This is a genomic window from Corynebacterium sp. AOP12-C2-36 (assembly GCF_052379185.1).
Taxonomy (GTDB): domain Bacteria; phylum Actinomycetota; class Actinomycetes; order Mycobacteriales; family Mycobacteriaceae; genus Corynebacterium.
In genome coordinates this window covers 56,682-110,280 of record NZ_JBQSYJ010000011.1, presented here as the reverse complement: position 1 = coordinate 110,280, position 53,599 = coordinate 56,682, and the positions used below count along the sequence as shown (strand labels likewise).

Annotated in this window: 64 protein-coding genes, 1 other RNA gene and 1 pseudogene (2 of these 66 only partly in view); 8 read left to right on the top strand and 58 right to left on the bottom strand. The window is 67.7% G+C overall.

The window, feature by feature from the left end:
- The 5 genes from ACT3UN_RS11240 to ACT3UN_RS11220 form a co-directional block, all read right to left on the bottom strand.
- Nucleotides 1-113, bottom strand: the 5' portion of a protein-coding gene (locus ACT3UN_RS11240; protein WP_301443392.1) for a YidH family protein. 235 nt of this gene lie to the left of the window's left edge; 113 of the gene's 348 nt are visible here — the first part of the coding sequence; its start codon is at nucleotides 111-113; its stop codon lies beyond the left edge, outside the window.
- A gap of 163 nt (nucleotides 114-276) precedes the next feature.
- An RNA gene (gene rnpB / locus ACT3UN_RS11235) (RNase P RNA component class A) lies at nucleotides 277-732 on the bottom strand.
- A 57-nt stretch (nucleotides 733-789) separates the two neighbouring features.
- Entirely contained in the window at nucleotides 790-1,461 is a 672-nt protein-coding gene (locus ACT3UN_RS11230) for a histidine phosphatase family protein (protein ID WP_301443385.1), read from the bottom strand.
- Nucleotides 1,458-2,294 (bottom strand): C4-type zinc ribbon domain-containing protein, encoded by an 837-nt coding sequence (locus tag ACT3UN_RS11225; protein WP_441579748.1) that lies wholly within the window; start codon nucleotides 2,292-2,294, stop codon nucleotides 1,458-1,460. Before ACT3UN_RS11225 ends, ACT3UN_RS11230 begins: the two co-directional genes overlap by 4 nt.
- Nucleotides 2,287-3,552 carry a Nif3-like dinuclear metal center hexameric protein gene (locus ACT3UN_RS11220; RefSeq protein ID WP_441579747.1) on the bottom strand — a complete coding sequence of 422 codons (1,266 nt, stop codon included), beginning with the start codon at nucleotides 3,550-3,552 and terminating at the stop codon, nucleotides 2,287-2,289. The genes ACT3UN_RS11225 and ACT3UN_RS11220 overlap by 8 nt, the downstream gene beginning before the upstream one ends.
- Nucleotides 3,553-3,646: 94 nt before the next feature.
- Between ACT3UN_RS11220 and ACT3UN_RS11215 the strand changes: the two genes are divergently transcribed.
- Entirely contained in the window at nucleotides 3,647-4,834 is a 1,188-nt protein-coding gene (locus ACT3UN_RS11215; protein WP_441579746.1) for an arsenate reductase/protein-tyrosine-phosphatase family protein, read from the top strand.
- A gap of 16 nt (nucleotides 4,835-4,850) precedes the next feature.
- Here ACT3UN_RS11215 and bsaP read toward each other — a convergent pair whose 3' ends face one another.
- The 4 genes from bsaP to ACT3UN_RS11195 form a co-directional block, all read right to left on the bottom strand.
- The gene (gene bsaP, locus ACT3UN_RS11210; protein WP_301443964.1) at nucleotides 4,851-5,126 is read right to left on the bottom strand and encodes a biotin synthase auxiliary protein BsaP; all 276 of its coding nucleotides are present in this window, start codon (nucleotides 5,124-5,126) and stop codon (nucleotides 4,851-4,853) included.
- A complete protein-coding gene (bioB, locus tag ACT3UN_RS11205; protein ID WP_301443965.1) occupies nucleotides 5,119-6,117 on the bottom strand; it encodes a biotin synthase BioB in 999 nt (332 codons plus the stop codon). Before bioB ends, bsaP begins: the two co-directional genes overlap by 8 nt.
- Nucleotides 6,118-6,184: 67 nt before the next feature.
- A complete protein-coding gene (locus ACT3UN_RS11200) occupies nucleotides 6,185-7,243 on the bottom strand; it encodes an SURF1 family cytochrome oxidase biogenesis protein (protein WP_301443826.1) in 1,059 nt (352 codons plus the stop codon).
- A 38-nt stretch (nucleotides 7,244-7,281) separates the two neighbouring features.
- Nucleotides 7,282-9,699 carry an HtaA domain-containing protein gene (locus tag ACT3UN_RS11195; protein WP_444647520.1) on the bottom strand — a complete coding sequence of 806 codons (2,418 nt, stop codon included), beginning with the start codon at nucleotides 9,697-9,699 and terminating at the stop codon, nucleotides 7,282-7,284.
- 369 nt (nucleotides 9,700-10,068) lie between these two features.
- On the opposite strand from ACT3UN_RS11195, the gene ACT3UN_RS11190 reads away from it, so the two are divergent.
- The 7 genes from ACT3UN_RS11190 (at nucleotide 10,069) to ACT3UN_RS11160 (ending at nucleotide 17,372) form a co-directional block, all read left to right on the top strand.
- Nucleotides 10,069-11,052, top strand: coding sequence for an ABC transporter permease (locus ACT3UN_RS11190; RefSeq protein ID WP_441579706.1), 984 nt, complete (start codon nucleotides 10,069-10,071; stop codon nucleotides 11,050-11,052).
- A 1-nt stretch (nucleotide 11,053) separates the two neighbouring features.
- Complete coding sequence (locus tag ACT3UN_RS11185; RefSeq protein WP_301443764.1) at nucleotides 11,054-11,968, top strand: ABC transporter permease; 915 nt, start codon at nucleotides 11,054-11,056, stop codon at nucleotides 11,966-11,968.
- Nucleotides 11,965-13,893, top strand: a complete 1,929-nt coding sequence (locus tag ACT3UN_RS11180; RefSeq protein WP_444657096.1) for a dipeptide ABC transporter ATP-binding protein — start codon at nucleotides 11,965-11,967, stop codon at nucleotides 13,891-13,893. The genes ACT3UN_RS11185 and ACT3UN_RS11180 overlap by 4 nt, the downstream gene beginning before the upstream one ends.
- Nucleotides 13,894-14,148: 255 nt before the next feature.
- Complete coding sequence (locus ACT3UN_RS11175) at nucleotides 14,149-15,780, top strand: ABC transporter family substrate-binding protein (RefSeq protein ID WP_441579708.1); 1,632 nt, start codon at nucleotides 14,149-14,151, stop codon at nucleotides 15,778-15,780.
- Between the two features lie 535 nt (nucleotides 15,781-16,315).
- Complete coding sequence (locus ACT3UN_RS11170; RefSeq protein WP_444657095.1) at nucleotides 16,316-16,480, top strand: hypothetical protein; 165 nt, start codon at nucleotides 16,316-16,318, stop codon at nucleotides 16,478-16,480.
- The gene (locus ACT3UN_RS11165) at nucleotides 16,477-16,704 is read left to right on the top strand and encodes a helix-turn-helix transcriptional regulator (protein WP_444657094.1); all 228 of its coding nucleotides are present in this window, start codon (nucleotides 16,477-16,479) and stop codon (nucleotides 16,702-16,704) included. The genes ACT3UN_RS11170 and ACT3UN_RS11165 overlap by 4 nt, the downstream gene beginning before the upstream one ends.
- A gap of 71 nt (nucleotides 16,705-16,775) precedes the next feature.
- Nucleotides 16,776-17,372, top strand: a complete 597-nt coding sequence (locus tag ACT3UN_RS11160) for a hypothetical protein (RefSeq protein WP_444657093.1) — start codon at nucleotides 16,776-16,778, stop codon at nucleotides 17,370-17,372.
- A gap of 137 nt (nucleotides 17,373-17,509) precedes the next feature.
- Here the strand turns inward: ACT3UN_RS11160 and ACT3UN_RS11155 are convergent, their stop codons facing one another.
- The 49 genes and pseudogenes from ACT3UN_RS11155 to ACT3UN_RS10915 form a co-directional block, all read right to left on the bottom strand.
- Nucleotides 17,510-17,857 carry a hypothetical protein gene (locus tag ACT3UN_RS11155; RefSeq protein ID WP_444657092.1) on the bottom strand — a complete coding sequence of 116 codons (348 nt, stop codon included), beginning with the start codon at nucleotides 17,855-17,857 and terminating at the stop codon, nucleotides 17,510-17,512.
- Nucleotides 17,854-18,213: a hypothetical protein gene (locus ACT3UN_RS11150; RefSeq protein WP_444657091.1), complete on the bottom strand. Its 360-nt coding sequence runs from the start codon at nucleotides 18,211-18,213 to the stop codon at nucleotides 17,854-17,856. Before ACT3UN_RS11150 ends, ACT3UN_RS11155 begins: the two co-directional genes overlap by 4 nt.
- A gap of 68 nt (nucleotides 18,214-18,281) precedes the next feature.
- Complete coding sequence (locus ACT3UN_RS11145; protein WP_444657090.1) at nucleotides 18,282-18,800, bottom strand: hypothetical protein; 519 nt, start codon at nucleotides 18,798-18,800, stop codon at nucleotides 18,282-18,284.
- Nucleotides 18,797-20,239, bottom strand: coding sequence for a glycoside hydrolase domain-containing protein (locus ACT3UN_RS11140; protein WP_444657089.1), 1,443 nt, complete (start codon nucleotides 20,237-20,239; stop codon nucleotides 18,797-18,799). The genes ACT3UN_RS11145 and ACT3UN_RS11140 overlap by 4 nt, the downstream gene beginning before the upstream one ends.
- A gap of 65 nt (nucleotides 20,240-20,304) precedes the next feature.
- Complete coding sequence (locus ACT3UN_RS11135) at nucleotides 20,305-22,308, bottom strand: SGNH/GDSL hydrolase family protein (RefSeq protein ID WP_444657088.1); 2,004 nt, start codon at nucleotides 22,306-22,308, stop codon at nucleotides 20,305-20,307.
- Nucleotides 22,305-23,558, bottom strand: a complete 1,254-nt coding sequence (locus ACT3UN_RS11130; RefSeq protein WP_444657087.1) for a hypothetical protein — start codon at nucleotides 23,556-23,558, stop codon at nucleotides 22,305-22,307. The genes ACT3UN_RS11135 and ACT3UN_RS11130 overlap by 4 nt, the downstream gene beginning before the upstream one ends.
- Before the next feature lie 7 nt (nucleotides 23,559-23,565).
- A complete protein-coding gene (locus tag ACT3UN_RS11125) occupies nucleotides 23,566-24,153 on the bottom strand; it encodes a hypothetical protein (RefSeq protein WP_301443968.1) in 588 nt (195 codons plus the stop codon).
- Nucleotides 24,150-25,244, bottom strand: coding sequence for a hypothetical protein (locus tag ACT3UN_RS11120; protein WP_444657086.1), 1,095 nt, complete (start codon nucleotides 25,242-25,244; stop codon nucleotides 24,150-24,152). The genes ACT3UN_RS11125 and ACT3UN_RS11120 overlap by 4 nt, the downstream gene beginning before the upstream one ends.
- The gene (locus ACT3UN_RS11115) at nucleotides 25,216-25,593 is read right to left on the bottom strand and encodes a hypothetical protein (protein WP_304042828.1); all 378 of its coding nucleotides are present in this window, start codon (nucleotides 25,591-25,593) and stop codon (nucleotides 25,216-25,218) included. Before ACT3UN_RS11115 ends, ACT3UN_RS11120 begins: the two co-directional genes overlap by 29 nt.
- On the bottom strand, nucleotides 25,563-27,146 hold the full coding sequence (locus ACT3UN_RS11110; RefSeq protein ID WP_444657085.1) for a Gp37-like protein: 1,584 nt from the start codon (nucleotides 27,144-27,146) through the stop codon (nucleotides 25,563-25,565). Before ACT3UN_RS11110 ends, ACT3UN_RS11115 begins: the two co-directional genes overlap by 31 nt.
- Nucleotides 27,143-27,988, bottom strand: a complete 846-nt coding sequence (locus ACT3UN_RS11105) for a hypothetical protein (protein WP_444657084.1) — start codon at nucleotides 27,986-27,988, stop codon at nucleotides 27,143-27,145. The genes ACT3UN_RS11110 and ACT3UN_RS11105 overlap by 4 nt, the downstream gene beginning before the upstream one ends.
- A gap of 18 nt (nucleotides 27,989-28,006) precedes the next feature.
- Complete coding sequence (locus tag ACT3UN_RS11100; RefSeq protein WP_444657083.1) at nucleotides 28,007-33,643, bottom strand: tape measure protein; 5,637 nt, start codon at nucleotides 33,641-33,643, stop codon at nucleotides 28,007-28,009.
- A 9-nt stretch (nucleotides 33,644-33,652) separates the two neighbouring features.
- On the bottom strand, nucleotides 33,653-33,934 hold the full coding sequence (locus tag ACT3UN_RS11095; protein WP_444657082.1) for a hypothetical protein: 282 nt from the start codon (nucleotides 33,932-33,934) through the stop codon (nucleotides 33,653-33,655).
- An 86-nt stretch (nucleotides 33,935-34,020) separates the two neighbouring features.
- Nucleotides 34,021-34,392 (bottom strand): hypothetical protein, encoded by a 372-nt coding sequence (locus tag ACT3UN_RS11090; protein WP_444657081.1) that lies wholly within the window; start codon nucleotides 34,390-34,392, stop codon nucleotides 34,021-34,023.
- 111 nt (nucleotides 34,393-34,503) lie between these two features.
- Nucleotides 34,504-35,238, bottom strand: coding sequence for a phage tail tube protein (locus ACT3UN_RS11085; RefSeq protein WP_444657080.1), 735 nt, complete (start codon nucleotides 35,236-35,238; stop codon nucleotides 34,504-34,506).
- 14 nt (nucleotides 35,239-35,252) lie between these two features.
- Nucleotides 35,253-35,654: a hypothetical protein gene (locus tag ACT3UN_RS11080; protein ID WP_304042812.1), complete on the bottom strand. Its 402-nt coding sequence runs from the start codon at nucleotides 35,652-35,654 to the stop codon at nucleotides 35,253-35,255.
- Complete coding sequence (locus ACT3UN_RS11075; RefSeq protein WP_444657079.1) at nucleotides 35,651-35,941, bottom strand: hypothetical protein; 291 nt, start codon at nucleotides 35,939-35,941, stop codon at nucleotides 35,651-35,653. Before ACT3UN_RS11075 ends, ACT3UN_RS11080 begins: the two co-directional genes overlap by 4 nt.
- Nucleotides 35,942-35,948: 7 nt before the next feature.
- Nucleotides 35,949-36,305, bottom strand: a complete 357-nt coding sequence (locus tag ACT3UN_RS11070) for a hypothetical protein (RefSeq protein ID WP_444657078.1) — start codon at nucleotides 36,303-36,305, stop codon at nucleotides 35,949-35,951.
- Nucleotides 36,302-36,796, bottom strand: a complete 495-nt coding sequence (locus ACT3UN_RS11065) for a hypothetical protein (RefSeq protein ID WP_444657077.1) — start codon at nucleotides 36,794-36,796, stop codon at nucleotides 36,302-36,304. Before ACT3UN_RS11065 ends, ACT3UN_RS11070 begins: the two co-directional genes overlap by 4 nt.
- Before the next feature lie 12 nt (nucleotides 36,797-36,808).
- Nucleotides 36,809-36,973, bottom strand: a complete 165-nt coding sequence (locus tag ACT3UN_RS11060; RefSeq protein ID WP_444657076.1) for a hypothetical protein — start codon at nucleotides 36,971-36,973, stop codon at nucleotides 36,809-36,811.
- Nucleotides 36,966-37,334, bottom strand: a complete 369-nt coding sequence (locus tag ACT3UN_RS11055) for a hypothetical protein (RefSeq protein ID WP_444657075.1) — start codon at nucleotides 37,332-37,334, stop codon at nucleotides 36,966-36,968. Before ACT3UN_RS11055 ends, ACT3UN_RS11060 begins: the two co-directional genes overlap by 8 nt.
- A gap of 86 nt (nucleotides 37,335-37,420) precedes the next feature.
- The gene (locus ACT3UN_RS11050; protein WP_444657074.1) at nucleotides 37,421-38,710 is read right to left on the bottom strand and encodes a phage major capsid protein; all 1,290 of its coding nucleotides are present in this window, start codon (nucleotides 38,708-38,710) and stop codon (nucleotides 37,421-37,423) included.
- Nucleotides 38,707-39,846 (bottom strand): HK97 family phage prohead protease, encoded by a 1,140-nt coding sequence (locus ACT3UN_RS11045; protein ID WP_444657073.1) that lies wholly within the window; start codon nucleotides 39,844-39,846, stop codon nucleotides 38,707-38,709. The genes ACT3UN_RS11050 and ACT3UN_RS11045 overlap by 4 nt, the downstream gene beginning before the upstream one ends.
- A complete protein-coding gene (locus ACT3UN_RS11040) occupies nucleotides 39,843-40,199 on the bottom strand; it encodes a RapZ C-terminal domain-containing protein (protein WP_304042795.1) in 357 nt (118 codons plus the stop codon). The genes ACT3UN_RS11045 and ACT3UN_RS11040 overlap by 4 nt, the downstream gene beginning before the upstream one ends.
- Nucleotides 40,196-41,434, bottom strand: a complete 1,239-nt coding sequence (locus ACT3UN_RS11035; protein WP_444657072.1) for a phage portal protein — start codon at nucleotides 41,432-41,434, stop codon at nucleotides 40,196-40,198. Before ACT3UN_RS11035 ends, ACT3UN_RS11040 begins: the two co-directional genes overlap by 4 nt.
- Nucleotides 41,435-41,445: 11 nt before the next feature.
- Nucleotides 41,446-43,023 (bottom strand): terminase, encoded by a 1,578-nt coding sequence (locus ACT3UN_RS11030; RefSeq protein WP_444657071.1) that lies wholly within the window; start codon nucleotides 43,021-43,023, stop codon nucleotides 41,446-41,448.
- A gap of 3 nt (nucleotides 43,024-43,026) precedes the next feature.
- Nucleotides 43,027-43,338, bottom strand: coding sequence for a terminase small subunit (locus tag ACT3UN_RS11025; RefSeq protein WP_444657070.1), 312 nt, complete (start codon nucleotides 43,336-43,338; stop codon nucleotides 43,027-43,029).
- A 158-nt stretch (nucleotides 43,339-43,496) separates the two neighbouring features.
- Entirely contained in the window at nucleotides 43,497-43,784 is a 288-nt protein-coding gene (locus ACT3UN_RS11020; RefSeq protein ID WP_444657069.1) for an HNH endonuclease, read from the bottom strand.
- Nucleotides 43,777-43,992 (bottom strand): hypothetical protein, encoded by a 216-nt coding sequence (locus ACT3UN_RS11015; protein WP_444657068.1) that lies wholly within the window; start codon nucleotides 43,990-43,992, stop codon nucleotides 43,777-43,779. The genes ACT3UN_RS11020 and ACT3UN_RS11015 overlap by 8 nt, the downstream gene beginning before the upstream one ends.
- 259 nt (nucleotides 43,993-44,251) lie before the next feature.
- A complete protein-coding gene (locus ACT3UN_RS11010) occupies nucleotides 44,252-44,833 on the bottom strand; it encodes a hypothetical protein (protein ID WP_444657067.1) in 582 nt (193 codons plus the stop codon).
- A gap of 119 nt (nucleotides 44,834-44,952) precedes the next feature.
- Complete coding sequence (locus ACT3UN_RS11005) at nucleotides 44,953-45,339, bottom strand: hypothetical protein (RefSeq protein ID WP_444657066.1); 387 nt, start codon at nucleotides 45,337-45,339, stop codon at nucleotides 44,953-44,955.
- A gap of 71 nt (nucleotides 45,340-45,410) precedes the next feature.
- The gene (locus ACT3UN_RS11000; RefSeq protein ID WP_444657065.1) at nucleotides 45,411-45,638 is read right to left on the bottom strand and encodes a hypothetical protein; all 228 of its coding nucleotides are present in this window, start codon (nucleotides 45,636-45,638) and stop codon (nucleotides 45,411-45,413) included.
- 155 nt (nucleotides 45,639-45,793) lie between these two features.
- A complete protein-coding gene (locus ACT3UN_RS10995; protein WP_444657064.1) occupies nucleotides 45,794-46,288 on the bottom strand; it encodes a hypothetical protein in 495 nt (164 codons plus the stop codon).
- Complete coding sequence (locus tag ACT3UN_RS10990; RefSeq protein ID WP_444657063.1) at nucleotides 46,285-46,503, bottom strand: hypothetical protein; 219 nt, start codon at nucleotides 46,501-46,503, stop codon at nucleotides 46,285-46,287. Before ACT3UN_RS10990 ends, ACT3UN_RS10995 begins: the two co-directional genes overlap by 4 nt.
- Nucleotides 46,504-47,157: 654 nt before the next feature.
- A complete protein-coding gene (locus ACT3UN_RS10985; RefSeq protein WP_444657062.1) occupies nucleotides 47,158-47,385 on the bottom strand; it encodes a hypothetical protein in 228 nt (75 codons plus the stop codon).
- The gene (locus ACT3UN_RS10980; RefSeq protein WP_444657061.1) at nucleotides 47,382-47,726 is read right to left on the bottom strand and encodes a hypothetical protein; all 345 of its coding nucleotides are present in this window, start codon (nucleotides 47,724-47,726) and stop codon (nucleotides 47,382-47,384) included. Before ACT3UN_RS10980 ends, ACT3UN_RS10985 begins: the two co-directional genes overlap by 4 nt.
- Nucleotides 47,727-47,859: 133 nt before the next feature.
- Nucleotides 47,860-48,342, bottom strand: coding sequence for a hypothetical protein (locus ACT3UN_RS10975; RefSeq protein WP_444657060.1), 483 nt, complete (start codon nucleotides 48,340-48,342; stop codon nucleotides 47,860-47,862).
- Nucleotides 48,339-48,722: a hypothetical protein gene (locus ACT3UN_RS10970; protein ID WP_444657059.1), complete on the bottom strand. Its 384-nt coding sequence runs from the start codon at nucleotides 48,720-48,722 to the stop codon at nucleotides 48,339-48,341. Before ACT3UN_RS10970 ends, ACT3UN_RS10975 begins: the two co-directional genes overlap by 4 nt.
- Before the next feature lie 247 nt (nucleotides 48,723-48,969).
- Nucleotides 48,970-49,221 carry a hypothetical protein gene (locus ACT3UN_RS10965; RefSeq protein WP_444657110.1) on the bottom strand — a complete coding sequence of 84 codons (252 nt, stop codon included), beginning with the start codon at nucleotides 49,219-49,221 and terminating at the stop codon, nucleotides 48,970-48,972.
- A 627-nt stretch (nucleotides 49,222-49,848) separates the two neighbouring features.
- A pseudogene (locus ACT3UN_RS10960) lies at nucleotides 49,849-50,010 on the bottom strand (helix-turn-helix domain-containing protein); the annotation flags it as partial.
- A gap of 230 nt (nucleotides 50,011-50,240) precedes the next feature.
- On the bottom strand, nucleotides 50,241-50,786 hold the full coding sequence (locus ACT3UN_RS10955) for a single-stranded DNA-binding protein (RefSeq protein WP_444657058.1): 546 nt from the start codon (nucleotides 50,784-50,786) through the stop codon (nucleotides 50,241-50,243).
- Nucleotides 50,783-51,007 (bottom strand): hypothetical protein, encoded by a 225-nt coding sequence (locus tag ACT3UN_RS10950; RefSeq protein ID WP_444657057.1) that lies wholly within the window; start codon nucleotides 51,005-51,007, stop codon nucleotides 50,783-50,785. Before ACT3UN_RS10950 ends, ACT3UN_RS10955 begins: the two co-directional genes overlap by 4 nt.
- Before the next feature lie 331 nt (nucleotides 51,008-51,338).
- On the bottom strand, nucleotides 51,339-52,121 hold the full coding sequence (locus ACT3UN_RS10945) for a hypothetical protein (protein ID WP_444657056.1): 783 nt from the start codon (nucleotides 52,119-52,121) through the stop codon (nucleotides 51,339-51,341).
- Entirely contained in the window at nucleotides 52,118-52,327 is a 210-nt protein-coding gene (locus ACT3UN_RS10940; protein ID WP_444657055.1) for a hypothetical protein, read from the bottom strand. Before ACT3UN_RS10940 ends, ACT3UN_RS10945 begins: the two co-directional genes overlap by 4 nt.
- Complete coding sequence (locus tag ACT3UN_RS10935) at nucleotides 52,324-52,545, bottom strand: hypothetical protein (protein ID WP_444657054.1); 222 nt, start codon at nucleotides 52,543-52,545, stop codon at nucleotides 52,324-52,326. Before ACT3UN_RS10935 ends, ACT3UN_RS10940 begins: the two co-directional genes overlap by 4 nt.
- Nucleotides 52,542-52,895 (bottom strand): hypothetical protein, encoded by a 354-nt coding sequence (locus tag ACT3UN_RS10930; protein ID WP_444657053.1) that lies wholly within the window; start codon nucleotides 52,893-52,895, stop codon nucleotides 52,542-52,544. Before ACT3UN_RS10930 ends, ACT3UN_RS10935 begins: the two co-directional genes overlap by 4 nt.
- Nucleotides 52,892-53,125 (bottom strand): hypothetical protein, encoded by a 234-nt coding sequence (locus ACT3UN_RS10925; RefSeq protein WP_444657052.1) that lies wholly within the window; start codon nucleotides 53,123-53,125, stop codon nucleotides 52,892-52,894. Before ACT3UN_RS10925 ends, ACT3UN_RS10930 begins: the two co-directional genes overlap by 4 nt.
- 68 nt (nucleotides 53,126-53,193) lie before the next feature.
- Complete coding sequence (locus ACT3UN_RS10920) at nucleotides 53,194-53,457, bottom strand: hypothetical protein (RefSeq protein WP_444657051.1); 264 nt, start codon at nucleotides 53,455-53,457, stop codon at nucleotides 53,194-53,196.
- Nucleotides 53,444-53,599: the 3' end of a helix-turn-helix domain-containing protein gene (locus ACT3UN_RS10915; RefSeq protein WP_444657050.1), read on the bottom strand. 198 nt of this gene lie beyond the right edge of the window; only the last 156 of its 354 coding nucleotides appear in the window; its start codon lies off the right edge, out of view — the gene reads right to left on this strand; the stop codon is at nucleotides 53,444-53,446. The genes ACT3UN_RS10920 and ACT3UN_RS10915 overlap by 14 nt, the downstream gene beginning before the upstream one ends.

Below are 53,599 nucleotides of genomic sequence, written 5' to 3'. Positions count from 1 at the left end.
CCACCGGCGATGAACGCCAGCGCGGTACGCATCCACGCCAGGAACGTCCGTTCATTGGCCAGGGTGAACCGCGGGTCCGGCTCCTCACCGCCCGGGAACAGCACGCGCGCCAACGCCGGACGCCTACGCTCCTGCGCTGAGGCCTGCTCTGAGGCCTGCTCTGAGGCCTGCGCTGCGTCCGGTGCCGTGTCGTCGCGCTGTCCTGCGGTGCCGTCATTCACGGTGAATCATTCTAACGATCGCGGCCGGGCGCCGGTGAACACGAGAAGAAGTTTTGCGTCGAGAGGGCCTGTGAGCCGGATTCTGTCCCGCCCCGGGCACGCGGGCCCGGGCATGTGCGGCGGCGATCATCCATCTGGGTCAGCCGTCACCGGCTGCCTCAAGCGGTCTACCTGCCCCTTCACCGACGAGCAGTCGACGGGGCACGGCCGCACCGTAAAAAACGGTCGCGGCCACTTGACCTTGCTCCCGGTGGGGTTTACCTAGCTACGCCGGTCACCCGGCGCACTGGTGCGCTCTTACCGCACCGTTTCACCCTTACCCCGGCCCGACCCCGGAACTGGCCGGGGACGGTCGAGGCGGTCTGTTTTCTGTGGCACTAGCCCGCGGGTCACCCCGGGTTGCTGTTAACAACCACCGTGCTCTGAGGAGTCCGGACTTTCCTCGACACCGGGCCCACGCCCGCACACGTGCGGACGCGGTCCCCGGCGCCGCGATCACCCGGCCCTCTCGACCCGGATAACTCTAGCACCTGCCGGTGCCTCCCCATTCAGTGCCGGTCAGTGCCGGTTAAAGCAGGTGGTGGGTGTCGTTGACCCCGCGGACCACCGAATGGTCGGGGTAGAACTCCACGTTCGACAGCCCCGCCAGGTCCAGGTGCAGGGTGGAGTACATCGTGGCCGGCACCTGCAGTGCCCGGCGCAGGATCGCCTTGATCGGCGACACGTGGCTGACCAGCAGGACGGTGCGGGCACCCGTCAGGCCCTGCTCCGGCGCTCCCGCCAGCCCCTGGACCAGGTCGCCGCACCGCCGCTCCACGGCGGCCATGCTCTCCCCGCCGACGGTGGGCACGGTGGTGTCGCCGACCCACGCGGCGTGCTCGTCCGGCCAGCGCCGGTGCACCTCGTCGAAGGTCAGGCCCTCCCACTCGCCGAAGTCGGTCTCGATGAGGTTGTCGTCGACCTCCACCTCCAGGCCCAGCCTGTCCGCCGCCGCGGCGGCGGTCTGCCTGGTCCTGGCCAGCGGTGAGGAGATGATCCGGTCGATCCCCTGGCCGGCGTCCTGACGTGCTGCCAGGAAGGACGCCGCCCGCCGCGCCTGCTCGACGCCGAGGTCGGTGAGGTCCGGGTCGCTGCGTCCGGAGAACACCCCGGCCGCCGACATTTCCGTCTGCCCGTGGCGCAGCAGCAGCACCCGCACCGGCGCGCCGCGCTCACCCATCCACCCCGGCGCGCCACTCACGAGGTGGCGCCCCTGTCGCCCTCTGCCTCGTAGGCGCTGGCCTGCGGCAGGAGCATCACCCCGCACTCGGGGCAGGACGCCGGGTCGTCCTTCGGCGCGGCGAGGATCTCCGCCAGCGACGCCCGGTCCAGGGTCATGAAGCAGCCACGGCAGGACGACCCGGCCAGGGCGGCCGCGCCGACGCCGTTCTCGCGCTCGCCTCGTTCGTAGCGGCGCAGCAGCTGCGGCGAGCCGGACTCCAGTTCGGCGCGCAGGGAGTCGGAGTGCTCCTGAAGCGACTCCAGCTGCCCGGTTATCTCGCGGTGCCGGGAGGCGTGGGCCTCGCGGGCTGCCTCCAGGGCGGCGAGGGCGGCGTCGAGCGCAGCTTCTGTGTCGTTGCCACCCGCGGCGTCCACTCCCGGCGAGGACGTGCCTTCGGCGGCGATGGCCTCCTCCACCTCAGCGAGGCGGCGTTCGGCGACGGCGAGGTCGTGCTTGAGGTCCCGGCGCGCCTCGGTGTCGACGGCCGCGCCCAGGGCGTTGACGTCGTCGCGGCGACGGGCGCGCAACTTCGCGGCGTCCTGCTGCATGCGCTGCAACCGCAGCGTCGCGTCCTGTGTCTCGCGCCCGGCGGCGGCCTTCGCCTGACGCGCGGCGACGACGTCCTTCTCCAGGCGGGCGATCTCCTCGGACGTCGCCTCTGCGCCGGAGGCACCGGACGCACCGGCCTCGCCGGCGAGCGCGCTGCGTCGGCCGTCGACGTTGACCAGGTCCCACAGGACCACGTGGGCGGGGCGTCGCGACGAGGGGGACGAGGGGCGGAAACTGGTCGGTGCGTCGGGTGCGTCAGGCACGGTGCTGTCCTCCGGAACAAGGTGACGGGGCGTGGAGGGTCCACGGGTCGGTGCGGACGTCGACCACGGCCGTGTCGACCCGCGGGTCGGCGGCGGCGATGATCTCGGCGGCCTGCTCGCACCAGGGGAACTCGCTGGCCCAGTGGGCGGTGTCGATGACCGTGCAGCCACCGGCGCGCAGGTGCTCGTCCACCGGGTGGTGGCGCAGGTCGGAGGTGACGAAGCAGTCGACGTCCAGTCCCGCCACCGTACCCAGGAAACTGTCGCCCGCCCCGGAGGACACGGCGACACGACGGATCACGGCGTCCGGGTCGCCGGCGGCGCGCACGCCCCAGGCGGTGGCGGGCAGACGCTGCGCCACCCGCTCGGTGAACTCGCGCAGCGTCATCGCCGTGTCGAGCTCGCCGACGCGTCCGATGCCGAAGGCGGTCGCCGGGTCGGCGGGCACCCCGGCGAGCTCGGTGACGTCGTAGGCCGGCTCCTCGTAGGGGTGCGCGGCCAGCAGGGCCCCCAGCACCGCCGCGCGGCGCGACCGGGCGGCGACGAACTCCACGCGCAGCTCCTCGACGTGCTCCAGGTGCCCGGGTGTGCCGGTGTGCGGGTCGGCGGACGCCCCGGGGAGGAACTGCCCGGTCACCGCGAACTCGTGGGAGCAGCACGTGTAACCGCTTACGGTGCCACCACCTGAGGCGAACACCGCCTCCTTCACGACCTCCGCGTGCTGCACGGGCACCGTGAAGCCCCAGCTGTCGAGCACCGGAGCGATGGTCTCGCCGCGGGCGGCGCGCACCGCCGCCGTCGCCGAGGCCGACGACGGTGCCAACGGTGCTCCCGCGCTGACGCCCAGGATCTCGGCGAGGCGGTCGTTGACCCCGGGGCGTGCCGAGTCGGCGCTGGTGTGCGCGGAGTACAGGGCCACCCCGGCGCGGATGAGCCGGTGCACGATCCTGCCCTTCGGGTGATCGGCCGGCACCCCGGTCGCCCCGCGCATCAGCAGCGGGTGGTGCACCAGCAGCAGGTCGGCGCCACCGGTGACAGCCTGCTCGACCACCTCGTCGGTGCAGTCCAGGGCCACCATGACCGAGTGCACCGGGGCCGCCGGGTCGCCGCAGACCAGGCCGCAGGCGTCCCACGACTCGGCGAGCTGCGGCGGGTAGGCGTCCTCGATCACCGACACCACCGAGGCCACCGTCGCTGTCGTGGTGTCGGCAGGGCCGGTCGTGTCTGCTGGGTTCTGTTCACTCTGTGTCCCGTTCACCCCGCCCACGATACCGCCCGAGTTGCCTGTCCCTCACGGCACTTTGGCGACCCTGCCGTGGCCGGGCCGCCGGGATTCTGGCACCCTGGGTTGCGTGACGGACGCACATGAGCCATCAGGCACCAGGAACAGGACCCTACTTGTCGACGTCGACGGGACCCTCGTCGACTCCTATCCGGGTATCCGCTCGAGCTTCCTGCGCGCCCTGGAGGACAACGACGTCCCCGCCCCCGGCGAGGATCTGCTGCAGCTGATCGCGGGTCCCCCGATGGTCGACAGCCTGCGCGGCCTCGGACTCGAGGGCGAGCAGCTCGACGCGACGGTGGCCAGCTACCGCGAGCACTACGACGGTGGCGGCTGGCTGGAGGCCCGTCCCTTCGACGGGGTGGCCGAACTGCTGCGTCTGTGGAAGTCGCAGGGCTACACGCTGGCGACGGCCACCTCGAAGTCGTTGAGCTCGGCGACGCGGCTGCTCAAGCACTTCGACCTCTACGACTACTTCGACGTCATCGCCACCGCCTCCGACGACGGCAGCCGGCGGGCCAAGGACGCGGTGGTCGCCTACGCCCTGGAGCAGCTCGGCGCCCCCGGCGGGCCGATCACGCCCGTCGCCGAGGGGGGCCCGGCCCACCGCCGCGGTCTGCTGATGATCGGCGACCGCATCCACGACGTGGAGGGTGCGCGCGCCTACGGTGTGCGCAGCGTGCTGGTCGACTGGGGCTACGGTGTCCGCGACGAGCACCGCAAGGCCGACTACTCGGTGGCCGACGCCTCCGAGCTGCGCCGCCTCGTCGACGAGTGGTCCGACGACCGGCCGCACATCTGCGTGGTGTGCACCGGCAACATCTGCCGCTCCCCGATGGGTGAGATCATGGTGCGCAGCGCACTCGAGGAGGCCGGGCTGGACGACGACGTGCGGCTGAACTCCTGCGGCACCGACGGCTGGCACGTCGGCGAGGCCGCCGACCCGCGGGCCGTCGCCCGGCTGAAGCAGGACGGCTACAACGGTTCCGGTCACCGCGCCGCCCAGTTCGGTCCCGAGCACCGCGACGCCGACCTGTTCCTGGTCATGACCGCCGCCCACCGCAAGGCACTGGTCAAGCGGGGAGTCGACGAGGACCGTATCGCCCTGTTCCGCAGCTTCGGACCGGCCGGTGACAAGGAGGTCGAGGACCCCTACTACGGCGACCGTGACGGTTTCGCCGAGGTCTCCCGCCAGCTCGCCGAGGCCATCCCCGGCGTCGTCGACTGGGCGCGTGCCCAGGTCGACGCCCGCGGCTGAGGGGGATCAGCGCAGTTCAGCGTAGCTCGAAGTCCACGGAGTCGGTCGTGCCGTGGCGCGAGCAGGTGGCCGTCCACCCGTGCGGGGTGACCTGGGCGACGGTGCGCCGCCCGCAGGTCACGCAGTACCGGGGGACGTCCAGACCGGCCTTCTGCGAGGGTGAGTACTCCAGCGACTCCCCCTCCCCCAGGTCCGCGCCGGTGTAGGGGTCGAAGGGGCCGGTGCCGCGTCGACGCCGCGAACGGGTCCGCGAGCCTGCACCTGATTCCGTACCGGATTCTGCACTAGACACTGCGGCTCAGCACCTTGATCGGCAGGTTCATGCGGCCCACCATGTCCATGTCCTCCTCGGCCGGGCGGCCGAGGGTGGTGAGGTAGTTGCCGACGATTACGCCGTTGATACCGCCGGTGAGGCCCTGTTCCACGCCCAGGTCGCCGAGGGTGAGTTCGCGTCCGCCGGCGAAACGCAGGGTGGTCGCCGGCATCGCCAGGCGGAACATGCCCACGGCGCGCAGTGCGTCCTTACCGTCCATCACCGGCATGTCCGCGAAGGGTGTGCCGGGGCGCGGGTCGAGGAAGTTCAGCGGCACCTCGTCGGGGTCGAGCTCGGCGAGCTGCACGGCGAACTCGGCGCGCTGCTCCATCGACTCGCCCATGCCGACGATGCCGCCGCAGCACACCTCGATGCCGGCGTCCTTGATCAGGTCCATCGTCGCCCGCCGTTCCTCCCAGGTGTGCGTGGTCACCACCTTCGGGAAGTAGCTGCGGGCGGTCTCCAGGTTGTGGTTGTAGCGGTGCACCCCGACCGCCTTGAGCCGGTCGACGTCCTTCTGCGTCAGCATGCCCACCGACACCGAGACGTCGATGCCGTCGACGTTGGCGTAGATCTCCTCGACGGCGACCTCCAGCTGGCTCATGAGGTTCTCGTCGGGGCCACGCACGGCGGCGACGATGCAGAATTCGGTGGCGCCGGTCTTGGCGGTCTGCCGTGCCTGCTCGATGAGTTCGGCGATGTCGAGCCGGGTGGAACGCACCGGGGAGTCGAAGAGGCCGGACTGGGAGCAGAAGTGGCAGTCCTCGGGGCAGCCGCCGGTCTTCAGGCTGACGATGCCCTCCATCTCCACTTCTTCGCCGCACCACTTCACCCGGACCTCGTGGGCCAGGGCGAGCAGGTCGGGGATGCTCTCGTCGGGGAGCTGGAGGATTCGGATGAGGTCGTCGTAGTCGAGCCCGCGGCCATCGTCGAGGACGCGGGTACGTGCAGTCGTGAGGATGTTGTCCATGGACACACCCTAACTTGAACACCGTACAAGTTCTACCGAAAAAGTATTCTCGGGTTCCCCGCCACCCCTAGAAGCGCTCCTGATCTCGGGCGTTGCGCTTGTCGTAGAAACGGGTGCGGCTCCCCCCGTAGCGGTTCTCCAACTTGCTCGCCCTGCTCGACGACGCAGGACGCTCCGGCGTCGTCTGCGCCGCAGGTGCCGGTGCGGCCGATGCCGCAGCCTCCGGCGCGCCCGTCTGGGCGCCTGCCTGTGCTGCCACCTCGGCGGCGACCTCCGCGCGGCGACGGCGCCGCTCCCGGATCTCCGCCCACACGAAGTAGGCCAGACCCAGCGGCACCATCACACCGAAGGCGATCCACTGCAGCCCGTAGGACAGGTAGGGCCCGGAGTCCAGGTTCGGCAGGTCCAGCGCCGACATCGTGCCCGACGGGTCGGCGGTCGCCACCGAGGCGTCGTCGAGCTGCACGTAGTCGGCCGCCAGGTCCAGACCCACGGTGTCCCCGACCATCGCGGTGCTCATGCCGTAGACCTGCAGGCGGCCGTCGGCGGCCATCGGGTCAGTGCCCGGCACGGCCTCCGACATGCGCACGTACCCGGTCACCGTGACCGGCGTGGAGGTGGCCGCCGGGACGTCCGGCGCGGCAGAGCCGTCGACCGGGCGGTCCCAGCCGCGGTTGACCAGCACCGTCATCCCGTCGTCCATCCGGAACGGGGTCAGCGCGTGGTAGGCGGGGCGCCCGTCGACCGGCCGGTTACGCAGCAGCACCTCGTCGTCGACGAGGAAGCGCCCCTGCATCTCCACGCGGGTCCACTCGCTCTCCTCCCCCGCACTCGACCCGTCGGCGGGCAGCACGTCCGCCGCCGGCACCGGGTCCTGTTCCAGGCCGGCACTGAGCCGGTCGTTGAACTCGTTGGTGTCGCGGTTCTTGCCCAGCTGCCAGGGAGCCAGGACGGTGAAGGCCACGTAGGCGAAGGCCACCGCCACCACGGCGGTGATCACCCACCCCGGGGTCAGGAAGGAGCGCCACCCGGTGCGACGTCGGCGGCCACCGGCCGTCGGAACGTCCGCCCCTCCGTCGGGTGGCGAAGCGGGCGCAGAGGACGGGTCGGTCACTGGCTCAGACACGTCCACGAGTCTAGTCCGCCACCGTGGACATCCGACAGTCACTCACCGGAGCGACGCAGCCGCACACCGAACCAGGCGGCGACGGCCACCGCGATCAACGCGATCGCGCTGGGGATCGCCGAGGACGGGGTCGTGACGAAGGACACGAGCGCGTTCTGATCGTCATCGTCCCCGTCGTCGGAGGTGCCGCGGATGGTGACCTCACCGTCACCGTCGTCGGCCTGCGCACCCTCCGGTACACCGTCCTCGTCCTCGGGCATGTCGCCGAGGCCGTCGGCGTCGCCGTCGCAGCCGTCGGCCAGCGCGGCGCGGAAGGTCAGCGGATCCATCTGCGAACCCGCCTCGTAGAACGAGCCCATCGCCGAGGAACCGTCCTGTGTGAGCGTCACCGACGCATTACCGTCGAGGATGCCCTCGCTGACCCCGGCCTGCGACACCGCCAGCGAACCGACCTCGATCCGGCCGTAGTCGTGCGGGTTTCCGTCGGTGTCGTTGGAGGTGACGTCGGCCACCAACGTGCCGGTGGAGCCGGACAGGCGGATCTCCGGGTTGGCCACGGTGGTGTCCAGCACCCCGTCGTGTCCGGTGAAGTTCACCGACCCGGCGAAGGACAGCACACCGTCGTTGACCTGGTCGTCCTCGACGGAGACGGTGCCCTCGTTGCCGGAGAAGACGAAGGCGCCGTCGCTGTAGACGGTCTCGCCACCGGTGGTCCACCCACCGTTGGCGATGCTGCCGCTGATGTAGCTGCGGAAGGACTCGCGCACACCCCAGCCCATGCGGGCGTCCACGACGCGGTTCGCCGTGTCGTCCTTCGCGTCGCAGGTGGTGTCCGCCGAGCCCGCGGCACCTGCCGTGCTCGCCGCACCGGCGGTGAGCGCCAGGTCCGGGGTGCCCGAGCCGGACGCTGCGGCACCCATGCCCGTGCCGGTACCTGTACCGCCGGTGGCCGGGGACGCCGCGGCGAGCTCGCCGAGGCCGGTGGTGGCGCAGTCGGAGCCGTCGGTCTGCAGGGTGACGTTCAGCGGGTCGGCCTCGTTGTTGCCCTCCCCGTAGTTGCCGCCGAAGGCGGTGTTGCCCTCGGCGGTGATGTAGCCGGGCCCCGTCAGGTTGACGGTCCCCGCACCGGTGGCGGCGATCGGCTGGTCGAGGGTGAACTCGGCGATGGCGACCTGGCTGCCGGTGTCCGCACCGGTGACCGCCGCGCCCGGCGAGAAGCTGCTGACCGTGCTGGAGCGGTAGTCCGCGATGAACTGGGCGCGGGTGCCACGGACCTTGACGGACATATTCGACAGCGTGATGTCGAGCGCGCCGAAGTGGCCGTTCATGTGGATCGAGCCGGCCAACGGGATGTCGGCGTCCTGCCCGGAGAGCTGTGCCGATGCAGGATCACCGGTGAAGTCGAACTGGCCGGTGCCGCGGGGCTCGCCGGAGAATCCGACGCCGTCGAGGTCCCAGCCGCCCATCGCGATGGGGCCGTTGAGGTAACTGCGGAAGGACTGCTTGATACCCCACCCGGCCGATGCCGAGGTGACCTGACCGCACGTGGCGGTGTCGCCGGACGGCTGGGTCTGTGACTGTGCTTGGGCCTGGGTCTGGGCGGCGGGGGCCGTCGCTGTAGCTGCCTCCGTAGCGGCTGCCGCGGCGGTCTCGGGCTGCCCCGCGGAGCGCGCCACGGTCACCGAGTCGCCGACGGTGTTGGTCCCCGCGGCGGGCACGGTGGACAGGTTCAGCGAGAACCGGTCGCCGTCGTTCTTGCCCTCCCCGTAGTTGCCGAGCAACGCCTGGTTGAGGTTCTCGTGGATCCAGCTGTCGCCGGCCAGCGTGGCGGTGCCCTCGACGCCGCTGGCCTGGCTCAACGTCTCGTCCAGCGCGAAGGTCGCCACCGGCGACGCGGTGAACGCCGGCGGGCCGCCGGCCATGCTGACCACCGCGTCGGCCTCCGCAGCAAGGTAGCGGCCGTCGGCGATGAGCTGGGCCTGTCCGCCGCGGACCTGCAGGACCAGGTTGGACAGGGTCACGTTGATCAGCCCGCCGTGGCCGACCAGGCTCACCGAGCCCTGCAGCGGCAGGTCGGCGTCATCACCTTGTACGGCGGCCGAGGACGGGTCGACGGTGAAGTCGAAACTGCCGTCCTCACCGTTGGACGTCCCGGAGAAACCTACACCGTCCAGCGTCCAGTGCCCGCCGGCGATCGGCCCGGTGAGGTAGTTGCGGAAGGACTGCTTGATCCCCCAGGAGAACGAGCCCTGGGACACCGCCGCAGGCTGCGAGTCACCCTGGGTCCCCTCCTGAGCTACAGAGGTCTGCGCCGCAGCCGCCGGCGTGAGTGCCGACGGGGCCGCCACGGCGAGCGGACGAGCCGCGACAACGGCCACGAGAGAGGCGGAGGAGGCGATGCGCAGCGACCGCCCTGAGCTGCGCAGGGGCGGGAGAACGGGCGACAGAGGGTTCACGGGTCTGCACTTTCCTGGAAACGTCTAGAAACACATCGATGTTCAGTTAGGTAAGGCTAGTCGATCAACCCATAACTATCACCACCGGGTGCCCCCCTCTTCCGCTTATGCCCCAGCTCGTCGCACCGGACCGCTCCCCCGGACCACACGGGTCACCCCTCCCTGCCATTTTCGTTCCGCAAATAAATGAGAGTACTTCGTCCCGTATAAAAACCCATTGAAATCGGAAACTCGAAGTTAATCATCACGGAACCGACCGGAGATCCCTTCCCAAGAAAATAGGAAAGGAAACCACAGACGTCTGACCGACGTACGAGAACTCAGCTCCCCTCCGCACCGGACCGTACGGAAAGAACCCACCGAAGGCCTATGACCAGATACATCCTGAGGAGTGCCGCCAGGTGGCTCGCCGTGATCGTCATCGCGACGAACCTCGCATGGTTCCTCGCCGCCGTCTTTCTCGACCCACGCTCGAATTTCATGGGACGGCGCCCACCATTGAGCGACGGACAGATCGAGGACATTCTCGTGCCGCTCGACCTCAGTCCCACCCAGCCGATGCCGGAAAGGTGGTGGGCTTGGATCTCCGGCATCGTCCTTCACTGGGACTGGGGAACGTCCCCGCTGGGCGACAGCGTCAACGATCAGGTCGGTTACCGGATGTGGACGTCGGCACAGCTGATGATCGGAGCCACCGTCCTGTCGGTCATCATCGGAGTGGGCATCGGGCTCTACACCGCGTCCCGGCAGTACCGGACGGGAGACCGGGTCTGGCAGGGAATATCGATCGTGACGATCAATCTCCATATCGTCGTGGTCTCCGTCGCGGTCGTGGCCCTGGGCCGTGGTGTCAACGAGTTGCTCGGTACCCGGGTCTTCTACGTCACCGGCGCCCGTTCCCCGGACGTCAGCGGACTCCTGCCCACCGTCGTCGACGTCTTCCAGCATCTCGCACTACCCACACTGTCCCTGGTGATCATCACCTACGCCGGCTACCACATGCTCCAGCGCAGCCTGCTGCTGGACAACCTCAGTGCCGACTACGTCCGTACCGCACGTGCGAAGGGGCTGCCCCGGTCGACCGCGATCCGGAAGCACGCCCTGCGCACGTCCCTGATTCCCGTGGCCACGAGTGTGGCCTTCTCCATCCCCGGGGTGTTCGTGGGCGCGGTGATGACCGAGAAGATCTTCGGCTGGAACGGCATGGGCCAGTACACCGTGGACACCATCAGCAACAACGACGTCAACGGGGCGGTCGCTGTCGCAGCCTTCGGCGCGGTCGTGACCGCGGTCGGCGCCGTGCTCTCCGACATCCTCATCGTCGCCCTCGACCCCCGAGTGAGAGTGAACTGACATGGCCACCCCGCACCTTCGCCTCGTCGTCGACGAGGACACCAGAACTCCCGAACCGCAGCGAACCGGAAAACTCCGGCTCTACCTGCGCCGGTTCGCCCGGAACCGGCTGGCGCTCATCGGGGTGGCCATACTCGGCCTGCTGATCCTGACCACCCTGCTGGCCCCGCTGCTGACGCCCTGGGACTACGACGACCCTGACTTCATGAACCTGTCCACCGGACCCTCCCCTGAACACTGGTTCGGCACCACCGACGCCGGCAACGACCTGTTCGCGCAGACGGTGCACGGACTCGGCCGTTCCCTGACGATCGCGCTCCTGGTCGCCACCGGTACCACCGTCATCGCCGCGCTCGTCGGCACGGGCGCGGCGCTCTACGGAGGACGGGCCGAACGCATCCTCATCGAGCTGATCCACCTGCTCCTGGCGGTGCCGACATTCCTGTTCATCGCATTGATCGTCGGCGACTCCGGCGGCGACTGGAAGGTCCTCACACTCGTGCTGATCCTCTTCGGCTGGATGATGAGTGCCCGAGTCATCTGGTCGATGGCACTGTCCGTCCGCGAGAACGACTACGTCCGTGCCGCGCACTACATGGGGGTCAGCCGTCCTCGGATCGTGGTCCGGCACCTGATCCCCAACATCGGCTCTCTGCTGGTCATCCAGTTCACGCTCGGGGTGGTGGCCACGATCGCCAGCGAGACCGGGCTCTCCTTCCTCGGGCTGGGTGTGAAACTGCCCGACGTCTCCCTGGGCACGTTGCTGCAGACCGGCGCCGGCTCACTGACTGCCGCACCGTGGCAGTTCTGGTTCCCCGCCGCGACGCTGACCCTGCTCACGGTGTCCATCGCCTTCATCTCCGACGGCCTTCGCGACGCCCTCGACCCCAACTCCGCCGCAGGAGGACACGCATGACCACCAACACCACCGACGCACCGGGTGACGAGCCCGTACTCCGCGTTCGCGACCTGACCGTCTCCTTCCCCTCCGAGGCAGGTGTGGTCCGCGCCGTGCGCGGGGTGGACCTCGACCTGCACCCCGGACGCACCCTGGCCATCGTGGGCGAGTCCGGGTCCGGGAAGTCGGTCACCTCTCTGGCGATCATGGGCCTGCTGCCCGGGCACGCCAGGGTCACCGGGTCCGTGACCTACGAGGGGGAGGAACTCATCGGCAAGACCGACAAGGACATGTGCAAGGTCCGCGGATGCGGCATCGGCATGGTCTTCCAGGACCCGCTCACCGCCCTGACACCGGTGTTCACCGTCGGCGACCAGATCGTCGAGGCGATCCGCCAACACCAGCACGTCCCCCGGAGGACGGCCCGGGCGCAGGCCGTCGAACTCCTGGACCTGGTGGGCATCCCTGACCCCGCCAAACGCGTCGACAGCTTCCCCCACGAGTTCTCCGGCGGCATGCGCCAGCGTGCGGTCATCGCCATCGCCATCGCGAACAGACCACGGGTCCTGATCGCCGACGAACCGACGACCGCCCTCGACGTCACAGTGCAGGCGCAGGTGCTCGACGTCCTGCGGGTCGCACAACGTGAGACCGGTGCCGCGACGGTGCTCATCACCCACGACATGGGTGTCGTCGCCGACACCGCCGACGAGGTGATGGTGATGTACGCCGGACGCCCGGTCGAACGCACGGAGGTCCACGAACTGTTCGCCGCCCCTCGGATGCCCTACACCATCGGACTCTTGGGCAGTACGCCCCGGGTGGACCGCCCCTCGACCAGGCCGCTGGTCCCCATCGCCGGCACTCCCCCGTCGCTCATCGACCTACCCGAGGCCTGCGCTTTCGAGGCACGCTGCCCGGTCAGCACCGCCTCCTGTCACCGCGGTGAACCGCACCTGCTGCAGGTTGACCAGGCCGCGCCCGGGCATCAGGCATCCTGCATCCGGTCGTCCCTGATCACCGACTCCCGGCTCGACGGGGCAGCACTCTTCCCCACCCCGGAACCGAGCCCCGACATCTTCGCCGGGGTTCCCCGCGAGGAACGCGAACTCACCCTCGCGGTCACCAACCTGCACAAGTCCTTCCCTCTGACGAAGGGGGCGCTGGTGAAGCGCCGTGTGGGGACGGTGGAGGCGGTCAAACACCTCACATTCGACCTCCACGCGGGTGAGTGCCTGGCCATCGTCGGCGAGTCCGGGTCCGGGAAGACCACCACCCTGCTGGAGATCATGGACCTGGACCCCGCCGACGACACCACCATCACACTGGCCGGCACGGATGTGGCGCAGATGACCCCACGGCAACGTCGGGCATCGCGCAAGGACATCCAGATCGTCTTCCAGGACCCCGTGAGTTCACTGGATCCCCGCCAGACGGTCAAGGAGATCATCACCGAACCGCTGACCTCCCTGGGGTTCAGCGGCGACGCCGACGACCGTGTCGCTGAGCTCATGGGCCTCGTCGGGCTCGACCCCGACCACGTCGACCGGTTCCCGGGCCAGTTCTCGGGCGGCCAGCGCCAACGGATCGGCCTGGCACGGGCCCTGGCGACCAACCCCAAGATCATCGTCCTCGACGAACCCGTCTCCGCCCTCGACGTGTCCGTCCAGGCCGGGATCATCAACCTCCTCCACGACCTGAAACGACGGCTGGGGTTGTCCCTGCTGTTCATCGCCCACGACCTGTCCGTGATCCGCCACCTCTCCGACCGCGTCGCCGTGATGCACCACGGTGAGTTCGTGGAGCAGGGCCCGACCGACGAGGTCTTCACCAACCCCCGGCACGACTACACGCGCACACTCCTGGCGGCGATCCCGATCCCCGACCCCAACGTCCAACGCCATCGCAGCGGGACCGTACGCGCAACGACCGTTCAGCTCTAGGTGGACCCTGACATGACGGCGACGACGCACTCCACCGCACCGGGGAACCGCTCCCCACCTGGAGAGATCTTCTCCATGGCACCTCACGACACCCATGCACCTTCTGCACCTTCCCGCACGTACACGTTTCACGAGGAGTACCCCATGACCCGAACATCACAGCCCGTGCTGGGCATCCGCCCACCAGCGGCATCACCACGCCGATGGCGTGCCCGTCCGGTGATCGCGGCAACCACGGTGAGCGCCCTGACCGCGATGAGCCTGGCAGCCTGTGGCAGCGACGACGCTTCCGGCGGAGGCTCGGCGAGCGACGCCGGGTCCGTGGCCGCGTCCAGCATCAACGCCCAGGCACGAGACGACATCCGGGACGGCGGGACGCTGACCCTGCCGACCACGGAGATCTCCGAACAGCAGAACACCTTCCACGCCGACGGGACGCTGTACACCAAAGACTCCTGGAAATGGTACAACCCGCAGGTGATGCTGCTCGATGGTGAAGGAAACTACGAGGCGAACCCGGATTACGTCACCGACATCTCCGCGGACACCGAGGACGGCAAGACCGTGGTCCGCTACACCATCAACGACGAGGCCGAGTACAATGACGGCACCCCGATCGACTGGACGTCCTTCGAGAACACCTGGAGATCCAGCAATGGTGAGGCAGAGGGCTACAACATCTCGTCCTCCGACGGTTACTCCCTGATCCAGTCGGTGACCAGGGGCGTCGACGACAAGGAAGCCGTTGTCACCTTCGAGCAGGAGTACCCCTGGTGGGAGGGGCTGTTCGGCTTCTTCGTCCCTCCGCAGGTCGACAATTCGGAGACCTTCAACAAGGGCTACCTCAAGGACGTCCATCCCGAATGGGGTGCAGGTCCGTACACGATCGACCGCGCCGACTTCAACAACGGAGAAATGCGGTTCAAACGCAACGACAACTGGTGGGGTGAACCGGGGAAGCTCGACACCTTCACCTGGCGGGCCCTGGAGTCGCAGGCGACGATAAACGCGTTCCAGGCAGGAGAAATCGACGGTGCCGGAGTGGCGACGAAGGACAACCTGGCGACGGCGCGAAGTATGGGCTCGGACAAGGCCGACATCCGGACCGCGATGCTGCCGGCGAACTACCTGATCACCCTGAACAGCGAGGCCCCGCTCCTGGAGGAGGACGCCGTGCGTGAGGCGATCATGACCGGCGTCGACCGTTCCCAGCTCGCCGACATCCGGTTCAACGGCCTGGACTACACCGAAGAGCTTCCAGGATCGTTCACGCTGTTCCAGACCCAGGACGGATACGAGGACAATTTCGGCGCGGTCGTGTCTTTCGACCCCGAGAAGTCCAGGCAGATCCTGGACGACGCCGGCTGGACCGAGGATTCCGACGGTGTCCGCGAGAAGGACGGGGAGAAACTCGAACCTCGCTATGTCCTCCTCGGCGATGATCCCCAGGGGAAGGCCGGTGCAACCGCGTTACAGAAGATGCTCAGCGACATCGGCGTGAGAATGAAGATCGAGGAACGCCCCAGCGCCGACTTCTCGAAGGTCAGCAGTGAACGGGACTTCGACATCTTCCAGATGGGGTTCCGTTCCGGAGGTCCGGACGGCGTGGCCAGCTTCGACCAGCTCTACGGTTCCACCTCCGAGCTCAACTACTCCGGAACCGGAACCGAGGAGCTCGACAAGGAGATCCGCGAGCTGGAGAAGCTGGGAAGCGCCGACGAACAGATCGCCAGGTCCAATGAACTCGAGAAGAAGGCGCTCGGCACCTTCGGCATCATGCCGACGTTCAACGGTCCACACATCGTGGCGGTGAAACCCGGCCTGGCGAACTACGGCGCACCGGGCTTCGCCCAGGTGGCCGTCCAGGACATCGGCTGGGAGAAGTAGGGACGCAAGCGGAAGACCAGGCACCGACGTCATCGTCGGGCCTGGTCATTAGTGGTGCGCACTGACGGGCTCGAACCGCCGACCTGCTGGGTGTAAATCGGCATATCAGCCTGCCGTTTCGGTGTCCATGCAGGTCATAACATCCCGTGGTATCCCGTGGTATCCCGTCGGACCTACCCTGTTTAGGTCAGTACGTAGTCAAAATGTAGTCACGAAATCCCGTGATATCCCGTGGTTCCGGCCCGATTTGCCCATACAGTTCCGGACCTGTATAGTAGTTGTTGTGAGGGGGTGAGAGACCTTCACGCCGAGTCCCGGACAACGGGTTCGGGACAACCCCATAGCGGATCGGAGGTTGCATGTCCGACTGGATAGCAATCCTCATTGCGGCCCTCGCCGGAGTCCCCGGCTGGATCACCCTCTACAGGGATCGCCCGAAAGGGAAGCACCGCAAATGAGAAAACCCCGGCCCCGGCTAATACTAGTAGCCGGGCCCGGGGCCCTCCGACCCACAAGCCTACCGAAGGAGAACACCATGAGCACCATCGCCCGATACCTCGGACTCGCCATCGTCGCGGCCCTCATCCTCGCCGGAGGCCCGTCCGCATGGGTCATCGCCGCCCTGGTGGCCGCGCTTGGCTTCAACGTCGTCCCGGACGTCCTCCGTCGCCGAGGCCGTCAGGAGGCCTCCCAGGCGTGAACGTCACCATCACCGACGCTGACACCGGGCAGGAGCTGTGGACGGCCGGACAGTGCTGCGAGCACACCGGCGTGAGCCGCAGAACGTGGTCCGCCTACGTCGCCCGCGAACAGGCCCCCTCCCCCGTCGGACACCTCGACCGCATGAGCCTGTGGGACGCCGAGACTGTCCGCTCATGGCACGCTGCACGCCCCGGACGCACCACCAGAAAGGAAACAGCTTGATTTGCCGATACGACTCTCTCACCTATACCGTCCGTGAATACGTCCCCCTCCCCTCCAACGGGTTCTGAAAAATGGACTGGGACTACATCGGAAATATCGCGAGCATCGTCGCAGCCATCGGTTCTCCCTTCGCCATCTACCTCGCGTGGAATCAACTGGAGGTCGCGCAAAGGGGGCCAGACAGGCAAGCACTTGCAGTGGATCATGAACTGTTCGATCCTGTGAACGGTGAACAGGAATTTCGGTACCACATTCGGGTCGCGGGACCGGGGGCATTCTACGACCTTGAGGCCTACGTCCACTTCCGCGATCGATGGCACAAGGTTGTTGAGGGCTTGGTTGAGTTTCACAGATTCCACGACCCGATCCAAGGCAGCATAGTCATACCCCAGGAGTATGCCGGAGAAGCGAAGTTGGTCTTGCACTGGGGGTTTGGCTCAAAGAAAACCCAGGGGCTTGACGACCACCTCGCACTAGTCATGGTCAAGTCTGGTGATAGGTACAGATGGAGAGTAAAGTGGCTCGCGGGTACTCGAAACAGGTGGAATCGAATCGTCGACTCGCTATTCGGTGATGATCACTTTCTGATTCGACCGACGGGTCGATGGGCCAAGATTCCGGAGTACCCAGCTTCCGATCGCAGCCATCCGGGGTGGCCGAGGGGATAGGCGGCCGGAAGTACACCTACCCGAAACAGAAAGACTGGCCCCCACCGTCGTTGACGATGGGGGCCATTGGGGAGCGCACGCGGGGGCTGCGGCGCTCAACCCTGCGGCCGGTCTAGGGGCCCGCCACGGGATTGACGCTACAGGTCGTGACGGATCTCGGCGGGAATATCGGCAGACGAATCCGGGTGCCGCCGGATCAACGTGCGGATGAACTGGAGTGCGGCACGGTAGCGACTCTCCAGGGAGGACACCCGCTTGTCGAGACGCTCGATCTTGGCATCACGCTCGGCGAGCCGTTTGTCAGTCCAGGTCTGGAGCTGGCTGACGAGCTGCTGCCAGTGCTCGGCTGTCGCCGGCTGCGAGGATTCCGCCCCGTCCTGGTCATCATCGTCGCCCTTGCCGTGCTTGGCGACTATCAGGCCGATGACGCCGGTGATAAGGACGGGCAGGACATACCGGATCACGTCGGAGGCCAGGTCTATCATTCGCGTACCTCCCGGATCTTCAGCTCGAGCTTCGACCCCCGCCACAGTGACCAGCCGACGGCGGCGCCGAAAAGCCAGTACCCGCTGGCGGTGAGCCAGAGTCCAGAACCGAGCAGCGATGCACCCCACCCGGCGTGCAGTCCCAGGGCGGCGGCGTAGGCCCAGCGGTGGGTACGGGTGCCGGGGCGGGTCGCTGTGATGAAGCACAGGCCCGCCAGGGTCAGCCAGATCAGCGACCACAGGTCCATGCCGAGGAAATTCTCGGCCGGGTGGTCGGTCGGCTCGGAGTCCCAGAACGCGATACCGCGGAGCAGGCTGCCGATGCCCAGCAGGACCAGTCCGGTGCCGTCGGTCATCATCGCGCACCGCATCCGTTCCGCCGGCGCGCGGAGCCGTTTTGGTAGGTGGTCGATGGGCATGCCGATCACGCTCCCGGGTAGCGTCCGGGGCCCGCCGGGTCGTGCTCGGGCTCCGGGTCCTCGGCCTGGATGTCGTGTTTGCCATAGGGCTCGGAGTAGACGGCCTTGATTCCCTCGGCCACCCTGGCACGCACGGACTCCGGCAGCTCGTCGAGCTTGGCGGCGAGGATGTCGCCGACCTGGTTGGCGGACGACCGTGCCTCGGCCCGGACCTGCGACAGCATCTTCTCCGCCTCCGCTCGGGCCTCGGCAAGTGCTTCGGTGCGGGCTTCCTCCCGGGCCTTGGACTGCTCGGCCTCGACTTCCTTGGCCGGGGCGTCGACGTTGCGAAATGCCTTGATGCCAACCAGGGACAGCAGGGGCCCGCCGACGTCGAGGACTCGCTGGGCGGTGGCGTCGATCTGGTCGGGGTCGATCAGGCCGATGCCCGCCAGGACCACGCCGAGGGCGACTGCCCCGGCGTACAGGGCCTTACGGCGGACTTTCGGGTCGTTCCAGTTGTTCTTCTTCTCGGTGTCGGTCATGGCTGTGTCCCTTCTGCGATGATGGCGCGGAGCTTGTCCTCGCCGACGATGGCGATCATCTCGGGGACGGTGCAGCCCCCGGTTTCGCGCAGCTTCTTCTTACCGGCGGCGATGATCGAGTCGATGTCCCAGCCGGCGAACGACGGCGCACCGTCGGGTGTCCGGCCGGGCCCGGCGATCTGGTCGAGTAGCAGCCTCGAGTAGTCGGTCACGGGTGTCTCCTTCGGGGTTTCGGTGGTGGCACTGCGCATCGCGTCGTACCAGTACTGCGCCCGCTCCATCCACTTGCGGTGGTACTTCCCGCCGTCGGCGAGGTGGAACGGGCACGATGTGGCTCCGGTCTCCAGGTGGTCGCGGATGTTCCGACCGAACACCGGGCGGCCCAGGCCGTGCTTGAGGCACAGTGCGGCGGCGAGGTGGGCGCCTTCCTCGATCGTGGCGTCGGAGATCGGCCAGTCGAGGTTCGCTCCCCCGCTGTTGGCGTGCTCGATGCCGATGCTCTCTTGATTCCGCACGGTGTCGGCGGCGTGCCAGGCGGTATCGGAATCCCAGACGAGCTGACCGACCATGCCGAACCGGTCGACCTGGTAGTGCGCGCTGGCCTGCCGTTGCTGCCACACGTCCCAGATCTGGTCGATCGACAGGATGCCGGCATTGTGGTGCCTCACGATGTACTTGATCTGCTTTCCGCCGCGGCCAGGGGTGGTGTGCTTGTTCATGAGCTTGGTGACCCACGCCTCGCACTTCGACCAGGAGCGCATCACGCCCTGCTTGAAGTCCCCGGCGACCGCCGGGGCCGACGGGGCACCACTGTCGCCCGGGGTGGACGACCAGTCGCGGTGGTAGGCGTCGTTGACGTCGATCTGGATGCCGTCGGGGCCGGCCACGTTGTGCTCGCGCTGGTACAGCACGGCGTAGTCCGAGCCGGTGACGCCTTCGGACCACGACTTGGTGACCCAGCCGAGCACGCGGCCCGGCTCGACGACGGCGACGACGCCGTCCTCCATCGCCCAGTGCACGACCTTGCTGTGTCCGTAGATGCCGACCCGGTCGCGGCCCAGGACCTCGACCGCGGCACGGAAGTAGTTGACCGCGGTGCCGTTCCACTGCTGCAGGCTGATGTCGAAGTCGACGGCGAAGAACACCGGGGCGTCGGGCATGCCGATCTCGTCGAGCTTCTTCTTGGCCGCCTGGGCGTCGTCCCGACCGCCGGCAGCGCCGCGCATGGCGTCGGGGTTATCGGCCCCGCCGTACTGCCACACCGTGGCGATACGCAGACCAGCGGCGCGGTACTCGTCGACCTTGGCCTTGGTGAGTGGCTTGGCCTTCATCCACGACTCACGCGGCGGACTGATGTACGACACAACACCGATGTGCCCAGCGGCCTTGATCGCCTTACCGGAGGGGAATCCAGCGCTGAAGTCTATGACTGTAGCCATGTGTCACCCCTTTCAGGGCATGAGAAAACCCCCGGAGCGGTCCGGGGGCTGGTTGGGTTGAGGGGTTAGTGGGCGACGAAGCGCCACCAGACACGTCCTTGGGCTCCGGGCATCCCGGAGTTTCGTGGAGCTCCGGGGCCGCCACCGCCGCCGGGAGGACGTCCGCCCTGTCCGTTGCTGGCGCTGCCACCGCCGGCGAAGCTGCGTCCGAAGGCGGTGTAGTGTCCCGCAGCTCGTCCCGGATTGTTGCCGTTGGTGCTGGTGCCCGGTCCGCCGCCGGAAGCGCTCAGGACCTCCTGCCCGCCGATACGCACGGTTGCGGCAACACCTGCTGTCCCATTGCTGGAGTCCGTTGACCCGCCAGAGCCTCCGAGCCCCGGGCGGGCACTCAAGGACTCCCCGCCGGTGACCTGGATACTGCTGTGGCCCCATGATCCGGCCCGGCCGCCGTCACCGGTGGATATGAGGCCGCCTCCTGCGCCACCACCGCCTGCTCCCACGGCGACGACTTCGACGGTGTCGGCCCAGTCCGGGACGGTGTCGTCGATGCCCGCTGCCGAGGAGGTTTCGGACCAGTCGGAGACACGGGTGGTAACCGGGATCTTGTGCTTGTCGGCGAGGGTGGTGATGCGGGCCTGGACGGTGTCGAGGTCTGCGCCGTGGTGCCACCACATCTCGCGCACCGACATCTGTGCCCACTGGCTCTCGCCAGCGTTGGTTCCGATCTTGAGCGAGCGCATCCACGGTCCCATGCTTGCGTCCGGCGACTGCACGGCGAGGTGCTGCCCCGACAGGCTGTTGAGGTGGATGCGGGAGTGTCCCGACGGCAGGAAACTGATCGCGAGCACCAGCGGCTCGGTCAGCAGGTCGCCGGCGATCGGCACGCCGGGCGAAAGGGCGGACGAGCTGGCGGCTTTCATCAGCCCGGCCGGCTGGTCGTACCAGGCCCACAGGTAGCCGGAGTCTGCCCCGGACCGGGAGAACAGGGCCTGCGAGCCGGTCGAGCCGTCGCGGGTGAGGGCGTCGAGGACGGCGTAGACCGTCAGCGGGGCCGCGTGGACTCCGCCCCAGTCGCTGGTCTCCATCTTCCGGTTGCTGCCGGTGAAGTCGAGGAAGCGGCCGCCGGTGGAGTTCCAGAGCGTCGGGCGGTAGTCGCCGGAGGCGGTCATGCTCGTGCCTGCCTGCAGCACACCCTCCGGGGTGAAGCTGGACATGCGGGTGCCGTTGGCGAGGTGGTCCCACTCGCCGGCGTCGAAGCCGTAGATCGTCTCGTCCTCGTGGGCGTCCAGGCCCCACCACTCGCTAATGACCGCGGCGAGCAGGCTGTTGCCTCGCTCGTTGAGATGGACGCGGTCACTGGCGAACACATCCTTGGAGCCGCGAGCCTGGTCGAACAGTGCCCCGGCGTCGAGGAACTCCGCCCGGGTCGTGTCCTCGGCGACCTCGCGCAGCACCCGGCCGTAGTCGGCCCACTTGTTGGTCACCGCGGCGTCGTCGACGTCCTCCCGCCGCGGCGCGTGGATGAACAGCTGCTTCGTGTCGCCGCTGATGGCGTTGCGCAGGACGTTGTTGGTCACGGCGACCAGGTCGTCGCGGTAGTCGTTCAGGGGCCGCTGCAGGCTGTAGTCGTTGGAGCCGACCATGTGCACGACGATGTGCGGCTGGTAGCTCTGCACGATCCCCGTGCGCTCGTTGCCGTAGTAGTTGTTCGCCGTCGTCCCGCCGACGCCAGCGTTGAGGAAGTGGAAGCCTGCACCTCCCGGCGCGGGGTAGGTGCCGGTGGTTCCCTTGACCATCGCCGTGGCCTCAACCCCGGGCAGGTGCGACGCGAGGTAGCCGGTGAGCTGGTAGACCAGCCCCTCCGACCAGGCGACGCCGTGCCCCTGGATCGTCGACGAACCGATGAACAGGATCCGCAGCGGGTTCGTGCGGGCGCGCTCCCACTGGTAGCCCATGCGCGAACCAGCGCGGGCCGACCACACCAGGTCCGCGCCGCGGTAGACCTCACGGATCTTCTCCGGCCCGGCGTACACCTCGCTGATGGTGCGGCCGTCGACAATGATGCTCATTCCGGCTCCCTCACGAGGTAGATCGTTGTGGCGTCCGGGGTGTCTGGCATGGCGTCAACCACGACGATCGTCGGTACCGCGGCGTCGACGTAGCGCTTCGTGGTGAGGTGGTCGGCGCCGGTCGGGTCACCGGCGGAGAGCGTCGCGCCACTGGTGGCCCGGTATGCCACGGTGCCGGGGGTGACCTGGCTGGAGTACTGCAGGCGGGTCTGGCTGCCGGCGACGGTGGTGCCGTACAGGCGGGCCCCATCCGTGACGGTGTTGACCTTGCCGTCGAGGGCGTCCTTGAGCCCATCGATGCCGGTGATCTCATGGCCGTGGTCCTTGGCGGCCTTGTTGGCGATAGCCTCGTTGACCTGGTCGAGCATGTCCCGGTTCTCGGAGGCGTACTCGGCGAGCTCGCGCAGCGTGTCCAGGTCCTCCGGCGCGCCGTCGACGACGTCCGAGATCTGTCGGGTGACCTCGACGCGCGCGGCGTCCCCGGCGCGGTCTGCTTCCTGTTTTGCCCGTTCGGCGTCGGCGGTGACCCCGGAGGCGATGCTGTCGACGTGTCCGTTGACGGCGTCGATGATCAGTTGGGTGTCGGTGGAGAGCTGCTCGTACCAGTCGTGGACCTCGTCGCGGATCTCGCCGGTGGACGTGCGGATCGACTCGGCGTCGTCGATTAGGCCTTTGACCTGTCGGAGGTACTCCTCGGCCTGACGGATTGCTTCCTCCGCGCGGCGCTCGAGGTCTTCTACGCTCGCCGCGGCGCGGTTGACGAGGTCCAGGGCGTTGGCGACTTCGCGGGCCTGCCGGCGCACTGTGGCGCGGATGGATTCGAGGCCGGAGAGGTCGTCGTCGGGGTAGCCTTTGGCGGAGAACAGCGTCGAGAGCTCGACGGGCCCCTCGGTCGCGTCGACGAGTAGGGGGTTGAGAGGGACCTCGATGCCCTGGTAGGCGACGTTGAAGCGGGCCCGCCACCACAGCTCGACCTCGCCGATCTGGACGGGCAGGGGCTGGCCTTCGCGGCCCTGTAGGTCGGTGAGGATGCCGTCGGCGACGAGCGCGGTCACGGGCTGGGTGGCGACCAGGCGTAGCGGCTCGTCGTCCCCTCCGGCGGGGGCGGCGACGACGCCGTCGGGCCAGACTGGGGTGAAGGTGACCGTGCCGGTGAGGGGGACCTCGTCGAGGTAGGCGTCGTCGTCGGCGTGGGAGTCCTCGACCAGGAGGGTCCACCTGCCGGTGATCATTTCGTGGCGGATGCTCATAGCGACCTCATTTCCGGAGATTGTTCTGGGAGAAGCTGCTGGTTCCGCCGTCGATGCGGTACATCGTCATCTTCATCTCCCCCTTGGTCCAGCTGCCTGAGCCCATGGCGATGGGGACGACGAGCTCGCCGCCGGCGTTGGAGACGATGACGTCGCTGAAGTTGCCGTAGGCGATCGTCCGGCGGTTCGCGGTATCTGCCGAGGCGTACTTCGGGTCGTGGGTCGTGCTCACCTGGAACCAGGTGTCCCCGGATGCCGGTGTACACCGGAAGTTCACCGTGACCTTCCAGACCCCGGCGTCGAGGATCCGCAGACCCCAGTAGTCGTTTGAGTTCTGCTCAGCTGACACTCCGACGCCGGGGAACGACGAGCGGTTCCCGCTGATCCCGACGACCTGTTCGGCGCTGCCGGTCATGTAGGTGCCGCCGGGGAGATCGTCGAAGTTCGGGTAGTGGTAGATGTTGCCGTAGCCGAGCATGCCGCCGATTGCTCCGAGGTCTTCCTGGACGGCGACCTGCTCGCCGTAGTCGACCATCGACTCTTCGAAGATGTTGGCGTCGAAGCTCTGCCGCTGCGGGGTGCGGTAGAACGTCATCCGGACATCCTCTCCACCTTCACCTGCAGATTCGAGCGCCCCGAGGATGCGACCCGCCAGCCTGTGCCGAGCCCGGCGGACTTCACGGCGACCACATGGAGCTCCACCTCTGTGCCTGCCTCGACGACCCCGGCGCGCAGGCCGGTGGATTCGGGGGTGACGGGGATGTCGTGGAAGGCGTCGAATCGCTGGTGGATCCATCCGGTGGCTTCCATGGAGCCCCAGGCGCAGCCGACGAGGGTGCCGTTGTCGGGGTCGTCGGCGAGGACCTGGACGTCGATGGTCTGTCCGATGATGGAGGAGACCTCGACGCCGCCGGAGAAGTCCAGGCGGTAGCGGAAGGGCTGGGCGGGGATGGTGACGGTGGTGATGTGGTGGCGGGAGGCGGAGATGCCGGCGGACCAGTCACCGAAGGCGGACGGGGGGACGCTGTAGAGCTGGGGGCCGAGGTAGCCGTCGCGCCAGACCATCTTTCCGGTCTCGCCGTCGTGGACGAGGATCTGTCCGTCGGTGGGGCCGCCGTCGATGTCGGGGCTGGTGTAGATGCCGCCGGGCGGGCCTTGGTCGCCGGGATCACCCTTGGGGAGCTTCGGCAGGTCGAGTCCGACGGTGTAGGAGCCGTCGGACCCGCGGATGCGGACGCCGAGAGTGTCGTCGAGTTCGCCGTATCCCTCGATGGTGACGGTACCGGGCCACAGCTCGGGCGGCGGGCCCTGCTCACCCTCGGCGCCGAAGGCGTTCTCGTAGACGATGAACGTGCTGCCGTTCCAGACGTACATGTCGTTGTTGTCGGTGTTACGGAACGCCCAGTTTTTGTGGCGGTGGTCGAGGGCTTCGCGCAGGGCGGCGAGCTGTGCGCTGGTGCGGTCGCCTTGGTGCACGACGGGCTCGCCGGGGTCGCCCTTCTCGCCCTGGAATGCGGGCAGTGCGAGGCGTGCGCTTCCGGCGGAGCCGTCCTGTCGGCGGCGGACGTGCAGGTAGGTCTCGGTCATCGGTGGCTGTGAGGGGTCTGCCTTGATGCCGAAGATGTCGAGGTCGGCGTTGATCCGCTCGATGAATTCCTCACTGATCGACTGGCGTTTCGCTGCCATGGTCGGCCACCTTTCTGCGTAGATCTGCCCAGGCCCGGTCGGGCGTTTCGCCCAGTACGGTCGCCCCGGTCGGTATGTGTGTGAGCTTGACGATGGTGTTGTCGCCGGTCATCTCGGCGCGGACGTCGCCGACCTCGGGGTCGGTGGTGACCTCGCCGAGCGGCTGCCAGGTGCCGTCCTTGCGGATCTCGCCGTGCTCCCACCGCACGATCGACTCGGCGAGCAGCCGGGCGATCTCCGGGGGCATGTCCGCAACCGTGTCGTTCGGCAGGGGTGCGGCGGTGAGGAACCGGGCGAGCGAGTCAATCTGGTCGGCGACTAGTTCTGCAGTGCGAGGCGATTGATCCATCCGGTGGCCTTTCTGACCTTCTTGAGTGCGTACAGGCCGGGCTCGGATTCCTCCGGGCTGGCGACGGTGAGGGTGACGGTCGTGGTGCCGCGACCGCCGGAGGCGGAGAATCCGGTGAGGGTGTCGACGCCGATCGAGCCGTCCTCGCGCTCGACGGCCACGGGCATGCCGAGCATCAGGTGCCGACCGATGAAGTACGGGGCGCCGTTGGCGACCTGGATCTCGTGGGAGACCCAGCCGCGGGTCTCGTGCAGCGTCGATTTCGCCGCCTCGCCTGCCTGCAGCGACAGCGCGGTGGTCTGCGAGCCTGCGAAGCGCTCGCGCAGACGCCAGTCGCCTGCCTCGCGGGCGAGGTTGAGGTTCTCGACCGAGTGGTAGGCGAACAGGCGGTTCTGTGCGAGCTCCTCGAGGAAGCCGATGCGCAGGCCGGGCAGCCCGACGGCGGCGCCGATGGCGGAGACACCCGCGCCGACGGTCGTGGCGACCAGGCCGTTCAGCCAGCCGGGGCTCTTGCCGCCGACGGTGGCGCGGGTGGCCTGCGGTAGGTGGGTGACCTCGTCGGCCTGGGTGGCCGGCGACCACTCCCCCGACCGGTACAGCGGGATCCGCAGCTGCTGGCGGTCCTCCAGGCGGTCCATGATGCCTGTGGGCTCCAGCAGCGGGTAGGTGATCCAGCTGAACGCATCGTCGGCAATCTTGATGGCCTCACGGATCAGCCCGTCGACGAACGTGCCCGTGAAATTGATGTCCCGGGCACTGGGAACCATGTCGACGATGATGCGGGGCTCGGCCAGCGTCATCCACTCCGGGAACGGCTGCGCGTCACCGGGCAGCCACAAATCGCAGCGCACCGACATGCCCTGCGCCTCAGCGATCTCTACCGCGGCGTCCCAGGCTGTCTCCATGCACCACTCGGCCATGATCCACCCCGAGGTATCGAAAAGTCCGACACGGCGGGGATTGATCATGATGGGGTGCAGGGCGTTGCGGACCAGGTCCCACGACCCCGGGTCGAAGGGGTTGCGGATCGGGATGGACCAGGTGTTGGCCTGCAGCCGCACGAGGTTGAGCGTCAGTGCGGTCTTCCACGCGGTGGAGGCCGGCCCGATCGCACGCCAGGCCCCGGAGATCTGCACCTCCGGCGGCATCAGCGGATTCGCCCACAGGTGAACCGCGGAGAGGTAAGCGGTGAGAGTAGAGCCCGTCACCTCGAACCAGGTGCGCTTACCGATGCGCACCCGTCGGTAGCTGGTGAGGACGAAGGCCGGCCGGTAGCCGCCGGGCCAGTCGAAGGTGACCAGCCTGGCGAGGTAGCGGTCCAGCCCCTCGAAGTATTCGGTCCAGTTGTCGTCGGCCGGGAGCTTGAAGCTGCACGATCCGTGCTCGAGGTCTTTCTCGTCGAAGGTCCAGTCGATCGCGTTGGTGCATGGTGACCAGAGTTTGAGCCGCCCCTTGCCGGTCCAGAACTGGATGTGCGGCTCGGGGGCGGTGAAGCGATCGCGCTCGGCGTTGTCGGAGGACAGCAGATCGTGCAGCGAGTCGGTGAGATTCACAGCAGCCCTTCCATGTGGATGCGGGTGTGCGCCAGCACCGCGGTGTCTCGGCTGCCGTCGGTGACGCGGACGCCGACGCGGGTCATCTCCCCGGCCGGGATCGGTCGGGAGAGATAGCCCTCGACGTCAGGCCACCGGTTGGTCGACGTGCCGTCGGCGGCGATGGAGCGCATGACGGAGCGGGCGGGGTCGGTCTGGAGCAGTGCCCGCTCCCCGGCATCGAGTGCCGGCAGGCGGATCTTCTCGCCGGACATCGACAGAGTCACCTGCCCGGGCCCGTGGACGACGAGAGTCGGCCATGCCGGCCACTCGTCGCCCCCGGTGACCCACAAGTTCCCCTTGCCCTGGTCGCCGGAGTTTCGCCACTGTGACGTAACCGGTGCAGTCTCAGCCCTGGGGTCCTCGGCGATCAGGACAATGTCCAGATGCATCGTGGACGTCAGGTACGGAGACTTCGCCAGTCCGGGCTTCATGGAGCGCCGGTAGCACCGCAGCCACCGCCACCCCGTCACCGGCGAGTTGACCGCCAGCCACCCGGCGCGACCGAGCGGAAACATCCGCTTGAGGTCCTCGCGGATTGCCTGCATGTCTGCCGGTGTCTTGCCGAGGATGGTGATGGGGAGGTCGACCTCACCGTGGCCGTGCTCCCAGCCGGCGATGGTTTCGCCGATCTGGGTGATGGCGGCCTCGAATGCGGGTGAGGCCTCGACCGAGCCGACGCCGTCCAGGCCCTCGTCGAGGGAGACACCCTCGCGGCGTTGGTCAGCTCCGCCGGCGAGGTGGAGCTGGCGGCCGTCGGGGGTGATCCAGACGAGGACTGCCGAGCGGTTGATGCCGAGCATCCAGGTACCTCCTTGGGGCTAGAAGCGGAACGCTGCGAGCGCGCGGCGGGCCTCGCGGGCTGCCTCGCGGGCGATCTCGTTGGGGTCCGAGGTCGTGACGTTCTCCATGACGATGTTGACGACCATGTCGCGGTCGAGGGTGACTCGGTCGCTGTCGGGTGAGACCTCGCTGGCGGACGCCTGGCTGGCGCTGTCTGCGGGGACTTCTCCGACGAGGGAGTCGTTGACCGCGGCGACTCCGGCGGCGGGGTTTGCCATGAAGTCGTCGGCGGGTCCGTCGTCGGGGACGTCGGGCCCGTCGGTGTGGCCGTCATCGTCGTCGGTTTCGCTGTCGTCGTCACCGGGGATTTCCCAGGAGATGTCGAGCAGCGAGGGGTCGGTCATCCAGGTACCGGAGAGTCCGAAGAAGTCGAGGAGCTCGTCTTCGATGCTGCCGCGGATGGCAGCGACGTCGGTGACGAGCTGCTCGGCGTGCTCGTCACCGAGGATGGTGGCGAGCTCGCCGTAGCCCCAGTCGCCGCCGTTGAAGGCAGCGGTGAGCTCCTCGGCCATGACGGCCCAGGATTCTGCGGACGGGGCGACGGCGAGCGCGAAGTCGAGGTTGCCCTTGACGTCGCGCCACTGCTGCCCGGTGAGCACCGGCTCGGGTTCGCCGGAGTGGTTGTAGACAGCCTGGAGTCCCTGCATCGGGTCGAGCCACCCGCCAGCGTCGTATCCGCCGGCCTTGTTGTAGCCGGCTTCGACGGAGCCATAGGTGGCTTCGGTGTAGCGCAGGGAGGATCGCAGGTTGTCCTCCGGATTCCAGATGTCGGTGCGGCCTGGCTCCGCCCAGGACATGAACGTGTCATCACGCATCTGCATGAGCCCCTTGGTCGGCCACCCCTGCTGGGCGTTGGAGTCCCACTCATTGATGGCTCCGGGATCGCCGGTGGACTCCTGGTCCATGCGGCGCAGGACGGTGTCGGTCAGCCCAGCTGGCCGGCCCTGGTCTGCGAGGACCATCTCGACCATTGAGCGCCACTGTTCAACGCCGCCGCCGAGTGATCCAGGCCCGCTCCCGGAGTCGGGTCCGCTGGCGAACGGGACCTTGTCCATGATCCAGGTGAAGACCTTCTGTTCGGTCTCGTCGTAGATCTTGGAGGGCATCTCGGCGAACTTCGAGTCCCCCCAGGAGGCGGTGGAGTCACGGATCCAGTCGCCGACGTTGCCGACGGTGGAGTCCCAGAGATCCTTGGCCTTGTTGTACAGCCAGTTGCCACCTCCTCCCCCGCCACCGCCGGGTCCGTCCTGGGAGACGATCTCGCCGGTGTAGGGGTCGGGCATGGATGCCATGGCCCAGTGGACGTGGTCGGAGTGCCCGCCGATCGCACCCGTCGGGGCCCCGTTCTTGATGTTGGGGCCCGGGTCCCAGAACAGCTCGGCGGAATCCGGGTACTCCTTGGCGATCCAGTTAGTGAGTCCCTGGTCGGGCGCAAAGTCCACCGCGCGGCCGGCCATGTGGTTGTCGTAGCCGGAGCCGACGTCCTCGTACCTGGTCGCCGAGGTGACGATCTGGTTGGGGAACGCCTGGCTTACGGCGGCGATCATGGCCCGCTGGATGTCGGTGGTGACGTCCGTACCGGGGTTCATCTGCAGCGTGCCGCCGTCGGCGAAGCTGCCGAGGTCCTCCCGCACGGGGCTACCGCCACCGATGACGCCGCCAGTGGCGAAGGAGCCGAGCTCCTCGCGCACAGCGGACGCGCCGCGGGTGCGGCCGACCTGGTTGAGGTGGTCCCAGTTCGACCTGCCGATCCCGTCGACGACGTGCTGGTGGGCAATTCCTTCATCTCCGGCCAGGCTGATGCCATATCGACCGTCGGTCGAGACGAAGTCCATGTTGTCTCGTCCGACGCTGCGCTCACCGGGCACGATGTTGCTGGTGCCGTAGGCGTAGTCGCCGAGCCAGTCCGGCTCGTACGGGTCGACAGGGTCGAGACCGGGCACGAAGTCAGCGATCAGGTTCCAGGCCTTCAGGATGCCGTCGTTCCATACTCGGTCGATGACGAACTTGACCGGCTTTGCTGCGGCGGCCTTGAGCCCGTCCCAGACGGTACCGATCCCGTCGACCGCGGTCTCGAACACTCCCTTAAGGACGTCGAGCCCGGTGCCGATGGAGTCGAAGACAGGCTGGATGACCCGGTCCTTGACCCACTCGATGGCGGTACCCAGGTCGTCCCACCGGTCCTCGATCCAGCCGAGGATCGGTGAGACGACTCGGTCCCACAGGAAGTTCAGGGCGTTGCTGAGGGCGTCCCACGTGGGCTTGATGATCGAGTTGTACACCCACTCGATGCCGTTGGACATCGCCTCCCACCCGACGCGGATGGCGTCGAAGATGGGCATGAGGACGGTCTCCCAGAGCCAGGTCGCGGCGACCTTGAGAGCCTCCCAGGCTGGCTGGATGATGTTCTCGTAGGCCCACTGGATGGCCGTGGACAGGTTCTCCCAGGACGCCTTGATGTAGTCGAAGACGGGCTGAAGGACGTTCTCCCACAGCCAGCTGATGCCAGCGGAGAGGGCTTCCCACGCGGGTTTGATGATGTTCTCCCACGCGGCAGAGATGCCCCACGACAGAGCCTCCCAGGCGATCAGCAGCGGGGCGAGGATGACCGTGCCGATCACGCCGAGGGTTGTGGAGACCACGGTCCACAACGTGTCGAAGACGGGCTTGAGGACGCTCTCCCACACGGTCTGGATTCCGGTCCAGATGCCCTCGACGATGTCACCGAATGTGGTGAAAGCGGTAGACAGTACCCCGCCGAGGAATCCGGCGAGGTCGCCGAACCAGCCGATCAGCGGGACGACGATCTTGTCGATCAGCCAGGAGAAGACCCCGGCGGCGACCTTCACGACCCCGGCGATGAACTGGAAGGCCTTCGCTGCGGCGAGGATCGCGCCGAGGACCACGCCGCCGATGATGGCGCCGACGATCTTGAGGACGGGCAGCAGTACCGGGGACAGTACATCCCAGAGGTTCGTCAGCGCCTCCCACAGGCCGGTGACGGCATCCCACCCTGCCATGAGGGCGTCGAGCAGGGCACCGCCGAGGGCCTTACCGACATCGAGGACGGTGGGGGCGATGTCCTTGAATGCGTCCCAGAGGTCCGACAGCGCACTGCCGAGGGTGTCCTTCAGGAACTCGCCGACCTGGACGGCGACGTCGCGCAGCGTGAACAGGAAGTCCACGATGCCGGAGTCCTCCTCGATGCCGAACGGCAGCCCCGTGAAGTCGCCGTTGAACAGGATGTCCCACACCCCGCCCGCGAGGTCAGGGATCTGTTTCAGAACGTCCATGACGGTGCGGAAGGCGTCGCCGACCCCGGCTACGGCGTTGACGACCCACTCGGCCTTCTCCGCGCCGATCAGCTGCTCAAGTGCTCCGTAGCCAGAGTCCCCACCGAAGAAGGCGTCCTTCAGCTCGCCGAAGGCCGTCTTGATCTGTTGGAAGGTGTCGAAGATCCACTCGGCCTTGTCGAGTCCGATCAGCTCGGCGAGGTTCGGCCACCCATCTGCCATGTCGTCGCCGCCGATGATGCTCCAAAGCTCCTGGAACGCTCCGCCGAGCAGGGAGAGCTTCTCGCCGATCCACTCGAATACGGGGGCGAAGGTGTCTTTCAGCCAGGCCCAGGCGGACCGCAGGGAGTCCATGAAGGACTCCCAGAGCCGCTGTCCGGTCTCGGTCGAGGTGAAGAACCAGGTGAGTGCCCCCACCACGGCGGCGATTGCGGCGACGACCCAGAACATCGGGTTCGCCAGCATCGTGCCGTTGAAGATCATCTGGATCGAGTTCGCCAGGCCGACTGCCTTGTACATCGCCATGTACCCGCGCGTGGCGAGGGCGAGCTGGCCGACAAATGCGCCGAGCTTCACGGCGACGAGGGCGGTACCAAATACGACGACGGCGCCAGTTATGGCGGGCAGGAGGTCACGGAACTTACCCATGACGCCGTTGCCCTCGACGAAGTCCGAGATCAGGTCACGGATGACACCGATCAGGTTCGACCCGGCGGAGGCGATTTCCTTGATGGCCGGCATCGCCAACTGCATGATGTCGCCGGCGAGGTTCACGAAGGACATCTTGAGCAGGCCGAGCTGGCCGGAGGTGGTCTGTGACATCTCGTCCATGACGCCGGTCATCGCCATGGTCGACCCGGCGATGCCGTCCGAGCCGTCCATGATGCCGGTCGTGAGCGCGTCGAAGGCCTCCCCGACCGGCACGGTTCCACCCGAGATCATCTTCTGCATCTCTTCGGTGGTGACGTCGAATTCGTTGGCGAGGATGGTAAGGCCGTTCACGCCACCAGCGGAAAGGCTGTTGATCAGGTCCATGCTGATCTTGCCGGAGGCGGCGGCCTTGCCGAAGGCGTCGCCCATCGAGGCCAGGGCTTGTTCGCCCTTGCCGGAGGCTGCTGCGGCTTCACCGAGCGCCATGACGGTGTCGGTGACGTCGTCGGCTTCCATGCCGAAAGCGACGAGGTTCTTTCCTGCCTCTGACCAGGCATCAAAGCTGTACGGGGTCTTCATGTTGGTCTCGGTCAAGTCGTCCATCAGGTCCGCTGCCTCGTCGGCGGATCCCATGAGGATTCCGAGCGATGCAGTGGTGTCCTCGATGGCTGTGACCTTGTCGAACCCGGCGGAGATGGTATCGCCGATGCCGCGCACCCCGACGAATGCGGCGGCCGCGAGGCCTGCCTGCTTCGCCATGGATGCCAGGCCGCCGGCGAGCCCGTGGGCGGGCTGCTCGGCTCCGCCCATCTCGTCGCCGAGCCCGCGGATGTCCTGTGCTGCCCGGTCGGCTTCCTCACCGGCGGCTCGCTCGGAGGCTGCGAGATCCTCCTGCACGGCCTTGTGAGACAGCGTCGACGAGGCGACGGACTCGTTCGCGGTCTGCAGTTCGCCCTTCTTCTTCGCCAGGGCGGTCTCGGTGTCGATCACGCCGCGGGCAGCCGTCTCGGCCTGCTTTCGGGCGGTCTCCACCTGGCGCTCGGCGGCGGCGGCCTGCTTGGAGTCCTCGCCGAACTCGGCGCGGACGCGCGCGAGGTTGTCCTCGGCGGACTGCAGGGCTGCGGCCCGGGTCTCGGACTTCTCTCGGGCCTCGGTGACGCGCAGCTCGGACACGCGGACGTCGCCGGCGGCTTTCTCGACCTTGTTGCGGGCGTCGACGACCCGGTCCTCGGCGGAGGTCAGCTTGCGTGAGCTCGCTTCTCCCCCGTCGCGGACGGTGGCGAGCTGCTCTTCGGCGCGGCCCAGCCGCTCACCGGCGGTCTCGGCCTTGCGCTTCTTGTCGGCGAGGTCTTCCTCGGCCTTGGCGATCTTCGACGCGGAGGCGTCGCCGCGCTCACGCAGGCGCTGCAGCTCTAGCTCGGCGGTCTTCACCGCGCCGGAGGCGTTGGCCTCGCTCGTGCGGGCGTCGCCGAGCGTCTTGGATGCCGAGGAGACGAGGGCCTGCTGCCGCTTGAGCCCGTCGGCCAGTGAGCGCCCGGAGGCCTCGCCGGCCTTGCCGAATTCTTCGGTGGCGACCTTGCCGCCTCGCTGGGACGCACTGCGTGCTTCGCCCTCGATCTTCTGCGTGAAGCCCTTGAGGCTCGGCAGGATCGGGACCCAGACTGACGACATGGTGGCCTCCTATTCGTCGAGACCGAGCAGGTACTCGATCGCTTCGTCCTGGCGGTCCTCGGAGACCCCGCCCAGCGTCTGGGTGTTGGGGTTCTCGGGCTTGCGCCAGGGGAACTTCGGCTGCTCGTCCCACGGCATGACGGCCTTCTTGTTGCCGCCGAGTCGGGCGAGATTGACGTTGGTGCGCAGGGCGGCTCCGTAGAGCTGCCACAGCAGTGCGTTGTCCTGCGACCACGGTCGGTCGTCAGAGGCGTGCCACCGGGCCGGGGAGTCCTGTGGCAGGTAGGTCACGAGCACCCGGAGCTTGCGCAGGGTGATCTCGCCACGGTGGAACGCGCCGAGGACGTCCCACCCGTAGGTCGCCTCGCAGGCGGCTTCTACCGCTTCCGGCGACGGCGCGAGGAGCGATTCTGCCGTGTAGGGCGACCCTGCGAGTCGACCCCCTGGATCTTCTCGGCGTGCTCCTTCATCACCTGGAGGAACATCCAGGACTCACCGCCGACGTCGCGGAACCGGTCGTACTCGTCGTCGCCCATGTACCAGACGGTCAGGTCGACGCCGTGCTGAGGTACCTCGACGAGGTCCTCGGACTCCTCGTCGGTGAGCGTGGCCGGGTCGCGGAAGGTGAACTCGAGCTTCTTGCCCTTGTGCTCGCCCTTGCGGGCGGTGAACTCGAAGGCGACGCGCTCACCGGAGATGCCGGTGGCTTCCTCGCGCTGGGCGAGCAGTTCGTCAAGATTGATAGACATGGGTGGCAGATCCTTTCAGGATGGAAGTTTGGGGGGCAGATCCCTTTACGGAGTGGAGGTTGGGTACGGCCCCGGGCGGATCTGCCAGGTGTCCCTCCCGGGGCCGGTCCGTCACTTGGACGGGGTGAGCTCGTTGGACGGCACGGTGAGCGCGCTGGCCAGGGTCTGCCCCTCAACGGGCTCGCCGTCGTCGCCACCGTTGGTGTCGTCGCCGGGGCCGTCGGCCGACCAGCTGTTGGAGAACAGCCAGCGGTTGGTCTTGCCCTCCAGGGACTTGCCCTCCTCGCCTGCCGAGGCGTACTCCGGGCCTGCCGGGTAGCCGGAGAGGGTGATCTGCAGGCCGATCATCTCGTCGCGCTTGATCGTCAGACCGGAGCGCTCGGTGACCTGGGCGTCGTACATCGTCAGGCGCATGGCCTTGTTGTTGTCGATGACGTCGAGGATGACCTGCTGGTGCTCGAACTCGGGAACGCCGCCCTCGTCGAAGTACCAGGTGCCGTCCTCGTCGTTGACGACGATGTCGCCGCCGGGGACGCCGAAGTACATCGCGGCGTTCTCCTTGGTGAACTGCCACAGTGTGACCTGGACGGTCTTGACGGACTGGGTGATGTCGCGACGGATCGCGGTCATCTCCTGCCAGGGGATGTACTCCTGGGTGGACTCGTCGAAGTTGATCGTCACACCGTCCGGGGACAGGTAGCCGAGGTTGCGGTAGGTGTCGGTGTCGTACTTCGACTTCAGGTCCGTCTTGGGCTTGGTGCCCAGCGGTGCGACGCGCATGGCGCCGGTGACGCCGACGCGGGCCGCGGCGGCCTTGAAGCCTTCGAGTGCAGACTGATCTGCCATGGTTCCTCCTTGGGTTAGTCCCGCTCGGAGCGGGTCATGATGGTTGCCTCGACACCGATGCGCCGCACGTACGGCGAGATGTCGGGGCGGGTGGCGAATCGGGGGCACTCCACGGAGCTGACCGCGGATCCCTCGATGTGCGGTAGGGCGTGCAAGATCTCCCGGACCCTGTCGGCGACCGGGACGGCCTCGGCGCGGGACGGGGCGACGACGTCGATGTCGAGAGCGATGCCCTCGATCAGCGGGCCGCCGAATCCGCCCCAGGACGAGCTCTCGGAGCTGGGCAGCAGGTCGATCGACACTGCCGGCAGGTTGTCCGTGAGCTCGTCGGGACGTGGCATGCGGTCAGCGACCCAGACCTCGTCGCCGACGTTGGCCCCGACGATGCCGATTACCCACTTCAGCGGGTCAGTCATCGGGTCCTCCTGCGTGCTGCGGAGCGCAGTGCACGTATGCGCTTGGCCTCGGTGGAGCCGTACTCCTCGTCCGGGGAGTCGGAGACGACGTCCATCGCGTAGCGGCCGTTCGGCTGCGGCGCTTCACGCAGGGTGATCGTCGCCTTGCCGCCCTCTTTCGCTGTCTGCCGGCGGGCATCGGCGGCGACTTGCGTGCCGACCTTCCGCACGCCGGCGCGCAGCTGGGTGGTCTGATTGACCTGAGCGAAGAGCTCGTCGTAGTCCAGGTCGACGTTCTTGTCGGGCATGAGTCCCTCACTTCCGTGCACCGCGCACGAGGACGAGGTCGGCCTCGGTGTGCGGCAGGATCTGGGTGCGCCACCGCAGGGGGTTGCCGTCGAAGATCAGCGTGATCCCCCACGAGTCGACCCGGAGACGGTCGCCGGAGACGACGTCCTCGGGAAGCTGGTGCGGTGGCGGGGTATACAGGCGGTAAGAGTCGGTGACGGCACGGTCTGTGGTCGTCTCCTCGGCCTGTGACGCCTGCGGCTGCACGGACACCGGGTACTCGACGGGGATCTCCGTCGGGTTGTCCCAGTCGTCCTCCCAGCCGCCGTAGTCGCCGCGCTTACGCCCCGGGCGCACGATGGTGACCTGCTCACTGAAAATCACGGCTCGGCCCCCAGCTCGTACGCGCCGAGCACCCGCCATTCCGACGACTGCGGGGTGACCCCCTGCGCCGCCCCGACCGAGATACCACCGACCGACATCTGCTCGGCCGGACGAGCAGCCCGGCCGATCATCTGCACGACCACGCCGATCAGATCCGCCGGACGGTCATAGCCGTGCCGGAGCTCTACCTCCAGCGCCCCCAGCCCGACGCGGTGGCGCGGGAGTTGGAGGAGTCCGTCGGTGGACCAGGTGTAGGCGGTGGTGGGTGTGCCGTGGATGCGTACGGCGGTGATGTCCTCGACCTGCAGGGTGGGCAGGGTGCGAAGGGTGTCGCCGGCGGTGTCGAGGCGGAGGGTGTCGGTGCGGATGGGCCAGACGTGCCAGCCGCAGAGGGATCGGACGGAGGCTACTGCCCGGTCGATCTGTTCCTCGGTGGCGGTTTGTTTGGTGACGTTGGCGACGTGGTCGGGGGTGATGCCGTGGTCGGTCATCGGCATCACCTCCTATTTCGTCTCCGGGGCCCAGGCCTCGTTGATGGGGACGTGGGTTTTCTCGGTGTCGTCGAGGACGGCGTCGGGGTAGTCCCGGGCGGCGTCTTCGGCGGTGAGGTAGCGGTAGACGTGGCTGCCGCCGGGGAGGTCGAGGCGGTAGAGCCGGCGGTTACTCACCGGACTCGCCGCCGTCGCCTGCTTCTGCGGCGAGGGCCTTGAGCTTGCTGACCTCGTCGTCGGTGAAGGGGTTGGCGGCGTCGCTGCCGTCCTGCCCGTCTTCGCCGTCCTGGCCCTTGAGGGATTCGAGCCATTCGGACTCGCTGCCCTGGAAGCCGTTGTCGACGGCGATCTGGTAGGCCGACTTCCCGTCGGTGCCGTCCTGCCCGTCCTCACCGTCGTTGGGTGGGTCGGCGTTCTCGATGGTCTCGATCCGCTTGCCGTGGTCGACGGTGGCGGCGTTCCAGTCGTTGAGGACGGATGCCTCGAGCGGGGTGTCGGGGTCGTCGTTGCGGAAGCTGGTTCCGTCGTATTCAGCCATGGTGGCCTCCTACTTCTTCTTGGACTTGGACTTGGTGTTGGCCGTGGGTACGGTCCCGACGCCGGGCAGCGTCATGGTGCCCGGCGTCAGGATTCCCCCTGGCCGTCACCCTCTCCGCCGCCGGTGGTGGAGCCGAGCTGTCCGGTGACGAAGGCAGACGGGACCGGGACCATCAGGCCCAGGCGCTCCTCGGCGCGCAGGGTGACCAGGTTGTGGTCAAAGTCGGTGTCGTTGGTGTTGGTCGAGTCGACGCGCAGGCCGCCCTTGCGCAGGACGGTGGCGCCCTGGCGGAATGCGCCGACGACGTAGCGGCCCTGCGGGACGGCGTTGGTGGCGACGGTGCGCAGTCCCCAGACCGGCGGGTCGATCAGGACGCCGCCGACGCCGTACTGGCCGTTGGCGAAGGGCCCGCCGGCGACGTACTGGCCGTTGGCGTCCTTGTGCAGCCGCAGCTCGGCGTAGTCGATGGGGTTGATCATCATGGCGTCGGCGGTGAGGTTCGTCGCTGCCGGGATCATCTGGATCGCGCGGAACAGGCCGTCGAACTGGTCGGACGTGTCGTCGGTGTCGATGTTGAAGTCCTGCAGACCGTCGCGCTGCAGCAGGCCGGTGAGGTTGGAGCCGGCGCCGTCGCCGCGGAGCAGCTGCTCCTCCTCGACCACGGACAGCTCGTAGATCAGCTGCTGGTTGATCCAGTCAGCGACGAAGCCGTAGTCCTCGATCATCTCGTCACTGATCTTGGTCAGCGCGGCGATCTTGGACAGCGACTCCGTACGGACGTCGAACTCGTCGAACTTCACGTACGGCTTCCGCGCGCCTTCGGCGACGGTGCCCGGCGTGCCCTCGATCATGCGCTTGGCCTTCTCGACCAAGTACTTGATCGTCGGGAGGGTGACGGTGGCGCTGCCCATGAGGTCGGCGGCGACGAGGCGCTCGCGGCGTGCGTTGACGATGCCGCGCTCGACCTGGGTGCCGTAGAGCGTGTTGAACTCGTCGGACAGATTGGTGGTCTTGTGCGGGTCGTCGGCGGCCTTGGTGCCGTCAAACTCCGGGGCGCTGAACTCGATGCGGCGTCCGGAGGCCTGCTCGGACAGACGGTCGCGGGCGGACTTCACGAAGTGGGCGCCGATGCTCTTGGCCTCGGGCTCGTGGGCGTTCTTGCGGCCGTCGGTGCCGCCGTCGAGGTTGAGCGACCGGAGACGGTCGATGGTGGCGGACTCCTCCTCGGCCTTCTGCAGCTTCTCGCCCAGGTCGTCAACCTTGTCGAGAGTGGACTTGACCTCGGTGAACTGCTCGTCGGTCATGTCGGTGCCGTACTTGGCGTGAAGCTCACGGGCCGCCTTGACTGCGGCCTCGTACTGTTCCTTCAGGTTCATGGTGCGGTCCTTTCCAGGAGTGCGAATTTGGCCTGCAGCCAGTTGGTGCGGCCGGTGGTCTCCGCGGGCTCGTCCGAGTCCGGGGCATGCGAAGACCCCGGGGACTTGGTGTCCTCCGGGGTCTCGGGGTCGGTGTCGTGCTTGCTGTCGCCAGGTGGTGACAGCGCCTGGCAGAGTTGGTCGACGGCTCCCTTGCCGGCAGCGTCGAGGTAGCGGGCCATCGCCTTAACGGCGAGGATCTCGGTCTCCTGGTTCGCTCCGATCGGCACGACGGAGCACTCGTAGAGCGTGAGCTCGCGGAGCTCGTAGACGTGCTCGCCCTCGACCTCGGCTATGCCGCCCTCCTTCACGTCGAAGGCGAAGGACATCTGCGACAGTCGCTTCTCCTTGAGCAAGCGGTAGACCTGGGCGCCGGTCGGGTTGTCGAGGTCGATCTTCGCGCTGATCTTCAGCCCGTGGTCGTCCTCCTCGGCCTTGGTGATCGAGCCGATGTTGCTGAACGGGTCGCTGAAGTTATGGCCGTAGAGCAGCGGCATGGTGTTGCCGCTGGACTCCCAGTCCTGCAGTGTCTTGGCGAATGCGCCCTTGCGGATGACGTCGCCGTAGCTGTCGATGTTGTCGAACACCGATGCGTAGGCGGAGAACTCGCCGTCGCCGTCGTCGGCGTCCGACGCCTTGACCTGGACGGTCATGTCCTTGACGCGCATGGACTCACCCCCTTTCTCCCCCGGCAGGTCCGGCGGGTCGTCGTACCACGACCTGATCCGGTCGATGGTGTGGTCTGGTCTGCCCTCGCGCTCGGCGCGGGCTATGCACTCGTCGACGCCGGGGTCGCAGAGGTGGAACTCGGCGCCGACTCCGGCGAGCCGCTGGATGGTTGAGTCGGACGGGCGGGCGTTGATCAGCCACAGCTCGCCGACGGTGGTCTCGGCGTCGAGGACCCAGCCCATGAGTCCGCGGCGCATCGCCAGGACGGTGTCGACGACACCCTGCGGGGCGTCGTGCTTCACCTCGTCACCGGCGACGGTGTCGGCGACGCGATCGAAATCGAACCGGGGCACGCCCGGCGGGGCGTTCTGCTCGACGAACGTCGACTTGCCGCCGGCCGGCGGGCCGACGACTACGTGGATCGTCATGCCGACCGCCTCCCGAGGTCGCGGTGGAACACCGTGGCCTCCTCCCCCAGCTCGGTGACGTAGGCCAGCAGGGCCTCGGCGCCGGCGACGGACCGGTGGATGCCCTCGGAGCACTCGATGACGACGGTGACCTGGTCCTGCTCCTGGGCGAGTCGCTGGGCGAACTGCGCGGTGAGCAGGAGGTGCTCGAAGATGATCGGGTTCCGAGTGAGCACGCTGGTCTGGATCGCCGGGTGCCGTCCGTCAGCCTTGCGGTGCCCCGGCGGCGGGGTCGGCCACTCGGTGGCGTCGAGGTGGATGTCGCAGGGCTGCGGCTGGTCGTACTTCTTGCCGATGGAGATGATCGTGATCATGAGTCCTCCTCCGCTTGGGGATCCTCCTCGCCGAACGTTGTGTTCAGCGGCCTGGCGAGGACGTCGCCGCCGTCGAGGTGCGGCAGATTGTTCATGCCGCGTGCCTCGTTGACGGTCATCCACGGGGCGCCGACAGCAGTCGAAGTGACCGCCGCCTTCTCCTCGAAGCTCGCTCGGAGCTTCTCCTCCAGGTTGAACTCGACGTAGACGTCGTCATCGACGCCGAGGATCGGCAGGGCCCACTGATTCAGGGCGTCCTCGATGCGCTTGATCTGCGGTCCGAGGCTGTCTCCATACAGCGAGCGCCGGAACTCGCGGACGTTGCTGTAGTTGGCGTTGTCGAGCAGTCCGACTTGCGTCGGGTTGACGTGGTAGACGCTGGCGACGGTCTGCAGGGACAGCTTGGTCATGTCGACGACCTGCTCGTCCTGCGCTTTGAGGTGCGCCGGTTTGAAGTCCATGCCGTCTTCGAGGACGGGAGTGCCGCCGGCGCCGGAGCCGCGACCGGTGTACTGCGACTGCCAGGAGCCCTTGAACCGGGCGCGGGCCTTGTTGTCCCACTTCGGCGCGTCATGCGGGCGAGTGATGACCCCGCCGAGGCGGGCGCCGGACTTCCAGAGCTGCGAGCGGTAGGCCGCGCCTTCGAGCTGCTCGCGCAGCGTGTCCTTGAGCGCCTCGACCGGCGACGAACCGGTCTTCATGGTGAAGGGGTCGTAGCCGTGGATGCGGACCATCTTCTCGGCGGGGACCTCGACCTGCTCGCCGGAGGACGGGTCGGTCATGACCATCGACCGCATGGTCCAGGCATCACGCCAGCGGTAGCGGATCTGCCAGGTCGGCGAGATCGGCGTGATCCGGTAGCCCTCGACGGGATGGTTCTCGACGATCCAGATGAACTCGTCGTACAAGCTCAGGTCCATCAGGGACCGGTAGATCAGGTCGTAGGTCAGCATCGACTGCGACGCCTTCTTCATCAGTCGGGAGACCGGCTCGCCGCGGACCCGCTCGCGTCCGCCGTCGGTGTCGTGTCGGTAGGCGTGCAGGTTCACGCTGGCGACCGATCGGGCGATGAAGTCGCAGACGGTGCGTAGGTGCGGCTGCTCGCGCCAGAGCTGCTCGACGGACATCGTGTCGATGTCGCGGACGATGCCGGCGAAAATCGGCGCAGCGAGCTCGTCGGGCTCAGGCGCGCGCAGGGGCGCGCGGCTCAGCCCGAAGTAGTCCAGCAGTCCCATACGGGGCCTCCTCACACGATCATCAGATCGCCGTCGTCGAAGTCGTCGAGGTTGTCGTCCAGGTCGTCGTCGTCCCAGTCGTCGCCGGAGTAGGCGGACTCCTGCTCGTCGACGATGCGGTTGCCCATCCACCAGGCGATGTTGGACGCCACGAACGGCGTGACGTCGCCGGTGGATTTGTCGCGGTCCCAGATGAAGGTGTCGCCGCTCTTGCGGTCCTTGACACCGTTGGCGGCGGCCTCAAGCAGCGTCGGGGTCGTCGGGGCGTCGGGGGCGCGGCCTAGCCAGCGCACGTTGCGCTCCTGAATCGCGGTGAAGTAGCCCAGGACGCTCGACGTCATGTCGGTGCCCTGCCACTCGGCGACCTCGATGCCCGCCTCACGCAGCAGCGGGGCCAGCGCGTTCGAGGGGCTTCCCTTGACCTGGATGCCGACGGTGCCGGAGAACCAGGTGGCCTCGCGTGCTTTCAACCAGGCGGGGACCCACCGGTAGCCGGCGCGGGATGCGACGACCTCGATGTGCCACCGACCGTCGGGCCGCTGGGCGGCGATGACGATGTGGGAGTGGGTACCTTCGGTGGCGACGTCGACGCCGCAGTAGATCGGGGCGTCGACAGCCGGGAGAGAGCCCGGATCAGCGAGAGCATCCCAGAGCTCCGGGGGGATCTTGCCAGGGTCGAGGGATTCGACCCACTGGCAGAGGTTCTCGGTCTTGAACTCGTCATCCTCTTTGCCCTCCCGTTCTGCGGATACGTCGCGCTCGGTCATCCGGCCGTGTCCGAGGTCGGGGTTGGCCTGCGCCCAGCCAGTGCGGTCGTCGATCGACAGGTCGGGGTGAGCGGACCACTCGAAGATCCCGACGGTGACAGCGTCCGTGTCGCCGGAGTTGATCGCGTTGATGCAGCGGGTGCGCAAACTCTTGAGCACGACTGAGCGGGCGTCACCGGCGTTGGAGGTCGCAACGTTGAAGCCGATCACCGGCGACATCGTCGTCGACGACAACGCGGTCCAGCCGGTCCAGGTCTTATGCTCGCGCAGCTCGTCGAGGTAGAGCATGTTGACCGTCTTGCCGCGGCCGGCGTTTCGGTCCAGCCCGGCGATCCGGTAAACCCCGGTGCGCGAGCGCAGGGCCTCGAAGCCGTGGGCGTTGGAGGTCCGCTTCATGCGCTTGCGCAGCTTCGGGTGTGTCTCGCATTCGTCGCGGACCTCCTCCCATAGCTCGAAGGCGTCGTTCTTCGTCTGGGCGGCGCCGAGGATGTACGGCAGCCGCTTGCGGAACAGCGCCCACTTCAAGATCACCTTGGCCCAGTGCGTCTTGCCGTTCTGCCGCGCGACCAGGACGAGGATCGTCTTGAACCGCAGCAGCTCCTCGCCCCACAGCTCGGGCTGGTCCGGGTACTGCTCCCGGATCCGCTCGGGCGGCAGCAGCTCGAGCGCGTGGATCGACAGCCACTCCTGCCACTCGGTCAGCGGCTCGCGCAGGATGTTCTTGGCGAACCAGATGACGTCGTAGCCCCAGGACGTTTCCTCGGTGAGCTCTCGCAGCGGCGGGGTGTACAGGCGCGGGGCCGTTGCTCCCACAACCGCCATGCGTCACCAGTCCCCGTCGTCGTCCTCGCCGTCGAGGCCGAGATTCTTGCGCCCCTCCGGATTGAGCCCCAGTGAGGTCAGGATCTTGTGCAGCGTCGGCATCGGCACGCACGACGCCCGGTGGATCATCTCGGGATTACCCGAGTCGACCGCGGTGTCGATGACGTTGGCGAGCTCGTAGGCCAGGGCGATGTCACCGGCGTCGGTGTCCTCGAGGTGGTCAGCCAGCTCGATCGAGGACTTCACTGCGGCGTACATCTTCCCCGTCATCGGCTCGGTGCCGGAGACCTCGTAGGCCAGCTCGATGTCGGACATGCCGACCTCCTTTCTCGGGACGACCCCTCTATCCGCGCGCGACCCCCCTTCGCTCACGGGGAGAGAGGCCCCTCCACCCCATGTCACTCGCCGCCCGAAATCCGATTCGCGATTTCGACCGCCCCCCCTTGGGCTTCACACCTGCTGCCCGCGCCGGGTCACCAGGCGCGGGTCTGCGGGCCGAGGGGCAGGGGCACGTCGCGCTTGCCGCGGGCGCGGTTGCACGAGCAGTGCGACGGGCGGAGGTTGTCCCAGTCGAGGGCGAGCTCCGGGGCGACGTCGCGCGGCACCGCGTGGTCGGGTTCGAAGGCGTCCGTGGTCTGTGACGGCGCGTCGTAGGCGATCGGCTGATGACACAGCCAGCAGACGGCACTGAGCTCTCGGCAGTGCGCCTTGAACTTCCGGGCGAGGTCCTTGCCGGCCCGGTCGCCCCATTGATCAGTCACGGTTCACGATGTCGCCGTACTCGCTGCGCTTCTCGTCCCCGATGATGCTGGCGGAGTTCCAACAGCCGCGGTTGTACAGGGCGAGCTCCTTCCTGTCCTCGCCCCGGACCAGGAGGAGCCCGTTGTCCTCGCGGTAGTCCACGGCCGCGGAGTGGAGGCGACTCTCCGCTTCGCCCGGAGCGTGCGGGATGCTGACTCGTACTGCCATGACAGAACTCCTCGTCCTCGGTGGGGGTTGATACGGATCGGCACCAGCCACGCGCGTGCATGGCTGGTGCCTGACCGAACGAATCCTCACGATCCACTGACTGACTCGGGGCGCAGCAACAGCGCCCCTGGCATGACGAAACCCCGGTCCACTCACCGTCGACCACGAGAGTCGAGGGAGTGGCCGGGGTCCACATCACACTGACGACAGTGTAGCTATGGCAGCGTGACAGTTGTCAAGTCAGCTGGTCACGACGGTGCTACATGAAACGGTAGAGCACCATGGTCTCGCCGCTGGACATGAGCTGGCTGCCAACCTCGACGAGGATGCCGCGGTGGCGCCACTGCCGCACGGTCGCCGCCTTGAAGCCACGCTCGACGAGGTAGTCGACAGTGACGATGCTCGGCATGTCGACAGCCCGAGCAGCGGGCGCGGGGTGGATCTCCTCGCGCAGTTCGGCCTCCAGGTCCGACAGCTCGACGACGCAGTCCTCGGCCCATGGCCGGTCGAGCAGCTTGGCGCGGTGCCGGTTGAGCCACGCGCACCAGGCCGAGCCGTGAGCCTCATGCTCGATCAGGTGGATGCCTCGATGGTCGACCAGGCGCAGCGACAGGTCGTCCGACAGGTTCACACACCAGCCCCAGATCTTAGTCTCGACGTCCTCGACCATGCGGCTCAGGCTGGTCAGGTTGCAGGGGTCTCGCGGGCCGGGTGCCTTGGAGCTGGCGCCCGAGCTGGTGCCCGATGCCGGCGGCAGTCCCGAGTCCTGGAGATCCTCGCGGATGGTGTGGATGTGATCAGCGAGACGACGCAGGACGTCACGCAGGTCATCAGGTGTCATGCAGCAGGTCCCCTTCCGCAGGGCGTGGGTTACGATGGAGGCGCTGCATCAAAGCGTCCGCCAGCGGCCTGGCTGCTGACACTGCCCCGTCTCCTGCTGATAACAGGGACGGGGCTTCTTCATGTCCGGAGCGTCGGAATGTTGACCGCATACGAACCGACGTCGGTGTAGTCCCCCTCGTCGAGCACCCACAACTGCACCGAGGCATCCTCCCCGCGGGTGAGCACCTCGGTCTCACCACAGTGTGGACACCGAAACGCCGTGAGCATCATCCAGACGTACCGCTGACCTTTCCGCACGCGCCGGGTGGTGATGTCTGCGGTGGCCCTGGTCTTGTAGATGCGCCCGACCTTGACCGAGGGGCGGCGGTCTCTGCCGCAGCCTCCGCAGATGCTGACGTCGGGCTGGGGTGGACAGAAGCGGAACAGTGGCGCGGTCTCCCAGCCGGTCTCCCACTCGACGTCCTGGCCGTCCCAGCGGGGCGGCAGGTCATGATGTGAGTGCACGGTGCTACCCCTCGATCGCGTGGGTGAGTTCCTCGATGCAGTGGTGTCCGAACCGGCGGTCGATCTCGGGATTAGGCATTGGGTTTCTCCTTCGGTTGTGCGGCGGCAGCCAGCGCGTCGGCGGCGTTCTTGGCCTGCCACGCGGGCATGTTGATCGTGACGACGTTGCCGAGCTTGTCGACGGCGAGGACCTGGACCCCACCGCCGTGAGTGCGAAAGACCTTGTGAATCGCACCGCGCAGGTTCCACTCGGCACTGCCACGCAGCGGACGGCGATTCCGACCGTGCCAGTCAGGCATCACTGCTCCACCGCTCCAGATCCGAACCGAGGATAAAAGCCCCGCCAGCGATCCCCGCCGACGCGGACACAGTCGTGACAGCAGACGCATCAGACAACACCAGCGAGACAACCCCCGCCCCTACCCCAATGAATCCCAGAATCGTCGAGTTCATATCACTCACCTGTTCCGGTAGAAGTCGTCGGGGATACCGGCGCTCCCGGCGCGCCGGGTGCGTCGGTGGTGGTCTCGCATGGCTTGGAGGTCTGGCGGGTATCCAGGGCCGGAGTGGTTGATGGTGACGTTGACGCCAGCGCCGGACTGTTTGGGGTCGGGGTCGAGGAAGTCGGCGAGTCGTTGGAGGAGGTCTCGGGCTGCTCGTCGGATGGTGTTTCCGATGCGGGTGAGGGCGTCGCGGATGTGGTCGGGCATGGGGTGGTCTCCTTGTCGGGTATGGGGTGGGTGTCGGTGTCGGGGACGTCCAGGTCCTCGTCGACGCGGAGCCGGAGTGCGGGGGCGGCCCGTTCCTGGCGGCGGTCGACGAGGTCATCGACGAGGTGGCCGATGACGGTGGTCAGGTCTCGGACTGTTCGTCGGGTGTTCCACCAGGCGACGACGAGGAGTGTCGAGGTCCAGGTGAGGATGATCAGGGTGATGCTGGTGGCGGTCACAGGTCGGTCTCCTGTCTCAGGAGTTCTCGGAGGATGTCGGCGGTGTCGAGCTCGCGGACGACGACCGTGTGTCCGCGGCGGCTTGCGCGGCCAATGAGTCGTCGGGCATGGCGTCGTCTCCAGGCGACTCGGGCATTCGTGGTGGCGCGGACGGTGGGATCCTGGTCGTCGGTCCAGTCGAAGCGGGTGGTCTGGATTATGAGTAGGCGACCCATGGCGTCCTCTCGGGGTAGTGTGTCGAACGGGTATTCGATGGATGGTCGCGTGGTGTGGGCGGAGACTCACCCGGATGCGTGCCCAGCGGGGCACTCGTGGGCGGAGCAGGGGGCGTGCCGGCCGATGCGGACCGGCGGCGAGGGGCGGCGTAGCCGCCGGGTCTGGGAGTGCGGTCAGTGCGACGCGGTGGTCGAGGACGACGGGGTGTCGTGGACGACGGTGCCGGTGCGGGTCCGGGACCTCGACCGCACTCCCCTGGCGAGGCCTCAGCAGCGGCGGTGATCGCGGGTGATGTGCCAGCCGACGAGCCAGCGGGCGGCGCGGATACGCCACGGCAGGCGCCGGACCGGCTGCGGGCGGAAGCGGCTCATGTACAGATCGTCTCCAGGAGCTCGCGGATCCACTCGCAGAGCGGGGACCAGTCGATGGCGCCGACGATGTGGCCGACGCCGTCGGGGACGGTGGTGTCTGGCAGGTCGGTCATGAGTGCTCCAGGAGGGCGTCGAGGTCGTGCTTCGACCGGATGGGTGGGGTGTGGTCGGCCGCGCGGTGTGGCAGGCACATGTCGGTCTCTGGGTGGCGCGTACGGTGCCCCTGGGTGCCGGTACCGCGGTCGCAGCCGGGCACCGGGCAGTGCGCGGTGCGGAACTCGTTCACTGCTGACCATCCCCTCGCAACGTGACCTGCGCTCTGGCCCGCTCGCTGGTGGGTTCGATGGTGAGGTTGTCGGTGATCAGCGTGAGCGTGACGAAGGTCAGCCCGTGCTCGTGGTCCTGCAGGACGCTGACGCTGTCTTTCTCGACGAGCAGGGGCTTTCCGTCGACGGTGATGCCGTCGTCGTCGATGACGACCGGGTCGTTCAGGTTGTCGTGGGTGTTCACTGGTCCTCCTGGGTGTCGTTGGCGTGCATGAACTGGGCTGTCATTCCGTACTCGAGCGTTTCGGCGGGCAGGGTCAGGACCTTCAGCAGGCTCGCCTTGTTGGATTCCTTCGTGGGGTTGCCGGTGCAGTCGATCCCCCCGAGGGCCTGTCGGGCGACATCACCCAGGGATTGGGCGAGGATGACCAGAGCGCTCATTTCGCTGCAGTCGAAGGCCTCGACCTTGGTGACGAAGTGGTGTCCGCCGACGATCTGGGCGAACTCGTCGGTCTTGAGATACGCGCTGAGCACCAGCACGGGGTCGTCGGAGATGTCAGCGGGGTCCGGGGCGTTCTCGATCATGCTTTGGCCTTCCCATCGAGTTCGCAGGTGAGGCACTTCCAGTGCCAGGTCTCGACGCCGTGGGTGTCGTAGGTGGCGTGACCGGTGGTGTAGCGACCACAGCCCGGGCAGTTCTTCTGATGGTGGTGATTGCTCACTGGGGTCTCGCTTTCTCGAGGGCGTAGTCCACGGCCTCGCAGTAGGTGTCGAACAGGTCACCCTCGGTGCGGTCGTCGTCGGGGACGGACCACCAGAGGCCGGAGTATTTGCCCCGGAAGACGAGCCACCCGGCGGGGACGCCGAAGATGATGTTCAGGAAGTTCACGGGCAGGCTGGCCGTTGAGCGGACGGTCACGGTCGTCTCGTAGGTGTCGGCGACATCGATCGTCGGGGCGTCCCGCCACATCCACGACGCCTCGGGGACGTCGGGCTCGACGGGGACGCCGTCGGGCTCCAGGCGCCCGAGCTGGCGGAAGTCGTCGGGGTCTGAGCTGTCGGCCGGGGCCACGAGGACTTCTCCGAGGACCGGGCCGAGGCGTCGTCCGTCGTCATAGACCGTGCGGTCGGTGATGTGCCGGCGGGCCTCGTGTGCGTCGAGGACGGCGCGGGTAAGCCCGGGGCGGAGGTGGTGGGTCACAGGTCCGCTCCCCTCTCGTCGCTGATGATCAGCCAGAGAGCAGCCGGTGCCGGCGTCCCCTTCGGGTGGATCCGCGGCATGAGCTTGGTCATGTACTCACTGGTGTCGTCGGCGACGATCCCGGCGTCGACCAGCCCGTCCCAGAGCGGTTTCGCGGTGGCGAGGAGGTTGTCCTCGTCGCGGCGACGTCCGTCTGGTGCGACGTAGTGCAGCCGGGTGGTGATGTGCTCCAGGTCCCGCGGGATCTTCATGGACCGGGCCCGCTTGTGAGCTTCGGCGCGTAGCCCGTAGCGGTGTGGCTCGAACTTGGACCAGTGCCCTCGGTCGTTGAGCGAAAGCGGGGGCTTGTCGTAGGACAGCGGCATCGTCCAGGTCGTCATGCTGACCACCTCTTCGCCAGGTATCGGCGGGTCTGGGTCTGGGCATAGCGCACGGCGTCCTTGTGGACGCCGAAAACCGCTCCCGGTTCTTTCGCGCCCGGTGGGTAGACCGTCCAGGCCAGTCGGTTCTCCAAACCAGCCCCGGGGAGGACCGCCCAGGTCTGGTGCGTGGTGATGCCGACGGTCTCGCGGCGTACCCGGGCTTTCTCGCTAGTGGGCGGGTCTCGGAAGAACACATCTCCGAAGGTCATGCGGTACCTCGCATCGGCTCGTTGGGGTCATGGTCGATCGCCGGCATCAGGTGCTTGCCGTCGAAGCGCACGGTTCGGGTTTCGCGGCGTCTGCGCCACGCCTGTAGCGCCGGAGACGGCCCGGCGGGCTCGTCTGCGGGGTCATGGTCGGATTCGGTCTCCGAGGCGGCGAGAGCGACGCTGACGGCCTCGGCGAGTGCGGGCTCGTCGTGTGGGCAGCGCATCAGGCCGGCGTCGGTGGGGGTCATGCCGTTGTCGTCGCACAGGGTGCAGGCGTCGCGCTCGGCCCGGCGGCGCTCCTCGGCGTCGGCGGCCCGGCGCCGGTTGTCGTCCCGGACGGCCTCGGCGGCGTGCCGGGCGGTCGCGCAGCCTCGGCACGGCGGCGGGGCGTCGACTCCGGCGTGGGCCGCGCAGCGGGCCCGCCTCGGGTCAGTGATCCACTCGGCGGGGATGTCGGGGGGTGGGGTGGATTCGCGCGCGGGCGCTACAGACCGTAACGATCCCTCCCCTTCTTGACCCCCACTCCGGTTAAAGGACGGTTTAAGGGGGGTTAAGGACGGTTCGGGTGACATAGCTGTGTCACCCCGTGGCGCCTGATTTGTCACCCCGTTCGACCCAGCGTGACACCCCGTGTTGCCCGGGCTGTCACCCCGTAACCCTCCACGAGGTGCCACGTTGTCACCCCGTGGAGTGAATGACGGGGTGACAGGTTGTCCCCCCGTGCGGGCGTTGGAGTCCGTCGACGGGATGCCATTCTGTCCCGTCGTGGCGGTTCTCGTCAGGGACAGATCGAGGTCCCAGACCAGCGGGCGGCGGTCGCCGCGGATGTAAGCGACATGCCGTTCTTCGCCCGGGCGGATCACCCCTCGGTCGGCGAGGTTCTTGAGTTGGCGCTTGACGGTACGTTCCGAGCAGCGGGCGCGCTCGGCGATCCAGGCTTGTGCCGGGAAAGCGGCTGTGCCATCGTCGGATGCGCGGTCAGCGAGCGCGTACAACACAGCTAGCTCGGTGTGACTGACGACCGGGGCCGATTCCATGACCCAGAGGATCGCTTTCAGGCTCATGGTGGGGTCGCTCCTTTCGTGAGTGTCGTGAGGATCGTGGATATCGCGGTAGCGGACGTCCTGGTGAGGACCAGGGGCCGACCGCGCTGGCAGGTGGGGCACCCGAACCACGCGGCGATGTCGCGCGGGGTGAACTCGCGCTGGTGTCGGTGTGGGTGCCGTCGCCCGTCATGGACGGGGCGGGAGATTATTCGGGCCATGGGTCAGAACGGCGGTTCCTCGCCGCCGTCGAATCCCCCGGCGGGCGGGGCACTGTTCCACGGGTCGTCATCCGGGGCGTGATGCCCTCCGAAGCTGCCCTGTGGCGCCTGCTGACCACCCGGCGCGCTGTGTCCGGTGTTGGGGGCCTGTTGGCGGGGTTGTCCGCCGTAGTTGCCGCCGTTGCGGGGGTTCTTTTCGGTGAGGCAGGTGGCGTACTTGAGTGAGGGGCCGACCTCGTCTGCTTCGACCTCGAACACGGTGCGCTTCTCGCCTTCGCGGGTCTCGAAGGAGCGTTGGCGGAGTCGTCCGGTGACGATGACGCGCTCTCCCTTGTTGAGTGAGTTGGCGACGTTCTCGGCTGCGGCGCGCCAGATGTTGCACTGGAGGAACAGGGCTTCTCCGTCGACCCACTGGTTGGTCTGGGAGTCGTAGCGGCGCGGTGTGGAGGCGACGCGGAAGTTCGCCACGGCGGTACCGGACGGGGTGTAGCGGAGAGTCGGATCGTCAACAAGGTTTCCCACGACTGTGATGGGCGTTTCTCCTCTCATTCGGAGGTCCTCTCGTACTGGCTGTTCTTCTCTTGGATCGGACCACCTGCGTTCTTCCAGGTGCGGCCTCGGACGATCTCGCTGACGTAGGCCTCCGATACTCCGTAGGCACGGGCGAGGATCTTCTGGGGTGCGCCGTTGGATCTCCGGACTCTCATGGTCAGGACGTCGGCAGCGGTGAGCCTGGCGCTGGGTGCTGTCGTCCGTCCTCTGGTGACCATGTCGTTGATGTTCGACAGCCTGGTGTCGAACCGGAGGTGGTCGGGGTTGCAGCATGGGGGGTTATCGCAGGAGTGGCAGGTTTCTAGGCCGGACGCTCGCTGCTCGCCTGTGGTGAACGACAGTGCGAGCGCATGTGCTGGATGGCGTTTCCCGTGCCACACGAAGATCCCGTAGCCGTTGCGATCTGTGTCTCCTCGCCAGGTCCAGCACTCGCCGGTTTGGTCTACGAGGGACCAGAATCGCGTCACGCTCATTGCATCTAGGAGCGAGGGAGCCGGCTCTTGGTTGACTCGTCGGCGTCCCGTTCGCAGGGCGGTGCACAGTTCCATGTCAGGCCCCCTCGCGCAGCAGGATGGTGGCGAGGTTGCCGTCGATGCTCTCAGCGAGGTCGTCGAGTTCCACGCCGGGGTCGTACTCGTCGTTGGGGTTGGTGCGGCTCTGCTGCACGATGTCCCAGAGGTGGGCGCAGGTGCCGACGATCAGGTCCCATGCGGCGGCGGACCAGGGGACCTGTGAGATCTCCGGGACGTCGTCGCGGGTGGCGGGCGCGCGGACGATCCAGCCGAGTGGGGATCCGATGACGCCCATCTGGGTGAGCACCTGGGCGGCCTCGCCGATCGGGATGTCCGGGCCGTCGGAGGCGGGCACGAGGAGGCCCAGGCGCGGTCCGGTCTTTGCCTCGACGATGTGGCAGGCCCGCGGGTCGTCGGAGAACACGCGGTTCTCGGGGCCGTGGGGTCTCGGCGCCCTCGGGCGGAACACCGAGTCCGGGGTGACGACGTGCGGAAAGCACAGCTCCTCGACTGTGGGGGCTCGGTAGGCCGGCTGCGACTCGAAGTACCCGTCATCGTGGCCGGACTCCCCTGCCCAGTACTCGACGAGGGCGTCCTCGGCGGCGTGGCCCCATCGGAAGCGGCGGGCGGTGAGCTCGTCGGGCTCCCGGGCGTCGCGAGGGTCGATCAGGTGGTCGTAGACATCGTGGATGGTGCGCCCGTACGGGTCGACGCCCATGATCGCGGGGATCTTGCTGGCGGAGATGTAGGAGTCGTGCTCGCGGGTTCCCGGCTTCGGCGGGCACGCGATGAACTCGGCGGTGGGTGTCGATGCGGTCATTTGCTTCTCCTGTAGTGGTTGAGGATCTGCCGGCCGGGCGCGGTAGGCGTCCAGCCGGGGCTCTTCGGTGATCCGGACCAGCGAATGAGTCCGGCGACGGCGAGCACTTCGGCGCCGTCGGTGCCGGGGCGGTCTCGGTCGGTGACGGCGGTGATGCCGTCGGCGAGCCCGATGAGGTACTCGCGGTACTGGTCGCTATCGGTCATCCCCAGTGCTCCCGGTTCGCCGCCCACTCGGTCTCGATGTGCGCGGCGACGCGGCGGCCCAGTCCGGTCGGAAGACTGTCCTCCCCGATCAGCCCCCGCATCTTCAAGCTGCGCCGAGTCGACGCGAACGTCACCGGGCGCCCGCGCGCGGCATCGACAAGGGCCTGCTTCCCACCTATCGACGGCGGGACGTGATCGGCGTAATTCGATGTGGTCAAGATGCTCTCCTACTGAGATCAGGGATGCGCGGACGCGACCGCGAGTCACCCGCGGACGGGGACTCCAACACCCGGCGCGCCGGGTCGGCGTGCTCGGAGCAGAAGCAGAAGCCTCTCCCCCAGGTGTTGATCAGGTGTCCGGGTTCGCGGCATCCGGTGTAGGCACACGTGCCGTCGGAGGTGACGATGCGGTTTGCCCGTTGGTGCAGGGCCAGCTGGATGGATGCGCGTAGGCGACCGGCCTCGGTCATGGCCTCGGGCCAGGTGCCCCAGCTGGTGGATCCCCACTCACTGGTGACGTCCCATTCGCCGGTGTACTTGTTGCGGTTGACATGGACGTACTGGCTCATGCGGCGACTCCTCGCCGCGGCGCGGTGTAGAGCTGGCGGCCCGTGGTGACGTCGACGTAGCCGACCAGGCCGAGCACGACGACCAGCGTGTCGAGCTTCTGCACGGTCACTCGCCGGCGCTTACCTGTGGCGAGGTTGCGGAGGGTGTCTCCGTCGACGCGGAGAATGGCGCCGAGCTCACTCCACGTGGCGTGTCCGATGTCGTGGCGGTGGGCAAGCATGCTGTCCATGCGGGATCGGATCTCGTCAACGACGATGGGCGGGGCCGGAACGGCAGGGTTGTCTCGGGTGGGAACGCTCATGGACGATCGACCAGCCCGACGACAACGACGGCGACCAGGGCGAAGATGCCGGTGATACCGACCCACCCCCACGCCTCCCACGCCTGCGCGACGATCAAGAGCGCGAAGCCACCACCAAGGACGAACGCGATCATGATCGCGAACTGCGACTCAACCAACTCCCTCACCGACGGCTCACCAGGCTCCCGGCGCGCCGGGTGGTGGTGTGTTGCGGGGTGGCGGGCGAGGTCGCGCTGACGGGTGTCGTTACGGGGTTTCATGCGTCACCTCCGCGGGGCCCACCCGTTTCCCGGGTGCGTACACGACGGGGCTGCCCATGAGGTCGGTGCGGATGTAGGTCCGTCCGTGGTACTCGAGGGCCGGCGGCGCCGGCATGAGGTCCTCCCCGCGGTTGATCTTGGC

What these genes read in the sequence shown, in the direction of transcription:
- bioB (WP_301443965.1), bottom strand. Translation starts at nt 6,117, where the DNA reads ATGGACAACATCCTCACGACTGCACGTACCCGCGTCCTCGACGATGGC.
- ACT3UN_RS11190 (WP_441579706.1), top strand. Translation starts at nt 10,069, where the DNA reads ATGACCAGATACATCCTGAGGAGTGCCGCCAGGTGGCTCGCCGTGATC.
- ACT3UN_RS11185 (WP_301443764.1), top strand. Translation starts at nt 11,054, where the DNA reads ATGGCCACCCCGCACCTTCGCCTCGTCGTCGACGAGGACACCAGAACT.
- ACT3UN_RS11180 (WP_444657096.1), top strand. Translation starts at nt 11,965, where the DNA reads ATGACCACCAACACCACCGACGCACCGGGTGACGAGCCCGTACTCCGC.
- ACT3UN_RS11175 (WP_441579708.1), top strand. Translation starts at nt 14,149, where the DNA reads ATGAGCCTGGCAGCCTGTGGCAGCGACGACGCTTCCGGCGGAGGCTCG.
- ACT3UN_RS11170 (WP_444657095.1), top strand. Translation starts at nt 16,316, where the DNA reads ATGAGCACCATCGCCCGATACCTCGGACTCGCCATCGTCGCGGCCCTC.
- ACT3UN_RS11160 (WP_444657093.1), top strand. Translation starts at nt 16,776, where the DNA reads ATGGACTGGGACTACATCGGAAATATCGCGAGCATCGTCGCAGCCATC.
- ACT3UN_RS11155 (WP_444657092.1), bottom strand. Translation starts at nt 17,857, where the DNA reads ATGATAGACCTGGCCTCCGACGTGATCCGGTATGTCCTGCCCGTCCTT.
- ACT3UN_RS11150 (WP_444657091.1), bottom strand. Translation starts at nt 18,213, where the DNA reads ATGACCGACGGCACCGGACTGGTCCTGCTGGGCATCGGCAGCCTGCTC.
- ACT3UN_RS11145 (WP_444657090.1), bottom strand. Translation starts at nt 18,800, where the DNA reads ATGACCGACACCGAGAAGAAGAACAACTGGAACGACCCGAAAGTCCGC.
- ACT3UN_RS11140 (WP_444657089.1), bottom strand. Translation starts at nt 20,239, where the DNA reads ATGGCTACAGTCATAGACTTCAGCGCTGGATTCCCCTCCGGTAAGGCG.
- ACT3UN_RS11135 (WP_444657088.1), bottom strand. Translation starts at nt 22,308, where the DNA reads ATGAGCATCATTGTCGACGGCCGCACCATCAGCGAGGTGTACGCCGGG.
- ACT3UN_RS11130 (WP_444657087.1), bottom strand. Translation starts at nt 23,558, where the DNA reads ATGAGCATCCGCCACGAAATGATCACCGGCAGGTGGACCCTCCTGGTC.
- ACT3UN_RS11125 (WP_301443968.1), bottom strand. Translation starts at nt 24,153, where the DNA reads ATGACGTTCTACCGCACCCCGCAGCGGCAGAGCTTCGACGCCAACATC.
- ACT3UN_RS11120 (WP_444657086.1), bottom strand. Translation starts at nt 25,244, where the DNA reads ATGGCAGCGAAACGCCAGTCGATCAGTGAGGAATTCATCGAGCGGATC.
- ACT3UN_RS11115 (WP_304042828.1), bottom strand. Translation starts at nt 25,593, where the DNA reads ATGGATCAATCGCCTCGCACTGCAGAACTAGTCGCCGACCAGATTGAC.
- ACT3UN_RS11105 (WP_444657084.1), bottom strand. Translation starts at nt 27,988, where the DNA reads ATGCTCGGCATCAACCGCTCGGCAGTCCTCGTCTGGATCACCCCCGAC.
- ACT3UN_RS11100 (WP_444657083.1), bottom strand. Translation starts at nt 33,643, where the DNA reads ATGTCGTCAGTCTGGGTCCCGATCCTGCCGAGCCTCAAGGGCTTCACG.
- ACT3UN_RS11090 (WP_444657081.1), bottom strand. Translation starts at nt 34,392, where the DNA reads ATGTCTATCAATCTTGACGAACTGCTCGCCCAGCGCGAGGAAGCCACC.
- ACT3UN_RS11085 (WP_444657080.1), bottom strand. Translation starts at nt 35,238, where the DNA reads ATGGCAGATCAGTCTGCACTCGAAGGCTTCAAGGCCGCCGCGGCCCGC.
- ACT3UN_RS11080 (WP_304042812.1), bottom strand. Translation starts at nt 35,654, where the DNA reads ATGACTGACCCGCTGAAGTGGGTAATCGGCATCGTCGGGGCCAACGTC.
- ACT3UN_RS11075 (WP_444657079.1), bottom strand. Translation starts at nt 35,941, where the DNA reads ATGCCCGACAAGAACGTCGACCTGGACTACGACGAGCTCTTCGCTCAG.
- ACT3UN_RS11065 (WP_444657077.1), bottom strand. Translation starts at nt 36,796, where the DNA reads ATGACCGACCACGGCATCACCCCCGACCACGTCGCCAACGTCACCAAA.
- ACT3UN_RS11055 (WP_444657075.1), bottom strand. Translation starts at nt 37,334, where the DNA reads ATGGCTGAATACGACGGAACCAGCTTCCGCAACGACGACCCCGACACC.
- ACT3UN_RS11050 (WP_444657074.1), bottom strand. Translation starts at nt 38,710, where the DNA reads ATGAACCTGAAGGAACAGTACGAGGCCGCAGTCAAGGCGGCCCGTGAG.
- ACT3UN_RS11045 (WP_444657073.1), bottom strand. Translation starts at nt 39,846, where the DNA reads ATGACGATCCACGTAGTCGTCGGCCCGCCGGCCGGCGGCAAGTCGACG.
- ACT3UN_RS11040 (WP_304042795.1), bottom strand. Translation starts at nt 40,199, where the DNA reads ATGATCACGATCATCTCCATCGGCAAGAAGTACGACCAGCCGCAGCCC.
- ACT3UN_RS11035 (WP_444657072.1), bottom strand. Translation starts at nt 41,434, where the DNA reads ATGGGACTGCTGGACTACTTCGGGCTGAGCCGCGCGCCCCTGCGCGCG.
- ACT3UN_RS11030 (WP_444657071.1), bottom strand. Translation starts at nt 43,023, where the DNA reads ATGGCGGTTGTGGGAGCAACGGCCCCGCGCCTGTACACCCCGCCGCTG.
- ACT3UN_RS11025 (WP_444657070.1), bottom strand. Translation starts at nt 43,338, where the DNA reads ATGTCCGACATCGAGCTGGCCTACGAGGTCTCCGGCACCGAGCCGATG.
- ACT3UN_RS11015 (WP_444657068.1), bottom strand. Translation starts at nt 43,992, where the DNA reads ATGGCAGTACGAGTCAGCATCCCGCACGCTCCGGGCGAAGCGGAGAGT.
- ACT3UN_RS11010 (WP_444657067.1), bottom strand. Translation starts at nt 44,833, where the DNA reads ATGACACCTGATGACCTGCGTGACGTCCTGCGTCGTCTCGCTGATCAC.
- ACT3UN_RS11000 (WP_444657065.1), bottom strand. Translation starts at nt 45,638, where the DNA reads ATGCCTGACTGGCACGGTCGGAATCGCCGTCCGCTGCGTGGCAGTGCC.
- ACT3UN_RS10990 (WP_444657063.1), bottom strand. Translation starts at nt 46,503, where the DNA reads ATGGGTCGCCTACTCATAATCCAGACCACCCGCTTCGACTGGACCGAC.
- ACT3UN_RS10980 (WP_444657061.1), bottom strand. Translation starts at nt 47,726, where the DNA reads ATGATCGAGAACGCCCCGGACCCCGCTGACATCTCCGACGACCCCGTG.
- ACT3UN_RS10970 (WP_444657059.1), bottom strand. Translation starts at nt 48,722, where the DNA reads ATGACGACCTGGACGATGCCGCTGTCCTACGACAAGCCCCCGCTTTCG.
- ACT3UN_RS10965 (WP_444657110.1), bottom strand. Translation starts at nt 49,221, where the DNA reads ATGACCCCCACCGACGCCGGCCTGATGCGCTGCCCACACGACGAGCCC.
- ACT3UN_RS10955 (WP_444657058.1), bottom strand. Translation starts at nt 50,786, where the DNA reads ATGAGAGGAGAAACGCCCATCACAGTCGTGGGAAACCTTGTTGACGAT.
- ACT3UN_RS10950 (WP_444657057.1), bottom strand. Translation starts at nt 51,007, where the DNA reads ATGGTCACCAGAGGACGGACGACAGCACCCAGCGCCAGGCTCACCGCT.
- ACT3UN_RS10945 (WP_444657056.1), bottom strand. Translation starts at nt 52,121, where the DNA reads ATGACCGCATCGACACCCACCGCCGAGTTCATCGCGTGCCCGCCGAAG.
- ACT3UN_RS10940 (WP_444657055.1), bottom strand. Translation starts at nt 52,327, where the DNA reads ATGACCGATAGCGACCAGTACCGCGAGTACCTCATCGGGCTCGCCGAC.
- ACT3UN_RS10930 (WP_444657053.1), bottom strand. Translation starts at nt 52,895, where the DNA reads ATGAGCCAGTACGTCCATGTCAACCGCAACAAGTACACCGGCGAATGG.
- ACT3UN_RS10925 (WP_444657052.1), bottom strand. Translation starts at nt 53,125, where the DNA reads ATGGACAGCATGCTTGCCCACCGCCACGACATCGGACACGCCACGTGG.
- ACT3UN_RS10920 (WP_444657051.1), bottom strand. Translation starts at nt 53,457, where the DNA reads ATGAAACCCCGTAACGACACCCGTCAGCGCGACCTCGCCCGCCACCCC.